57 protein-coding genes and 5 tRNA genes (2 of these 62 running past the window's edge) are annotated in these 56,259 nt (G+C 58.6%); 34 read left to right on the forward strand and 28 right to left on the reverse strand.

The window, feature by feature from the left end; genetic code table 11:
* Window positions 1-400, forward strand: the final stretch of a protein-coding gene (locus tag GO007_RS08330) for a cyclic peptide export ABC transporter (RefSeq protein WP_095098290.1). Its footprint begins 1,193 nt before the window's first position; the window shows 400 of its 1,593 coding nt (coding positions 1,194-1,593); its start codon lies off the left edge, out of view; it ends in the stop codon at window positions 398-400.
* A 5-nt stretch (window positions 401-405) separates the two neighbouring features.
* Here GO007_RS08330 and GO007_RS08335 read toward each other — a convergent pair whose 3' ends face one another.
* The 3 genes from GO007_RS08335 to GO007_RS08345 form a co-directional block, all read right to left on the reverse strand.
* On the reverse strand, window positions 406-1,599 hold the full coding sequence (locus GO007_RS08335; RefSeq protein ID WP_095098293.1) for an MFS transporter: 1,194 nt from the start codon (window positions 1,597-1,599) through the stop codon (window positions 406-408).
* A gap of 93 nt (window positions 1,600-1,692) precedes the next feature.
* Window positions 1,693-2,454 carry a transporter substrate-binding domain-containing protein gene (locus tag GO007_RS08340; protein WP_095098296.1) on the reverse strand — a complete coding sequence of 254 codons (762 nt, stop codon included), beginning with the start codon at window positions 2,452-2,454 and terminating at the stop codon, window positions 1,693-1,695.
* Between the two features lie 25 nt (window positions 2,455-2,479).
* Window positions 2,480-2,635 carry a hypothetical protein gene (locus tag GO007_RS08345; RefSeq protein WP_157349161.1) on the reverse strand — a complete coding sequence of 52 codons (156 nt, stop codon included), beginning with the start codon at window positions 2,633-2,635 and terminating at the stop codon, window positions 2,480-2,482.
* Between the two features lie 135 nt (window positions 2,636-2,770).
* Here GO007_RS08345 and GO007_RS08350 point away from each other — a divergent pair, with 135 nt between their 5' ends.
* From GO007_RS08350 to GO007_RS08380, 7 genes are read left to right on the forward strand one after another with little or no spacing between them, the layout of a single operon-like run.
* The gene (locus GO007_RS08350) at window positions 2,771-3,643 is read left to right on the forward strand and encodes a MurR/RpiR family transcriptional regulator (RefSeq protein WP_095098299.1); all 873 of its coding nucleotides are present in this window, start codon (window positions 2,771-2,773) and stop codon (window positions 3,641-3,643) included.
* A gap of 37 nt (window positions 3,644-3,680) precedes the next feature.
* A complete protein-coding gene (ddpX, locus tag GO007_RS08355) occupies window positions 3,681-4,265 on the forward strand; it encodes a D-alanyl-D-alanine dipeptidase (RefSeq protein WP_095098302.1) in 585 nt (194 codons plus the stop codon).
* A 2-nt stretch (window positions 4,266-4,267) separates the two neighbouring features.
* Window positions 4,268-5,824 (forward strand): ABC transporter substrate-binding protein, encoded by a 1,557-nt coding sequence (locus tag GO007_RS08360; protein WP_095100060.1) that lies wholly within the window; start codon window positions 4,268-4,270, stop codon window positions 5,822-5,824.
* A 59-nt stretch (window positions 5,825-5,883) separates the two neighbouring features.
* Window positions 5,884-6,903 carry an ABC transporter permease gene (locus tag GO007_RS08365; protein WP_095100063.1) on the forward strand — a complete coding sequence of 340 codons (1,020 nt, stop codon included), beginning with the start codon at window positions 5,884-5,886 and terminating at the stop codon, window positions 6,901-6,903.
* A complete protein-coding gene (gene ddpC, locus GO007_RS08370) occupies window positions 6,904-7,797 on the forward strand; it encodes a D,D-dipeptide ABC transporter permease (protein WP_095098305.1) in 894 nt (297 codons plus the stop codon). It begins immediately after the preceding gene.
* Window positions 7,797-8,783, forward strand: a complete 987-nt coding sequence (locus GO007_RS08375) for an ABC transporter ATP-binding protein (RefSeq protein WP_095098307.1) — start codon at window positions 7,797-7,799, stop codon at window positions 8,781-8,783. The genes ddpC and GO007_RS08375 overlap by 1 nt, the downstream gene beginning before the upstream one ends.
* Window positions 8,776-9,738, forward strand: coding sequence for an oligopeptide/dipeptide ABC transporter ATP-binding protein (locus tag GO007_RS08380; RefSeq protein WP_095098310.1), 963 nt, complete (start codon window positions 8,776-8,778; stop codon window positions 9,736-9,738). Before GO007_RS08375 ends, GO007_RS08380 begins: the two co-directional genes overlap by 8 nt.
* 72 nt (window positions 9,739-9,810) lie before the next feature.
* Here GO007_RS08380 and exaC read toward each other — a convergent pair whose 3' ends face one another.
* On the reverse strand, window positions 9,811-11,331 hold the full coding sequence (gene exaC / locus GO007_RS08385; protein ID WP_095098313.1) for an acetaldehyde dehydrogenase ExaC: 1,521 nt from the start codon (window positions 11,329-11,331) through the stop codon (window positions 9,811-9,813).
* Between the two features lie 262 nt (window positions 11,332-11,593).
* Between exaC and GO007_RS08390 the strand changes: the two genes are divergently transcribed.
* From GO007_RS08390 to GO007_RS08405, 4 genes are all read left to right on the forward strand, one after another.
* Entirely contained in the window at window positions 11,594-13,375 is a 1,782-nt protein-coding gene (locus GO007_RS08390; RefSeq protein WP_095098316.1) for a sigma-54-dependent Fis family transcriptional regulator, read from the forward strand.
* 123 nt (window positions 13,376-13,498) lie between these two features.
* Window positions 13,499-13,798 (forward strand): ArsR/SmtB family transcription factor, encoded by a 300-nt coding sequence (locus tag GO007_RS08395; protein ID WP_095098319.1) that lies wholly within the window; start codon window positions 13,499-13,501, stop codon window positions 13,796-13,798.
* Between the two features lie 9 nt (window positions 13,799-13,807).
* Entirely contained in the window at window positions 13,808-14,329 is a 522-nt protein-coding gene (locus tag GO007_RS08400) for a rhodanese family protein (RefSeq protein ID WP_095098322.1), read from the forward strand.
* 129 nt (window positions 14,330-14,458) lie between these two features.
* On the forward strand, window positions 14,459-14,638 hold the full coding sequence (locus GO007_RS08405; RefSeq protein ID WP_095098325.1) for a hypothetical protein: 180 nt from the start codon (window positions 14,459-14,461) through the stop codon (window positions 14,636-14,638).
* A gap of 69 nt (window positions 14,639-14,707) precedes the next feature.
* On the opposite strand, the gene stpA is transcribed toward GO007_RS08405, so the two are convergent.
* The gene (gene stpA / locus GO007_RS08410) at window positions 14,708-15,106 is read right to left on the reverse strand and encodes a DNA-binding protein StpA (protein WP_095098327.1); all 399 of its coding nucleotides are present in this window, start codon (window positions 15,104-15,106) and stop codon (window positions 14,708-14,710) included.
* A 788-nt stretch (window positions 15,107-15,894) separates the two neighbouring features.
* Between stpA and alaE the strand changes: the two genes are divergently transcribed.
* Entirely contained in the window at window positions 15,895-16,344 is a 450-nt protein-coding gene (alaE, locus tag GO007_RS08415) for an L-alanine exporter AlaE (RefSeq protein ID WP_095098329.1), read from the forward strand.
* Window positions 16,345-16,453: 109 nt separating this feature from the next.
* Here alaE and GO007_RS08420 read toward each other — a convergent pair whose 3' ends face one another.
* Window positions 16,454-16,816 (reverse strand): DUF2002 family protein, encoded by a 363-nt coding sequence (locus tag GO007_RS08420; protein ID WP_095098332.1) that lies wholly within the window; start codon window positions 16,814-16,816, stop codon window positions 16,454-16,456.
* A gap of 216 nt (window positions 16,817-17,032) precedes the next feature.
* Here GO007_RS08420 and GO007_RS08425 point away from each other — a divergent pair, with 216 nt between their 5' ends.
* Entirely contained in the window at window positions 17,033-17,359 is a 327-nt protein-coding gene (locus tag GO007_RS08425) for a DUF883 family protein (RefSeq protein WP_095098335.1), read from the forward strand.
* 67 nt (window positions 17,360-17,426) lie between these two features.
* Here the strand turns inward: GO007_RS08425 and pdxR are convergent, their stop codons facing one another.
* A complete protein-coding gene (pdxR, locus tag GO007_RS08430) occupies window positions 17,427-18,782 on the reverse strand; it encodes a MocR-like pyridoxine biosynthesis transcription factor PdxR (RefSeq protein ID WP_095098338.1) in 1,356 nt (451 codons plus the stop codon).
* Window positions 18,783-18,950: 168 nt separating this feature from the next.
* On the opposite strand from pdxR, the gene GO007_RS08435 reads away from it, so the two are divergent.
* From GO007_RS08435 to leuA, 12 genes are all read left to right on the forward strand, one after another.
* Window positions 18,951-19,382 carry a carboxymuconolactone decarboxylase family protein gene (locus GO007_RS08435; RefSeq protein WP_095098340.1) on the forward strand — a complete coding sequence of 144 codons (432 nt, stop codon included), beginning with the start codon at window positions 18,951-18,953 and terminating at the stop codon, window positions 19,380-19,382.
* Window positions 19,383-19,566: 184 nt separating this feature from the next.
* Complete coding sequence (gene nrdH / locus GO007_RS08440) at window positions 19,567-19,809, forward strand: glutaredoxin-like protein NrdH (protein ID WP_095098344.1); 243 nt, start codon at window positions 19,567-19,569, stop codon at window positions 19,807-19,809.
* Window positions 19,806-20,216 carry a class Ib ribonucleoside-diphosphate reductase assembly flavoprotein NrdI gene (gene nrdI, locus GO007_RS08445; RefSeq protein WP_095098347.1) on the forward strand — a complete coding sequence of 137 codons (411 nt, stop codon included), beginning with the start codon at window positions 19,806-19,808 and terminating at the stop codon, window positions 20,214-20,216. The genes nrdH and nrdI overlap by 4 nt, the downstream gene beginning before the upstream one ends.
* Window positions 20,189-22,333 carry a class 1b ribonucleoside-diphosphate reductase subunit alpha gene (gene nrdE / locus GO007_RS08450; protein WP_095098350.1) on the forward strand — a complete coding sequence of 715 codons (2,145 nt, stop codon included), beginning with the start codon at window positions 20,189-20,191 and terminating at the stop codon, window positions 22,331-22,333. Before nrdI ends, nrdE begins: the two co-directional genes overlap by 28 nt.
* A 10-nt stretch (window positions 22,334-22,343) precedes the next feature.
* A complete protein-coding gene (gene nrdF / locus GO007_RS08455; protein WP_095098353.1) occupies window positions 22,344-23,306 on the forward strand; it encodes a class 1b ribonucleoside-diphosphate reductase subunit beta in 963 nt (320 codons plus the stop codon).
* A gap of 356 nt (window positions 23,307-23,662) precedes the next feature.
* Window positions 23,663-24,865: a glycine betaine/L-proline ABC transporter ATP-binding protein ProV gene (gene proV / locus GO007_RS08460; RefSeq protein ID WP_095098356.1), complete on the forward strand. Its 1,203-nt coding sequence runs from the start codon at window positions 23,663-23,665 to the stop codon at window positions 24,863-24,865.
* A complete protein-coding gene (gene proW, locus GO007_RS08465; RefSeq protein ID WP_095098358.1) occupies window positions 24,858-25,922 on the forward strand; it encodes a glycine betaine/L-proline ABC transporter permease ProW in 1,065 nt (354 codons plus the stop codon). The genes proV and proW overlap by 8 nt, the downstream gene beginning before the upstream one ends.
* Before the next feature lie 71 nt (window positions 25,923-25,993).
* The gene (gene proX / locus GO007_RS08470; protein ID WP_095098360.1) at window positions 25,994-26,989 is read left to right on the forward strand and encodes a glycine betaine/L-proline ABC transporter substrate-binding protein ProX; all 996 of its coding nucleotides are present in this window, start codon (window positions 25,994-25,996) and stop codon (window positions 26,987-26,989) included.
* A gap of 293 nt (window positions 26,990-27,282) precedes the next feature.
* Window positions 27,283-27,813: a transcriptional repressor MprA gene (mprA, locus tag GO007_RS08475; protein WP_041146855.1), complete on the forward strand. Its 531-nt coding sequence runs from the start codon at window positions 27,283-27,285 to the stop codon at window positions 27,811-27,813.
* Between the two features lie 129 nt (window positions 27,814-27,942).
* Window positions 27,943-29,115 carry a multidrug efflux MFS transporter periplasmic adaptor subunit EmrA gene (gene emrA / locus GO007_RS08480; RefSeq protein WP_095098362.1) on the forward strand — a complete coding sequence of 391 codons (1,173 nt, stop codon included), beginning with the start codon at window positions 27,943-27,945 and terminating at the stop codon, window positions 29,113-29,115.
* A 15-nt stretch (window positions 29,116-29,130) separates the two neighbouring features.
* Window positions 29,131-30,669 (forward strand): multidrug efflux MFS transporter permease subunit EmrB, encoded by a 1,539-nt coding sequence (gene emrB / locus GO007_RS08485; RefSeq protein ID WP_095098364.1) that lies wholly within the window; start codon window positions 29,131-29,133, stop codon window positions 30,667-30,669.
* 147 nt (window positions 30,670-30,816) lie between these two features.
* Window positions 30,817-32,496, forward strand: a complete 1,680-nt coding sequence (leuA, locus tag GO007_RS08490; RefSeq protein WP_095098367.1) for a 2-isopropylmalate synthase — start codon at window positions 30,817-30,819, stop codon at window positions 32,494-32,496.
* Here the strand turns inward: leuA and GO007_RS08495 are convergent.
* From GO007_RS08495 to mltB, 20 genes are all read right to left on the reverse strand, one after another.
* Window positions 32,472-33,242, reverse strand: a complete 771-nt coding sequence (locus GO007_RS08495; RefSeq protein ID WP_095098369.1) for an AraC family transcriptional regulator — start codon at window positions 33,240-33,242, stop codon at window positions 32,472-32,474. The genes leuA and GO007_RS08495 overlap by 25 nt on opposite strands.
* 51 nt (window positions 33,243-33,293) lie before the next feature.
* Window positions 33,294-33,809: an S-ribosylhomocysteine lyase gene (luxS, locus tag GO007_RS08500; RefSeq protein ID WP_072051859.1), complete on the reverse strand. Its 516-nt coding sequence runs from the start codon at window positions 33,807-33,809 to the stop codon at window positions 33,294-33,296.
* A gap of 163 nt (window positions 33,810-33,972) precedes the next feature.
* Window positions 33,973-35,529 carry a glutamate--cysteine ligase gene (gene gshA / locus GO007_RS08505; protein WP_095098370.1) on the reverse strand — a complete coding sequence of 519 codons (1,557 nt, stop codon included), beginning with the start codon at window positions 35,527-35,529 and terminating at the stop codon, window positions 33,973-33,975.
* A 115-nt stretch (window positions 35,530-35,644) separates the two neighbouring features.
* Window positions 35,645-36,073, reverse strand: coding sequence for a YqaA family protein (locus GO007_RS08510; protein WP_095098373.1), 429 nt, complete (start codon window positions 36,071-36,073; stop codon window positions 35,645-35,647).
* Window positions 36,070-36,636 carry a fructose-1-phosphate/6-phosphogluconate phosphatase gene (gene yqaB / locus GO007_RS08515; RefSeq protein ID WP_095098378.1) on the reverse strand — a complete coding sequence of 189 codons (567 nt, stop codon included), beginning with the start codon at window positions 36,634-36,636 and terminating at the stop codon, window positions 36,070-36,072. The genes GO007_RS08510 and yqaB overlap by 4 nt, the downstream gene beginning before the upstream one ends.
* Window positions 36,637-36,756: 120 nt before the next feature.
* Entirely contained in the window at window positions 36,757-37,071 is a 315-nt protein-coding gene (locus GO007_RS08520) for a BON domain-containing protein (RefSeq protein WP_095098381.1), read from the reverse strand.
* A gap of 480 nt (window positions 37,072-37,551) precedes the next feature.
* Window positions 37,552-37,628: transfer RNA gene (locus GO007_RS08525), tRNA-Arg, on the reverse strand.
* A 225-nt stretch (window positions 37,629-37,853) separates the two neighbouring features.
* A tRNA-Arg gene (locus GO007_RS08530) sits at window positions 37,854-37,930 on the reverse strand.
* Between the two features lie 95 nt (window positions 37,931-38,025).
* Window positions 38,026-38,102 (reverse strand) — tRNA-Arg (locus tag GO007_RS08535).
* Between the two features lie 194 nt (window positions 38,103-38,296).
* A tRNA-Arg gene (locus GO007_RS08540) sits at window positions 38,297-38,373 on the reverse strand.
* A 4-nt stretch (window positions 38,374-38,377) separates the two neighbouring features.
* Window positions 38,378-38,470 (reverse strand) — tRNA-Ser (locus GO007_RS08545).
* A 324-nt stretch (window positions 38,471-38,794) separates the two neighbouring features.
* Entirely contained in the window at window positions 38,795-38,980 is a 186-nt protein-coding gene (csrA, locus tag GO007_RS08550) for a carbon storage regulator CsrA (RefSeq protein ID WP_000906486.1), read from the reverse strand.
* A 239-nt stretch (window positions 38,981-39,219) separates the two neighbouring features.
* Window positions 39,220-41,847: an alanine--tRNA ligase gene (alaS, locus tag GO007_RS08555; RefSeq protein WP_095098384.1), complete on the reverse strand. Its 2,628-nt coding sequence runs from the start codon at window positions 41,845-41,847 to the stop codon at window positions 39,220-39,222.
* Window positions 41,848-42,101: 254 nt separating this feature from the next.
* The gene (gene recX, locus GO007_RS08560) at window positions 42,102-42,602 is read right to left on the reverse strand and encodes a recombination regulator RecX (protein WP_095100066.1); all 501 of its coding nucleotides are present in this window, start codon (window positions 42,600-42,602) and stop codon (window positions 42,102-42,104) included.
* 135 nt (window positions 42,603-42,737) lie between these two features.
* A complete protein-coding gene (gene recA, locus GO007_RS08565) occupies window positions 42,738-43,796 on the reverse strand; it encodes a recombinase RecA (protein WP_095098387.1) in 1,059 nt (352 codons plus the stop codon).
* 80 nt (window positions 43,797-43,876) lie between these two features.
* Complete coding sequence (gene pncC / locus GO007_RS08570) at window positions 43,877-44,374, reverse strand: nicotinamide-nucleotide amidase (RefSeq protein ID WP_095098390.1); 498 nt, start codon at window positions 44,372-44,374, stop codon at window positions 43,877-43,879.
* A gap of 136 nt (window positions 44,375-44,510) precedes the next feature.
* Complete coding sequence (locus tag GO007_RS08575; protein WP_095098393.1) at window positions 44,511-45,389, reverse strand: metal ABC transporter substrate-binding protein; 879 nt, start codon at window positions 45,387-45,389, stop codon at window positions 44,511-44,513.
* Window positions 45,390-45,399: 10 nt separating this feature from the next.
* Window positions 45,400-46,263: a metal ABC transporter permease gene (locus GO007_RS08580; protein WP_095098396.1), complete on the reverse strand. Its 864-nt coding sequence runs from the start codon at window positions 46,261-46,263 to the stop codon at window positions 45,400-45,402.
* Entirely contained in the window at window positions 46,260-46,958 is a 699-nt protein-coding gene (locus GO007_RS08585) for a metal ABC transporter ATP-binding protein (RefSeq protein WP_370525550.1), read from the reverse strand. The genes GO007_RS08580 and GO007_RS08585 overlap by 4 nt, the downstream gene beginning before the upstream one ends.
* Before the next feature lie 215 nt (window positions 46,959-47,173).
* Window positions 47,174-48,250, reverse strand: a complete 1,077-nt coding sequence (gene mltB / locus GO007_RS08590; RefSeq protein WP_041146871.1) for a lytic murein transglycosylase B — start codon at window positions 48,248-48,250, stop codon at window positions 47,174-47,176.
* A 296-nt stretch (window positions 48,251-48,546) separates the two neighbouring features.
* Between mltB and srlA the strand changes: the two genes are divergently transcribed.
* From srlA to gutQ, 7 genes are all read left to right on the forward strand, one after another.
* On the forward strand, window positions 48,547-49,110 hold the full coding sequence (gene srlA / locus GO007_RS08595; protein ID WP_076946057.1) for a PTS glucitol/sorbitol transporter subunit IIC: 564 nt from the start codon (window positions 48,547-48,549) through the stop codon (window positions 49,108-49,110).
* On the forward strand, window positions 49,107-50,078 hold the full coding sequence (gene srlE, locus GO007_RS08600; RefSeq protein ID WP_095098402.1) for a PTS glucitol/sorbitol transporter subunit IIB: 972 nt from the start codon (window positions 49,107-49,109) through the stop codon (window positions 50,076-50,078). The genes srlA and srlE overlap by 4 nt, the downstream gene beginning before the upstream one ends.
* 13 nt (window positions 50,079-50,091) lie before the next feature.
* The gene (srlB, locus tag GO007_RS08605) at window positions 50,092-50,454 is read left to right on the forward strand and encodes a PTS glucitol/sorbitol transporter subunit IIA (RefSeq protein WP_095098406.1); all 363 of its coding nucleotides are present in this window, start codon (window positions 50,092-50,094) and stop codon (window positions 50,452-50,454) included.
* A 17-nt stretch (window positions 50,455-50,471) separates the two neighbouring features.
* A complete protein-coding gene (gene srlD, locus GO007_RS08610) occupies window positions 50,472-51,251 on the forward strand; it encodes a sorbitol-6-phosphate dehydrogenase (protein ID WP_095098409.1) in 780 nt (259 codons plus the stop codon).
* A gap of 64 nt (window positions 51,252-51,315) precedes the next feature.
* Complete coding sequence (gene gutM / locus GO007_RS08615; RefSeq protein WP_095098411.1) at window positions 51,316-51,675, forward strand: transcriptional regulator GutM; 360 nt, start codon at window positions 51,316-51,318, stop codon at window positions 51,673-51,675.
* A gap of 68 nt (window positions 51,676-51,743) precedes the next feature.
* Window positions 51,744-52,517 (forward strand): glucitol operon DNA-binding transcriptional repressor SrlR, encoded by a 774-nt coding sequence (gene srlR, locus GO007_RS08620; protein WP_095098414.1) that lies wholly within the window; start codon window positions 51,744-51,746, stop codon window positions 52,515-52,517.
* The gene (gutQ, locus tag GO007_RS08625; protein WP_095098417.1) at window positions 52,510-53,475 is read left to right on the forward strand and encodes an arabinose-5-phosphate isomerase GutQ; all 966 of its coding nucleotides are present in this window, start codon (window positions 52,510-52,512) and stop codon (window positions 53,473-53,475) included. Before srlR ends, gutQ begins: the two co-directional genes overlap by 8 nt.
* Here the strand turns inward: gutQ and norR are convergent.
* Complete coding sequence (norR, locus tag GO007_RS08630; RefSeq protein ID WP_095098420.1) at window positions 53,438-54,982, reverse strand: nitric oxide reductase transcriptional regulator NorR; 1,545 nt, start codon at window positions 54,980-54,982, stop codon at window positions 53,438-53,440. The two genes, gutQ and norR, sit on opposite strands and share 38 nt — an antisense overlap.
* Before the next feature lie 187 nt (window positions 54,983-55,169).
* Here norR and norV point away from each other — a divergent pair, with 187 nt between their 5' ends.
* Window positions 55,170-56,259, forward strand: the 5' portion of a protein-coding gene (gene norV / locus GO007_RS08635) for an anaerobic nitric oxide reductase flavorubredoxin (RefSeq protein ID WP_095098423.1). Its footprint extends 356 nt past the window's final position; 1,090 of the gene's 1,446 nt are visible here — the first part of the coding sequence; the start codon lies at window positions 55,170-55,172; the stop codon falls past the right edge of the window.

A 56,259-nucleotide genomic window follows, 5' to 3' on the forward strand; every position in this document is an offset into this window, starting at 1 on the left:
CTATCGCCAGCTATTCTCGGCGGTATTTAACGACTTTTTCCTTTTCGACGACGTGGCGTTTGTCCACGAGCGCACGGCGGAGCAGGTTAACCATCTGCTGCAGTTCCTGAAGCTGCAGCACAAGGTCCGTTTTACCGAGGGACGGTTCTCAACCACCGCCCTGTCGCAGGGACAGCGCAAGCGGCTGGCGCTGCTGCAGGCGTGGCTTGAGGAGCGCCCGCTGTACCTGTTCGACGAGTGGGCGGCCGATCAGGACCCGGAGTTTAAGGCGGTGTTTTATCTTGAGCTCCTGCCGATGCTGAAGGCCGAGGGCAAAACCATCGTCGCCATCACCCACGACGATCGCTACTTCCACCTCGCGGACCGCATTATCAAGCTGGAGTCGGGGCGGATCGTATAGGTGCCTCAGGGTTGGCGCTTAGCACGCGCGCCGATAAGCAGCGCCGCCAGCGCCGCCATCACCGGAACCAGCGAGCCCCAAAGTACGGCGTTCCAGCCGAAGAGATTCATCAGCGCGCCGGAGGCGAAGGCCCCCACCATCATCACGCCGAAGACGATAAAGTCGTTCAGCGACTGCACCTGGGTTTTCTCTTCCGGACGATGGAAATCCATAATCTGCGTCGAGGCGCCGGTGAAACCGAAGTTCCAGCCGATGCCCAGCAGAATGAGCGATATCCAGTAGTGCATCACCTCGGTCCCGGCCAGCCCAACCAGTACCGACAGCGCGAGAAGAGCCAGCCCCGCCTCATTAATTCGCCCGGCGCCAAAGCGGGCGATCAGCCTGCCGGTAAAAAAGCCGGGGCCGTACATCGCCACCACGTGCCACTGAATGCCGAGGTTCGACGCCTGCTGTGAAATCCCGTGCAGGTGCATGGAGAGCGGCGCGGCGGTCATCAGGAAGTTCATCACCATGTAGGCCACCGCCCCGCTGAATACCGTGCGGGCGAAACCCGGCTGGCGCACGATCTCCCCGAGCGGGCGGCCGCCGCTCCGCGCCTGGGCCACCGGCTCTGCGGACTTGACCCCCAGCAGCACCAGCGCTGAAACCGCCGCCACCGCGCCCTGGGCAATAAAGGTCATGGCGAAGGTATGCGCCGGCCACAGGTCCATCGTGCCGGTCACCAGCATCGGGCCGATCACCCCGGCGGCCACGCCGCCGCCCATTACCAGCGACAGCGCCCGGGCGCGGCGCTCAACGCCGACGCCGTCCGTGGCGGCAAAACGAAACGAGACCGCCACCGCCGCGTAGGCTCCGCCCAAAAATGCCGCCACGCAGAAGAGCCAGAATGCGCCGAGCACCACCGCCAGAGCGGCCAGCAGGCCGGTCAGGACCCCGGCGCCGGTTCCCAGCATAAAGACCGCCTGGCGCCCGCGCTTTCTGGCAAGAAAGCCAAAGGGTAAAATGCAGGCCGCCATCCCGAGGACAAAAATGGCGATCGGCAGCGTGGCAAGGGTGCTATCGGGGGCAATGGCGTTGCCGACAATCGCCCCGGTGGCGTAAAAGACCACCGAGTTGGCCCCCGCCAGCGCCTGAGCCGTAGCCAGACGGATAATATTGTTGTTTTGCTGCCTGACGGGCAGGGTTATCTCAGCGTTCATAAATTTTCGTTATCCGGTTTCGATGCGGCCGCAGCACGCCTGCGCGGCGGGTAAAACAGTCACTTTACCCGGCAACGAGACAATCGCCAGCGCCTATTCGTGAATTTTCCACTTCTGCTTGAGCACATTTTTATCCTGGCTATCCAGCCAGCGGTTGACCTTCTCCAGCAGCGGCTGATTATCCTTTTTCATCATGTACACCTTAAAACTGGCGGTTCCCGGGAAGGGCCGTTCGTTGGCGACGCAAAAGACGCCGGGCTCTTTATTCTGGTAATAGATGCCCTCAATCAGGTCGGTCACCATCATATCGGCGGTTTTCTGCCGCAGCGCTTCCAGGTTATCAACGTTGTTTTTCACCCGGATAATCTGCGCATGTTTAATATGCGCATCAACATAGCTTTGATTGGTACCGCCGGGGTTCACAATCACCTTCACGTTCGGCCGATCGATTTTTTCGAGGCTCCCCAGCGCCGGCGCGGCCATGCAGCTGGCGAGGGCAATTTTGCCGTTGGCGACCACCGGATGGCTGAGGGCGAAATCTTTGGCCCGCTCCGGCGTTTCGGTGACGCCACCCATGGCGATATCAAACTTATCGGCCTGCAGATCGCCCGACAGAGTCGGCCAGCTGGTCTGCACGAACGTCACCTTAAGGCCCAGCTTCTCGCCAAGATCTTTTGCCATATCAACGTCATAACCGAGCAGCTCGCCGACGCCATTATGAAACGCCAGCGGGGCGTAATCTCCCGGCACGCCGACCTTCAGCTCGCCGCTTTGCTGAATTGTTTGCATATCACGTGCCAGGCTGCTGCAGGCAATGCTCGCCAGCGCCAGGGCAATACAAACCTTAATCTTCATACAATCATCCTTATTAATTAGTCAGTTATGTTAATTCTTCACGCCTGATGTCCGCCGGTTTTCTTTTTTCGTTAACGGGCATTAATGATAATTTTGTTAACCATATGTTTTCTTTTTGTGATGCACAACCAGGAAATGTTGCACCTTCTTTGTGCATATTTTGGCGAAAATCTACGCTCATAGTTCGCCTGCCTCCACTCTTTTCCCCGTAATACCGCAAACGACGGTGTTCCGTAATAGATGGCATGCATCGTGCTTTGTTAGCTGAGTAACAGCGGAATGGTTTATGAGAGCCAAATATCACCGGGGGGTAAGGATGAACGATAATAGCGATGGGCTGTTTCGCACCATTGAGGCGACCTTTAGCCAGCTGACGCCTAGCGAAAAGCGCATCGGCAGCTGGCTGCTGAGCCATCGCCAGCATATCCCCTTTGAGACCGCTGACAGCATTGCCCAGGCGACCGGTACCAGCGGGATCACCGTCGGACGCTATCTGCGCAAGCTGGGCTACCGCAACCTCGACGACGTCAAAAACAGCCTGAAGGATCGCGCGCCGGTGCCCTATAAGCACTGGGGCGTCATCGATCGCCTCGACTCCTGGGAGCAGCAGCAGGCGCAGCCCGACCGCGCCAGCCTGTCGCTGCAGATGGAGCTTGACGCTATCCGCTACGTCTACCAACTGGCGCAGGAAGAGACCTTTGCCCGCATCAGCGAACGGATTGCGCAGGCCGACACGGTGATTGTGATCGGCATTCAGTCAACGCGCGGTCTTGCCAACACCTTTTTTAGCCATCTTGAATACCTGCGCCCGCGGGTGACCTACGCCGACGGCAGCTCCGGCAGCTGGCTGGAGGCGCTGAACTCCGAATATGAGCATCCTTATGTGGTGATCACCGATACCCGCGCCTACTCCAGCACCGCCCGCCAGTTTTGCCGGGTGGCCGCCGACCGGCGCATTGCCACCGCGCTGGTGACCGACATCTGGTGCCCGTGGGCCCGCGACTATCCGCTCGATCTGCTGCAGGTCAAAACCGATACCGGCCACTTTTGGGATTCGCCCGCGCCAATCAGCTGTCTTTTCAACCTGCTGCTCTCGGCGGTGGTCGAACGGCTCGGCCCGTCGCTGTCGCAGCGCCTGGCTGAGAACCGCGCGCTGCAGCAGGAATTTGGTCAATTTGAACGTGAATAAGCGCCTGCTCGCCAGGCTCCAGGACAGGAAATAACAGATGAATCAGCAAGTCTCTCTGGTCGATATCCGCGCGCGGTTTCCGGCGCTCCCCGTCGACCTCAAGTACGCCAGCGCCGATAACATTACCGGCCAGCCCATTTATGCCGAAGCCCGCTGCCTGCTGCACCCGGATGCGGCGGCGGCGCTGGAGAAGTCTCTGCGCATCGCCCGGCTGGCCGGCCTGACGCTGCTGGTTCTCGATGCCTATCGTCCGCAGCAGGCTCAGCAGCTGCTGTGGAACGCCTGTCCGAATCAGGACTACGTGGTGCCGATTGCGCTGGGTTCGAACCACAGCCGCGGTACCGCCATCGATGTGACGTTACTCGACGAAAACGGCCAGCCGCTGGATATGGGCACCGCCTTCGATGAGATGGATGACCTGTCCCACCCTTACCACCCGGCGCTTCCCGAGGCCGCTCAGCGTAACCGCCTGCTGCTGAACGCCATTATGTTTGGCGGCGGCTTTAAGGGTATTTCCACGGAATGGTGGCACTTCGAACTACCGGACGCGGCCGGTTATCCGCTCCTTGATGATGTTTTTGCCTGCCTGGCCCCGGCCAGGACTGACGGAGTTACGCCATGAAAATGATTCGCACCCCCTTAACCGCTTTTCGCCCACTGCTGCTGGCCGTCGCGCTGGCCGCCGCCGTCGCGCCGGCCTATGCCGCGGTCCCCAAAGATATGCTGGTCATCGGCAAAGCCGCCGATCCGCAGACCCTCGATCCGGCCGTGACCATCGATAACAACGACTGGACGGTCACCTACCCGGCCTACCAGCGGCTGGTAAAATATAAAACCGAGGACGGGAAAGGTTCGACGGACGTCGAGGGCGAGCTGGCGGAAAGCTGGCTGGTCTCTGATGACGGCAAAACCTGGACCTTTACGCTGCACAAAAGCATGCAGTTTGCCGACGGCTCGCCGGTGACGGCCGAGGCGGTCAAGCTCTCGTTCGAGCGCCTGATGCGCATTAAGCAGGGTCCTTCGGAAGCCTTCCCGAGCGGGCTGAAAATTGATGCCGTCGATCCCACCACGGTCCGCTTCACTCTGCCGGAGCCTTTCGCTCCGTTCCTGCATACCCTCGCCAACGACGGCGCGTCGATCGTTAACCCGGCGGTGCTGAAGGCCAACGCCGCCGACGACGCCCGCGGCTGGCTGGCGGAGCACACCGCCGGCTCCGGCGCCTACATGCTGCAGCGCTGGCAGAAAGGCCAGCAGCTGGTGCTGGTGCCCAATCCGCACTACAGCGGCATTAAACCCGTCTTTAAGCGGGTAACGGTGAAGATTATCGGCGAAAGCTCCGCCCGTCGCCTGCAGCTGACCAAGGGCGATCTGGATATTGCCGATGCCCTGCCGGTAGACCAGTTCGCGGCGCTGAAAAAAGAGGATAGCGTCGCGGTATATGACTATCCGGCGCTGCGCGTCACCTACCTGTACCTTAACAACGGCAAGGCGCCGATGAATCAGGTCGATTTACGCCGCGCCGTCTCCTGGGCCACCGACTATAAAGGGATGGTCAGCGGCATCCTCGGCGGCAACGGCAAGCAGATGCGCGGCCCGATCCCGGACGGCATGTGGGGCTTTGACGCCAGCGCCATGCAGTACTCCCTCGATATGGACAAAGCCAAAGCCGCGCTGGAGAAAGTGGCGGATAAGCCCAAAACCCTGTCGTTCCTCTACTCCGATAATGACCCTAACTGGGAGCCTATCGCCCTCTCCACCCAGGCGAATCTGCAGGCGCTGGGTATCCAGGTGAAGCTCGAAAAGCTGGCTAACGCCACCATGCGCGAGCGGATTGGCAAAGGGGATTACGACATCGCCATCGGCAACTGGAGCCCGGATTTCGCCGACCCCTATATGTTCATGAACTACTGGTTTGAGTCGGATAAAAAAGGGCTGCCGGGCAACCGTTCATTCTATGAAAATCCTCAGGTTGACGCCCTGCTCAAGAAGGCGGTCTCCACCGCCGATCAGGCGCAGAGAACCGCGGATTATCAGGCGGCGCAGAAAACGGTTATCGATGAGGCCGCCTACGTCTATCTGTTCCAGAAAAACTATCAGGTGGCGATGAACAAAGAGGTCAAAGGCTTCGTCTTTAACCCGATGCTCGAACAGATCTTCAATATTGCCGAGATGCACAAATAGCGGGCCGCACCTTAACCTTGTGATGCCGGGCAGCCATCGGCCCGGCAGAGGACGTCATGATGAGTTTCTGGGGTTTACTACGACAACGCAGCTGGGGACTGATCCTCGTCGTCGCCGGCGTATGCGCAATCACGTTTATTATTTCGCACCTTATTCCCGGCGACCCCGCGCGGCTGCTGGCGGGCGATCGCGCGAGCGATGAGATCGTGCGCCATATTCGCCAGCAGCTGGGGCTGGATTTACCGCTCTGGCAGCAGTTTTTGCACTACGTCAACGCGCTGCTGCACGGCGACCTCGGCACCTCTATCCGTACCGGTCGCCCGGTGCTGGAGGATCTGAAAACCTTTTTCCCCGCGACGCTGGAGCTGGCGATATGCGCGCTGTTTATCGCCCTGGTGGTCGGCATTCCGCTCGGCGTGCTCTCGGCGGTGTACCGCAACCGCTGGACCGATCATCTGGTGCGCCTGATGGCGCTGACCGGGATTTCCACCCCGGCGTTCTGGCTGGGGCTGGGGGTGATTGTCCTGTTTTACGGCAAGCTGAACTGGCTGCCGGGCAGCGGACGCCTTGACGACTGGTTTGACCCGCCGACCCACGTGACCGGTTTCTATCTGATCGACTCGCTGCTGGAAGGCAACCTGGAGGTATTCTTTAACGCGCTTCAGCACCTGGTTCTGCCGGCCACCACCCTGGCCTTCGTCCATCTGGGAATTGTTGCCCGCCAGATTCGCTCGGCGATGCTGGAGCAGCTCAGCGAAGATTATATCCGCACCGCGCTGGCCAGCGGCCTGCCGAAGTGGACCATCGTGATGCGCTACGCGCTGCCCAATGCGCTGATCCCCTCGGTCACCGTGCTCGGGCTGGCGCTGGGCGACCTGCTGTACGGCGCGGTGCTAACCGAAACCGTCTTCGCCTGGCCCGGGATGGGCGCCTACGTGGTCTCCTCGATTCAGGCGCTCGATTTCCCGGCGGTGATGGGGTTCGCCGTGGTGGTGTCATTTGCCTACGTGCTGGTCAACCTGCTCGTTGACCTGCTCTATTTATGGATAGACCCGCGTATGGGTCGGGGAGAAAGCTAAGTGATGATGACCCAGGAACGTCCCGGCGTCGGCGTGAAAATCAGCCGCAGCCACGCGTGGAAACGCCGCCTGTGGCTGATACGTAAAAGCCCGCTGACGCTGATCGGCGGCGGCATTATGCTGATCATGCTGTTCCTGATGATCTTCTCCCCTTGGCTGGTGCCGCACGATCCCAACGCCATCGATCTGACCGCCCGACTGCAGGCGCCGTCGCTGAGCCACTGGTTTGGCACCGACGAAGTGGGCCGGGATCTGTTTAGCCGGGTGCTGATCGGCAGCCAGCAATCGATCGCCGCCGGGCTGGCGGTGGTGCTGATCGCCGGGATCGGCGGCTCGCTGCTGGGCTGCCTCTCCGGGGTCCTCGGCGGGCGCAGCGATGCGCTGATCATGCGGCTGATGGATATCATGCTGTCGATCCCCTCGCTGGTGCTGACGATGGCGCTGGCCGCGGCGCTGGGCCCGAGTTTGTTCAACGCCATGCTGGCGATCGCTATCGTGCGGATCCCCTTTTACGTCCGCCTGGCGCGCGGGCAGACGCTGGTGGTGCGCCAGCACAGCTTCGTTGAGGCCTCCGTGACCTTCGGCGCCTCCCGCTGGCATCTGATCAGCTGGCATATCCTGCGCAATGCGCTGCCGCCGCTGGTGGTGCAGGCTTCGCTGGATATCGGCAGCGCCATTTTGATGGCGGCGACGTTAGGCTTTATCGGCCTCGGCGCCCAGCAGCCGACCGCCGAATGGGGGGCGATGGTGGCCAACGGCCGCAACTATGTTCTCGATCAGTGGTGGTACTGCGCCTTCCCCGGCGCCGCCATCCTGATTACCGCCGTCGGTTTTAATCTGTTTGGTGATGGGATTCAGGATTTACTGGATCCGAAGTCCGGAGGACGCAGCTAATGAATAACCGGGTTCTGACTATCGATAACGTCCGTTTAAGCTTCCCTGTCTACCAGGGCGCGGTGCATGTCCTGAACGCCGTCTCCCTGCATATCGACCGCGGTGAAATTGTTGGCGTGGTGGGCGAGTCGGGTTCGGGGAAATCCGTTACCGCGATGCTGGCGATGCGTCTGCTGCCGCCGGGCAGCTACCGGATTCACAGCGGCCAGGTAACCCTGATGGGCGACGATATCCTCGGCGCAACTGAAAAAGAGATGCGCGCTATTCGCGGCCGCAGGGTGGCGATGATTTTCCAGGAGCCGATGACCGCCCTGAACCCGACGCGGCGGATTGGCAAACAGATGGTGGACGTTATCCGCCAGCACCGTCCGCTCTCCGCCCGCGAGGCGCGCGCCAGGGCGGCCGCGCTGCTGGCGGATATGCAGATCGCCGACCCGCAGCGGGTGATGGAGCGCTACCCCTTCGAACTCTCCGGCGGGATGCGCCAGCGGGTGATGATCGCCATCGCCTTCTCCTGCGAGCCGGACCTGCTGATTGCCGACGAACCCACCACCGCGCTGGACGTCACCGTCCAGCGCCAGGTCCTGCGTCTGTTAAAACAGAAAGCGCAGGCCACGGGAACGGCGGTACTGTTTATCAGCCACGACATGGCGGTGGTTTCCCAGGTCTGCGATCGGCTGTACGTTATGTACGCCGGGGCGGTTATCGAAAGCGGTTCGACCCCGCAGGTGCTGCACCATCCGCTGCATCCCTACTCCGTCGGCCTGCTGAACAGCGCTCCGGATAACGGCGAACCGCGATCGCTGCTGCAATCGATTCCCGGCACGGTGCCAAATCTCGCGCGCCTGCCGGGCGGCTGCGCCTTCCGCGAACGCTGCTTCGCCGCCGGCGAGGGCTGCGGGATCGCCCCGATGCTGCGGCTAATCGAACCCACCGAACAGCAGGCGGCCTGCTGGTATCCGCAACGGGAGAACGCCCATGTCTGACCGGCTATTAATGCTGAACGATGTTCATCTTAACTTCCCGGCGCGCAAGAACTGGCGCGGTAAGGTCGTCGAGCGCGTCTATGCGCTAAACGGCCTGGATATGACGGCATATCGCGGCGAAACCCTGGGCATCGTCGGCGAATCGGGCTGCGGGAAAAGCACCCTCGCCAGGCTGCTGATGGGCATGCTCAAACCCTCTTCCGGCCAGTTCGAACGCGGCGGAGACTCCGCTGCCGGGCGCTCCGCCGGCAGCATGCAGATGGTCTTTCAGGACCCGCTCTCCTCTCTGGATCCGCGCCTGCCCGTCTGGCGGACCATTACCGAGCCGGTGTGGATCCAGTCCCGGCCCAGCGAGAAGGCGCGGCGCGAGCTCGCCGAACGGCTGGCTCTACAGGTTGGGCTGCGCCCGGAGTACCTCGACCGCCTGCCGCACGCCTTTTCCGGCGGCCAGCGGCAGCGCATTGCGATCGCCCGCGCGCTGTCGGCGAAGCCGGATATTATCGTGCTGGATGAGCCCACCTCGGCGCTGGATATTTCGGTGCAGGCGCAGATCCTCAATCTGCTGGTTGAGCTGCAAAAACAGCAGAACCTGACCTTCGTGCTGATCTCGCACAACGTCTCGGTGGTGCGCCATATGAGCGACCGCGTGGCGGTGATGTATCTCGGGCAAATCGTGGAAATGGGTGAGGCGCGTCAGGTCCTCGACGCCCCGGCTCATCCCTATACCCGGCTGCTGATGGATTCGGTGCCGCGCATTGGCATGCCGCTGGGCGACGCGCCGCGCAACACCGAGCTGCCCGGCAACCGGCATCTGCCGGAGGGCTGCTATTTTCGCGATCGTTGCCCCTTCGCCGGCGCAGGCTGTGAAAAGCCGCAGCCGCTGCGCCCGCTGGCTAACGGCACCTCGGCCCGCTGCTGGCAGGCGGAGGCCCTTGCCCGCGGCGGCGTAAACTAAAAAAACCCGCCACCTGAGCATAAGGTGGCGGGTTTTATCTACCGGTCACGGAGTGACGCGGCGGAGTTTCAATCAAAACAGACCGAGCGGCGCGGTGCCGTAGCTCACCAGCAGGTTTTTCGTCTGCTGGTAGGCGTTCAGCGCCATTTTGTGGGTTTCGCGCCCGACGCCGGACTGCTTATAGCCGCCAAACGCCGCGTGGGCCGGATAGACGTGGTAGCAGTTTGTCCACACGCGGCCCGCTTTAATCCCGCGCCCCATGCGATAGGCCAGGTTCGTGTCGCGCGTCCAGACGCCGGCCCCGAGGCCAAACTGGGTCTCATTGGCGATCGCCAGCGCTTCCGCTTCATCCTTAAAGGTGGTCACGCCGATTACCGGGCCAAAAATCTCCTCCTGAAAGCTGCGCATATCGTTGCGCCCCTTGATCAGGGTCGGCTGAATATAGTAACCGTTATCCAGCTCCGCGGTGATGCTGGCGCGCTCGCCGCCGGTGAGGATCTGACCGCCTTCTTCGCGAGCAATTTTAATGTACGACAGGATCTTATCGAACTGCTGACGCGAGGCCTGGGCGCCGATCATCGTATCGGTATCAAACGGGTCGCCGCGGCGAATTTGCGCGACTTTCGCCATCACCCGCTCCATAAACGGCTCGTAGATGGATTCATGGATCAGCGCCCGCGACGGGCAGGTGCAAACCTCGCCCTGGTTGAAGAAGCCGAGCACCAGCCCTTCCACCGCCTTCTCAATGAACTCGTCTTCACCCTCCATCACGTCGGCAAAATAGATGTTTGGCGACTTGCCGCCGAGCTCAACGGTACAGGGAATAATATTCTCTGCGGCGCAGGCCATAATATGCCGGCCGACCGGCGTGGAGCCGGTAAAGGCGATTTTCGCGATCCGTTTGCTGGTCGCCAGCGCTTCCCCGGCCTCCTTACCGAATCCCTGCACGACGTTCAGCACGCCCGGCGGGAAGATATCGCCGATAATTTCCAGCAGCAGCGTAATGCTGAGCGGCGTCTGCTCTGCCGGCTTGAGCACCACGCAGTTGCCCGCCGCCAGCGCCGGCGCCAGCTTCCACGCCGCCATCAGCAGCGGGAAGTTCCACGGGATGATCTGCCCCACCACGCCCAGCGGCTCGTGGAAGTGATAGGCCACGGTGGTTTCGTCGATCTCGGCGGTGCTTCCCTCCTGCGCGCGCAGGCAGCCGGCAAAATAGCGGAAGTGATCGACCGCCAGCGGCAGATCGGCGTTCAGCGTTTCGCGAATCGGCTTCCCGTTATCCCAGCTTTCCGCCACCGCCAGGTACTCGAGGTTTTTCTGGATGCGATCGGCAACTTCCAGCAGCAGATTGGAGCGCTGCTGGACCGACGTTTTCCCCCATGCGTCCGCGGCGCGGTGCGCGGCATCAAGGGCAAAATCAATATCTTTGGCATCGGAGCGAGGAAATTGCGCAATGTCGCTACCGTCCACGGGGGAGGTATTCATAAAGAATTCGCCGCCGAGCGGCTCGACAAACTTACCGTCAATATAGTTGCCGTAGGCGGATTTGAGTGAAACTAACGCGCCCGGGGTGCCAGGATGAGCATAACGCATTGCAATCTCCTTCTTGTAGGGTTGAGGCGCAGCGGCGTATTGGTTTTTTGCTCTTGCCTGCTGCATCAACGCTATTGCAGGGGTTGTGCCAGTTTTACCCTCCTTTAAAATAATAAATAAAATCAGATAATTAATAGCGAATTCTCGTCTGCATGGCGCCTGCTGCCGCATTGATTTCTGCTTCTGTGTCGCAAATCGCAACACATAAGAAACCGTAAAGCTACAATGTTGCAACATAACTCAGCCGACCATGAGGTGCTCCGTGCAAGGAAACCCGTTTACCCTCGCCCCGGAGGTAACAGCTAATCCGTTGCTCAGCGATTCGTGGTTTCGCAGCCAGCTGTATGGCCTGCAGCCCACGACGGATGACTTCCCGCGCCTGCGATCCGGCGAGCTGGCGGATCTGCTGGCCAGCCATAGCGGGCTGCAGCAGCTCGCGCAGCCGGTGATTAGCGCCCTGTCGCGTAAAGTCGCCGACCTGCAGTCGGTGGTGATCCTCTCCGATGCCAGCGGCCTGGTGCTGCAAACCTTCGGCAACATGCACGCCATGCGCAAGGCGCAGAGCTTTGCTCTCGCGCCGGGAAATTTATGGAGCGAGAGCGGCCGCGGGACCAACGCTATCGGTACCGCGCTGGCGATTGATGACAGCTGTGAAATTGACGGCCGCCAGCATTTTCTCACCAGTAACCAGGATCTCTACTGCGCGGCCATCCCCATTCAGAGTCCTGACGGGCAAATTGCCGGCGTGCTGGATATTTCCGGGCCGGCTCATTTCCCCCATCCGCATACCCTGGGATGGGTGAAAGAGGCGGCCAAACAGATAGAGTATCTGTGGGTAAAACAGAGTTTGCACCCGCAGCAGTGGCTGATGAGCCTGCACTCTCAACCGCAAAAGCTCGACAGCGTCGAAGAGCTCCTGCTGGTCTTTTCCGATAACGTGCTCACCGCCGGCAACCGGCTGGCGATGCGCGAGCTGGGGCTCGGCAGCGAGCAGCTGGGCCACATCACCTTCCAGCAGCTCTTTCCGCTGCTGACGCAAACCGCGGTCAGCGTTCCGCTGCCGCTCACCGTCCGGCGACAAAGCTACTATTACCGGTTACGCGCTCCCACCCGCAGCGCGGTGGCGGTAGCGGCCCCTCCCGGCGTCGACCTCCCCTTCGCCGGCCCGCGCGAGGGGGAAAAAATGCTGCGCCTGCTCAATGCCGGTATCGCGCTGTGCATTGAAGGAGAAACGGGATGCGGAAAAGAGTATGTCAGCCGTACGCTGCATCAGCATAGCCGCTGGCGCAGCGGTAAGTTTATCGCCATCAACTGCGCCGCTATTCCCGAATCGCTGATTGAGTCAGAGCTTTTTGGCTATCAGCCGGGCGCCTTCACCGGCGCCAGCAAAAACGGTTATATCGGTAAAATTCGCGAGGCCGATGGCGGCGTGCTGTTCCTGGATGAGATTGGCGATATGCCAATGCTGCTGCAGACGCGGCTGCTGCGGGTGCTGCAGGAAAAAGAGGTCACTCCGCTCGGCGCCAGCCAAAGCTCCCCGGTCAACTTCGCGGTGATCTGTGCGACCCACCGTAACCTGGCGCAGCGCGTCGCCGACGGCGAGTTTCGCGAGGATCTGTTCTATCGCCTGCGGGAATTTGCCTTAACCATTCCGCCGCTGCGCGACTGGCCGGCGCTCCCGGCATTTATCCAGCGGCTATGGCAGGCGCTTGGAGCGGGCCAGCGCCGGGTGCTGCTGTCGCCGGGCCTGCTGGAGAATCTCTCCCGTCAGCCCTGGCCGGGCAACGTGCGGCAGCTGCAAAGCCTGATGAAAGTTCTGCTGGCGCTGGCCGACGACGGCGCCCGCCTCGAGGTCGACGATTTACCCGCAGAGTACCGGGCGGCTCCGGTATCCGCCGCGCCGCGCGGGCTGCAGCAGCATGATAGCCAGCTGATTGCCGATACGCTGACCACCTACAACGGTAATATCAGTAAAGCGGCGCAGGCGCTGGGCGTGGCGCGCAGCACGCTCTATCGCCGGGCCGCGCGATCGGGACGCAATTAGCCCTCTGCGGGGCATCGCGCCCCGCGATCGCAGCGACGACGTCAACACGCCGCCCTTCGCGCTGGCGTAATCCGCCGCTTTATTTTAGAATAATCTAAATTTAGACAATGCTAAAATAAAGAGATGAATACACCACAGCAGCTGCAGGTCAGCGCCGGGGAAGCCGCGGCCCTGTTAAAAGCAATGAGTAACCCAAACAGGCTGATGATTCTGTGCATGCTTTGCGACGCGCCGCACGCCAGCGCCGGCGAGCTGGCGCAGATTACCGGCCTGAGCCCTTCCGCAACCTCACAGCATCTGGCGCGTATGCGCGACGAAGGCCTCATCGACAGCAGGCGCGAGGCGCAGCGCATCCATTACTTCATCACCGATCCTGCCGTCCAGCAGATTATCGCCACGCTGAAGGCCATCTATTGCCCTTAAGGAGCCGCCATGACTATCGCCACCCTTTCTCCTGAAGAAGCCCGGACGCAAATCGCCCGGGGCGCCAGATTAATTGATATCCGCGACGCCGATGAGTATGCCCGCGAGCACATTCCCGACGCCGAGCTGGTCCCGCTCAGCGCTCTGAACGGCGGAGCCACGCTGCAAGCCACCGCCGATCAGACGATTATTTTCCACTGCCAGGCGGGATCGCGGACGCAAAATAACGCCATTCGCCTGCTGGCCGCCGCCGCTCCGGCGCAGGTCAGGCTGCTGGCCGGCGGTATTCAGGCCTGGAAAGCGGCGGGCCTGCCGGTCAAAGAGGATAAATCCCAGCCGCTACCGCTGATGCGTCAGGTACAGATCGCCGCCGGCGGGCTGATACTCCTCGGCGTGGTGCTGGGATACGGCTTCGGCAGCGGCTTTTTCCTGCTGAGCGCCTTCGTCGGCGTCGGGCTGACCTTCGCCGGTATCACCGGCTTTTGCGGCATGGCGCGGCTGCTGGCCGTGATGCCGTGGAACCGACGCTGAGACCTACTCCTTCAGGTCAGTTGTCTCCTGCCGTTTGGCTGAGCTATGGTTAATATCCGCAATCGCGACGCAGGGTCACGGCAGGTAGCAGGATGAAGCGTCGGATTATTCATGCAGAGGAGAGAGATAATGTATTCACCGGGCGATCTGGTACAGCCGCGAACGGGCGGTCCAAAGCTTAAAGTGGTGGCCGTCGAGGGCGATCAAATTATCGCCGTGCAGGCCAGCAATGAGCAGGGCGAGAAATTTACCTTCAAATCGGCCGACGTTACGCCCTATACCGAAGACGGCGATTTCGGCGTTTGCTGATATTCACGGTGGGTAGCCCCACCGTGATTAATCTCTCCCGCAGCAAGGCTGCAGCTGCGGGGAGAAATATTAAATCAGGAAACTCTCCAGCGTTTTACCTGCGGAGATCGCGCGGGCAATTGGCTTCGGCATACGGCCCTGGCCCGTCCAGGTTTTTTCCAGGCCGTTAAAATCGATAAAACGATATTTTGCCGGGCGCGGCCGGCGCGCTTTCTTCGTTCCCGGCGACGTCTGCTGGCCGAGCAGCTCATCCGGCGTAATGCCATCGGCCATCATCAGCTCCAGCCAGGCACTCATTTTTTCCTGATATTCAGCTTTCTGCTCGCGAGCAGCCTGCTGCCGGGCGCGCTTTTCTTCAGTGACGGTCCTGAGCTTTTCCAGCATATCGTCAAGAACGTCAATGGAGAATTCACGCGTCATGACACGCAGCGAGCGGATATTATTCAGTTTGCGTAATATTAAAGACATAAATTTCCAAAAGACTCCAGCTAAAAAACGAAACAAAATTACGCCGCCATTTTAATGGCCGAGGTTATTTATTACCACCCTTAACATTCCCGCATAAATATATAAAGATAATTCCAGTGTGAATTATTTTATACACAAGCTGGACGGCAGGCCTGCGCGGATAGGGTCTGTTATAGCGCCGGGCGTTGCGAATTATTCAGATTAGCGCAACGGCAATCTGCTCGCTGAAATTACCCTGAGGGCCGCGTCGCGAAATGGAAAATAACCAGAAGGAGCGCGCGTGCTCCGTCATGCGGATATGGCGAGGATGCGGGGAGCCTTTGCATAATATCGCCAATGGCGAAGCGCGCCGCGCCCGCCAGCTTCTGCATAAACATTCATTAAAATCGAATGGCAAAAAGGAGTCCGTAACAGCATATTATGCTGGATTAATCGGCATAATATGCATAATAAATCTAAAAGTGATAAATATCACACCACTGCCAGAAAATTGCGCTGGATAAGGACTTACCCATCGGGGTTATCTTTTACGCAACATACTTATAACAACAATAACTTACTGATAATTAATGATAAAAATAAAAATCAGCATAAAACTAGCGAAACGCTCAGCGAACACTCTTCCGCAGAGTATTTTATAGACAAAAAGCCATTAAATAAAAATTTACAGCTAGTTGCCACCTACAAGCCAGAGATATAACCTACTCACATCAAAACACACAGCCCAAAAACGCTATAACAGCGCGCATTTTTTGGCGTAACAGACTTTATTTTCGAGGAGCATACCGATGTTCTCTGCGCAGTCCCGCTTGCGTCATGCGGTAGCAGACACCTTTGCGATGGTCGTGTACTGCACCGTCGTGAACATGATGATCGAGATTTTCCTCTCCGGAATGACTTTTGAGCAGTCGTTATCTTCACGTCTGGTCGCTATTCCGGTAAACATTATTATTGCCGTACCCTACGGTTTTTATCGCGACCGCGCGATGCGCCTGGCGCGCCATATCAGCCCGACAGGCTGGATGAAGAACATTGCCGACGTCGTCGCCTATGTAACCTTCCAGTCGCCGGTGTACGTCGCGATTCTGTTTGTGGTGGGTGCCGACTGGCATCAGATTGCCGCCGCGGTGAGTTCGAATATCGTCATTTCGATGATGATGGGCGCGGCGTATGGCTACTTTCTTGATTACTGCCGCCGCCTGTTCCGCGTCAGCGCCTACCGCCAGGCGAAAGCCTGAGCCCATAGCCAACCAGCGACTGGCAAGCGCCAGTCGCTTTCTGCATTCACATCCTTGTTATCATCCCTCAGCTGCGATCGGTTCGCACATCGATGCGGAAATCCGCTAGTTAATTATGGGACATCGTCGACTGCGCTTCGCCGAATAAGCCACTCAGAAAGCGCTCAAGCGCAATACGTGAACTGAATCCGTGTGGAATACCATAATGCTGCTGCGCATCACCGGCTAAATAGAGCGGGAACTGCTCGTAATGATCGCAGGTCTTGATATCCGAAGCGGGGTCCGCCAGCGTATTGCTGCGCTCTTTGAGCGCCGGATGAATAATTAAAGCGGTACGCCCCATGCGCGCTTCGCGGTTCACATAAACATAATTATCGCCACGGCGATAGCCGTACGCTTTTTGCGTCACAACATCCATGGTGAAGCCGGCTTTTTCAAGAACACGCGCCACCTCATCGGGTCTTAAATACATACTCATTCCTCGTTATCTTTTACCGCACATTTACCTTACCTTATTCATGATTGGCAGGGCTTTCGGAAAATTCCAGAAACCACGGTTTAAAAGCATAATTCAAAATCTTGTCCTACACTTAATCGCTCTACCCTAAATAATGCAGATTGCAAAGCGACAGCAACGTGAGTGCAACCTGAAGTATGGCGGGTATCGATGAAATTAAGGGAGAAATCAATGGCCAACCGTGTGAATCGCAACAATGTAGATGAAAGCGCTGAGGATATTCATAACGATGTCAGCCAATTAGCGGATACGCTGGAAGAAGTGCTGAAATCGTGGGGCAGCGATGCAAAAGACGAAGCGGAGGCTGCGCGGAAAAAGGCGCAGGCATTGCTGAAAGAAACCCGCGCGCGCATCAACGGCAACAACCGCGTGCAGCAGGCCGCGCGTGATGCCGTCGGCTGTGCCGACACCTACGTGCGCGACAAACCCTGGCAAAGCGTCGGCGCCGCCGCCGCAGTTGGGCTATTTATTGGCGTATTGCTGAATTTACGCCGATAATATAAACGTAAGACGAAGATAACAAATACGCGTCAACCCCTGTATGCCGTCGGTATGCGGGGGTTTTTTATTTCTCGCCGATAGCCAGCCTGAGCTGACCCACGAGGTCAGCAGCCATCTCTGGTGACGTCAGGTTGGTAAAACTGACCAGCAGCCCTCCCTCCCCGCGGCTTTGCATCCGCCAGTCGCTCAGCGCCTGAACGTCCAGCCCGGCCTCCCTTGCCCGCCGCGCCAGCAGCCGATCGTCGCCGCGCGTCGCAATAACCAGCTGAATGCCGCCCAGCTGCGGAACCACCGCAAAACCGGCGGCCGAAAGCGCCGACTCCAGCCACTGACGGCGCAGGGCGTAGCTGGCGCGCATTTTTTTCAGATGGCGCCAGAAATGGCCTTCCTGAATAAAATCAGCCAGCGTCTGCTGCCACAGCGTCGGAACGCTGCAGCTCATCAGCTCCGCCTGGCGCCGGAATGCGGGCACCTGCGGCGGCGGAACCACCAGCCACGCTGTGCGCAGCGCGGGGAATAGTGATTTGCTGAACGTCCCGCAGTAGATCACGCGCTGCGGAGCATCGAGGCTTTTCAACGGCGGCAGCGGCTTGCCCCGATAGCGAAACTCGCTATCGTAATCATCTTCGATAATCCAGCCGTCATTTTGCGCCGCCCATGCCAGCAGCTGCCTGCGTCTTGCAAGCGAGAGCGCAACGCCGGTCGGGCTTTGGTGAGCGGGGGTCAGCAGCGCGAAGTGCGCGTCCGGAAAGTGACGCAGAGCGTGCTCCACATCCATTCCTTCATCATCCACGGGGACCGGATTAATGATGATATTTTGCCCCGCGATCGTCGGGCGGATAAGCGGAAAACCGGGGTCTTCCATCCACATTGCCTGTCCGGGCCGCGCCAGGGTACGCAGGATCAGCGTCATTGATGCGGCATAGCTGCCGGTTACCAGCACCTGCTCCGGCTGGCACTCAATGCTGCGCGAAAGGCGTAGATAATCGACAATCGCCCGACGAAGGATCGGTTCGCCGCAGGGCTCACCCGGCGCCAGATCGAAGCGGGTTTGCCTGCGCAGGCGGCGGCCCATCACCCGCGCCCACAGGCCGCGTGGAAAAAGATCCAGCGCCGGAAGGCCCATTTTAAACGGCAGCGGCGCGGCCGGCTCGCTGCCCGTCGCCAAACGCGTCGGCGCCTCCTGCTGCGGGCTGAGACGCTCGCTGACGAAGGTTCCCGCCTGGCCGCGCCGTTCGAGCCATCCCTGGGCCACCAGCTCACCCCAGGCATTTTCCACCGTCGCCCGGGATACGCCAAGCTCCTGAGCATATACCCGGCTGGCGGGCAGGCGGCTGCCCGGCGGCAGCTCGCCGCGCTCAATGGCGGATTTGAGCTGGCGGGCGATACGCTGGTAGTGCGGCGCTTTTTTGGCTTCCATTATGGTCTGCTTTTTTCATCAAAATATGGCTATCTTTTGCAGTCCATTATAGTGCTATTTTGGCTGCCGTCTTAGAGACTATCTCATCCGACATCACCGTTGATGTCCGTTTGGGGCCCGCAGCAGGGCCCTGTAGCCAAAGGGATAGCTCTTAATGTGGAGAGAAAAATGAACACACTGCGTCAGCCCTACAATGAACTGAGTCCGGAAGTCTATAACGCGCTGGTACAGGCGAAAGTTGCGCTGGAAAAAAGCGCGCTCGACGGCACGCTGCTGGAACTGGTCTACCTGCGCGTGTCGCAGATTAACGGTTGCGCCTTTTGCCTGGAGATGCACAGTAAAGCGCTGCGCAAATCCGGCGTCGCCCAGGGCCGTCTGGACGCGCTGGCCGGCTGGCGGGTAAGCGCCCACTTTGACGCCGCGGAGCGGGCGGCGCTGGCGTGGACGGAGTCGGTGACCCACATCGCCAGCAGCCATGCGGAAGATGAGGTTTATCTGCCGTTACTGGAACATTTTAGCCCCCGTCAGATCAGCGATTTAACCTTCGCCATCAGCCTGATGAACGCCTTTAACCGTCTTGCCGTCAGCATGCGTCTGTAGTTTTACGCCCGACCGCCCCCGCCCTCACAGGATCGCTCCTTGGGGGTTTTTCTTATTTTAAAACGCTATATATTGCGTGGTTGAACTTTTCTACAACTACATCTAGTATTTCCTGAACAGTTAATCGATACCAACCGCTGCGCCTTTTTGCGCCGTCCTGTTATCTTAAATGGAAATACGAATCATGCGCATTACTATTTACACTAAAAATGACTGCGTTCAGTGCCATGCTACTAAGCGCGCTATGGAGAGCCGCGGCTTTGCCTTCGAGATGGTCAACGTCGAGCATCATCCCGATGCCGCAGAGATGCTGCGCGAGCAGGGCTTTCGCCAGCTGCCGGTGGTGATTGCCGGCGAGACCCGCTGGTCCGGCTTCCGTCCGGATATGATTAATCGCCTGCATCCCGTCACGGCGGCCAGCGCATGAGCCTCATCGTCTACTTCTCCAGCAGCTCCGAAAATACGCATCGGTTCGTCCTGCGTCTGGGGCTGCCCGCGGTGCGCATTCCGCTTAACGAGCGGGAGCGTATCCAGGTAGACGAACCCTATATTCTCATCGTCCCCAGCTACGGCGGCGGCGGTACCGCGGGCGCGGTGCCGCGCCAGGCGATCCGCTTTTTAAACGATCCCCACAATCGTCAGTTAATTCGTGGCGTCATCGCCGCAGGCAACCGCAACTTTGGCGACGCCTACGGCCGGGCCGGCGACGTTATCGCGCAGAAATGCAGCGTGCCGTACCTCTATCGCTTTGAGCTGATGGGTACCCCACAAGATGTCGCTAACGTACGCAAAGGAGTAAGCGAATTTTGGCAACAACAACCGCAGAACGTCTAACCGCAGAGGCGCCGGATTTCCACGCCCTGAACGCCATGCTGAATTTGTACGACAGCAACGGCCGCATTCCGTTTGAAAAGGACCGCCAGGCGGTGGACGCCTTTATGGCGACGCATGTCGACGCCAACACCGTCCCCTTCGCCAGCCAGAACGATAAGCTGGAGTGGCTGATGGCCGAAGGTTACTACGACGCCGGCGTGCTGGCCCGCTACGACCGCCGTTTCGTCCTCGCGCTGTTTGAGCAGGCCCACGGCTACCGTTTCCGCTTCCAGACCTTTCTCGGCGCCTGGAAGTTCTACACCAGCTATACGCTGAAAACCTTCGACGGCAAACGCTACCTTGAACATTTCGCCGATCGCACCTGCATGGTGGCGCTGAGCCTGGCGCAGGGCGACGAAACCCTGGCCCGCCAGCTGACCGATGAGATCCTGAGCGGGCGCTTCCAGCCGGCGACCCCCACCTTCCTTAACGCCGGCAAGCAGCAGCGCGGGGAGCTGGTTTCCTGCTTCCTGCTGCGCATCGAAGACAATATGGAGTCGATTGGCCGGGCGGTGAACTCGGCGCTGCAGCTCTCAAAACGCGGCGGCGGCGTGGCGTTTTTGCTGTCGAACCTGCGCGAGTCCGGGGCGCCGATTAAGCGTATCGAAAACCAGTCGTCGGGGGTGGTGCCGGTGATGAAAATGCTGGAAGACGCCTTCTCCTACGCCAACCAGCTCGGCGCCCGCCAGGGGGCCGGAGCGGTCTACCTGCATGCCCATCATCCGGATATCCTGCGCTTCCTCGACACCAAGCGCGAAAACGCCGATGAGAAAATCCGCATCAAAACCCTGTCGCTCGGCGTCGTTATCCCGGACGTGACCTTCCAGCTGGCGAAAGACGACGCGCAGATGGCGCTGTTCTCGCCCTATGACGTCGAGCGGCTGTACGGTAAACCGTTCGGCGATATCGCCGTCAGCGAGATGTACCCGCAGCTGGTCGCCGACGAGCGGGTCAGCAAGCGCTGGATCCGCGCCCGCGATCTGTTCCAGCGGCTGGCGGAGATTCAGTTTGAGTCCGGCTATCCGTACATCATGTTTGAAGATACCGTGAACCGCGCCAACCCGATTGCCGGACGGGTCAACATGAGCAACCTGTGCTCAGAAATTTTGCAGGTCAACACCCCATCGACCTTTGACGAAAACCTCGATTACGCCAGCGTCGGCGAGGATATCTCCTGCAATCTCGGCTCGTTGAATATCGCCCATACTATGGATTCGCCCGACTTTGCCCGCACGGTTGAAGTCGCCATTCGCGGCCTGACGGCGGTATCCGATATGAGCGATATTCGCTCGGTGCCTTCGGTGGCGGCGGGTAACGCGGCCTCTCACGCCATCGGGCTGGGGCAGATGAACCTGCACGGCTATCTGGCGCGGGAAGGTATCGCCTACGGCAGCCCGGAGGGGCTGGATTTCACCAACCTCTATTTTTACACCGTGACCTGGCATGCGCTGCATACCTCAATGCTGATGGCGCGCGAGCGCGACCAGCGCTTCGCCGGTTTCGCCCGTTCGCGCTACGCCAGCGGCGAGTATTTCCAGCAGTATCTGCAGGGCGACTGGCAGCCGAAAACGGCGAAGGTGCGCGAGCTGTTCGCCCGCGCCGGTATTGCCCTGCCCGACCGTCAAATGTGGCAGCAGCTGCGCGATGACGTGATGCGTTACGGTATCTATAACCGCAACCTGCAGGCGGTGCCGCCCACCGGTTCTATCTCCTATATCAACCATGCGACGTCGAGCATCCATCCGATCGTCTCGAAGATCGAGATCCGCAAAGAGGGCAAAACCGGTCGGGTTTACTATCCGGCTCCGTTTATGACCAATGACAACCTGGAACTGTACCAGGACGCGTATGAAATCGGCCCGCAAAAAATTATCGACACCTACGCCGAGGCCACGCGGCATGTCGATCAGGGGCTCTCTTTAACGCTGTTTTTCCCCGATACCGCCACCACCCGCGATATCAACAGGGCGCAAATTTACGCGTGGAAAAAAGGCATTAAGACGCTGTACTACATCCGCCTGCGCCAGCTGGCGCTGGAAGGTACTGAAATTGAGGGCTGCGTGTCCTGCGCGCTGTAAGGAGAACCCGATGACCCATCTATCGCGCATTAGCGCCATTAACTGGAACAAGATTCAGGACGACAAGGATCTGGAGGTGTGGAACCGCCTGACCAGCAACTTCTGGCTACCGGAGAAGGTGCCGCTGTCCAACGATATCCCCGCGTGGCAGACCCTCAGCCCGACGGAGCAGCAGCTGACCATCCGCGTTTTCACCGGCCTGACGCTGCTCGATACCATTCAGAACACCGCCGGCGCGCCGGCGCTGATGAACGACGCCCTCACCCCGCATGAGGAGGCGGTGATGTCGAATATCAGCTTTATGGAGGCGGTGCACGCCCGCTCCTACAGCTCGATTTTCTCCACCCTGTGCCAGACCAAAGACGTCGACGCCGCCTACGCCTGGAGTGAAGAGAACGCCCCGCTCCAGCGCAAAGCCGAGCTGATGCTGGAGTATTATCACGCGGATGAGCCGCTGAAGAAGAAAATCGCCAGCGTATTCCTCGAATCCTTCCTCTTCTATTCCGGATTCTGGCTGCCGATGTACTTCTCCAGCCGCGGTAAGCTGACCAATACCGCCGACCTGATTCGCCTGATCATCCGCGACGAGGCGGTGCACGGATATTACATCGGCTACAAATATCAAAAAGGGCTGGAAAAAGTCAGCGCCGAAAAGCGGGAGGAGTTGAAGAATTTCGCCCTCGATCTGCTGATGGATCTCTACGATAACGAACTGGCCTATACCCATGAACTGTACGCCGACAGCGGCTGGGCTGAGGAGGTCACCGCCTTCCTGTGCTACAACGCCAACAAGGCGCTGATGAACCTGGGCTATGAGGCGCTATTCCCGGCGGAAATGGCCGCGGTCAATCCGGCGATCCTCGCCGCGCTCTCGCCAAACGCCGATGAAAACCACGACTTTTTCTCTGGCTCAGGATCGTCCTACGTGATGGGTAAAACGGAAGAAACCGCCGACGCCGATTGGGACTTTTAACCTTACTTTCACCAGGAATATATTCACTTGATTCCTGGTGATCTATTTCACATTATTTCCATTCATCACACCATTATCTGTTCTGACATTTTCAGGAAATCCTCTCGTAATATTTAGTAGAAATCCCGTGATTTTGACAATAATTCTCCGGTAAGCATTAAAAAATATCACTACGGCGTAATCAACGCTCAGCCCTTATATCACGGGGAATGCGCGGCATTGCTGCCGCGCCATATCCTCCCGCCGCGGACATTGAGGGTTGTCACAGAATCTGAGTATGTTAGGGTGTAAACAGGTAAATATCTCCACCAGGTACTATATCGACATAATACAAATAACGGGAAACTCTCTATTGCATGGCAATTAAATTAGAAATAAAGAATCTCTATAAGATATTTGGCGAGCATCCGCAGCGAGCGTTCAAATATATTGAAAAAGGATTTACTAAAGAACAACTGCTGGAAAAAACGGGGCTTTCACTTGGCGTAAAAGACGCCAGTCTGACCATTGAAGAAGGCGAGATATTCGTCATCATGGGGCTTTCCGGATCGGGAAAATCCACCATGGTTCGCCTTCTCAATCGCCTGATTGAACCCACCCGCGGGCAGGTGCTGATTGATGGCGTCGATATCGCCAAAATTTCAGAATCCGAGCTGCGCGAGGTGCGCAGAAAAAAGATCGCAATGGTTTTTCAATCATTTGCGCTGATGCCGCATATGACCGTGCTGGACAATGCCGCCTTTGGCATGGAGCTGGCGGGCCTCTCCACCCAGCAACGCCAGGAGAAAGCGCTGGAGGCGCTGCGCCAGGTCGGTCTGGAAAACTACGCTCATGCCTGGCCGGATGAACTCTCCGGCGGGATGCGCCAACGCGTCGGGCTCGCCCGCGCGCTGGCGATTAACCCCGATATCTTATTAATGGATGAAGCCTTCTCGGCCCTCGATCCCTTAATTCGTACCGAAATGCAGGATGAGCTGACAAAATTACAGGCCAAACACCAGCGCACCGTGGTCTTTATTTCCCACGATCTTGATGAAGCCATGCGCATCGGTGACCGGATTGCCATCATGCAAAATGGCGAAGTTATTCAGGTCGGTACTCCGGATGAAATCCTGAATAATCCGGCCAATGATTACGTGAAAACCTTCTTCCGCGGCGTCGATATTAGCCAGGTATTCAGCGCCAAGGATATTGCCCGCCGTAGCCCGGTAGGCTTAATTCGTAAAACGCCGGGATTTGGCCCCCGTTCGGCGCTGAAATTGTTGCAGGATGAAGACCGCGAATATGGTTATGTGATTGAACGCGGTAATAAGTTTGTCGGCATTGTCTCCATTGATTCACTGAAATCCGCGCTGAGCGAAGGTCAAGGAATTGATGCGGCGTTACTCGACTCCCCGCAGGCGGTGGATGCGCAAACGTCGCTTAGCGACCTGCTCTCCCACGTAGGCCAGGCACCGTGCGCGGTGCCGGTTGTGGATGAAGGGCATCAGTATATCGGCATCATTTCTAAACGAATGTTGCTGCAGGCTTTAGATCGCGAGGGGACAAACAATGGCTGATCAATCTAACCCGTGGGATACCGCACCGGCGGCGGATAGCGCCGCCCAATCTGCCGATGCCTGGGGCACTCCGGCCGCCGCGCCGGCCGACGGCGGCGGTGCCGACTGGCTGACCAGCGCGCCGCAGGCGCAGCCGGAACATTTCAACATCATGGACCCGTTCCATAAGACGCTGATCCCGCTGGATAGCTGGGTGACGCACGGTATCGACTGGATAGTGATCCACTTCCGCCCGCTGTTCCAGGGGATCCGCGTGCCGGTGGACTACATACTCAGCGCCTTCCAGCAGCTGCTGTTAGGGATGCCCGCTCCGGTGGCGATTGTGATATTCGCCCTGATCGCCTGGCAGATCTCCAGCGTCGGAATGGGTGTCGCCACGCTGATCTCGCTGGTGGCTATCGGCGCTATCGGCGCCTGGTCGCAGGCGATGGTCACCCTGGCGCTGGTTCTGACCGCCCTGCTGTTCTGTATGCTGATCGGCCTGCCGCTGGGGATCTGGCTGGCGCGGAGCCCGCGCGCGGCAAAAATTATCCGTCCGCTGCTCGATGCCATGCAGACCACGCCGGCGTTCGTCTACCTGGTGCCCATCGTTATGCTGTTCGGGATTGGTAACGTTCCAGGCGTGGTGGTGACCATTATCTTTGCCCTGCCGCCCATCGTGCGTCTGACCATTCTGGGGATTAACCAGGTGCCGGCGGATCTGATTGAAGCCTCGCGCTCCTTCGGCGCCAGCCCGCGCCAGCTGCTGTTTAAAGTTCAGCTGCCGCTGGCGATGCCGACCATTATGGCCGGGGTCAACCAGACGCTGATGCTGGCGCTGTCGATGGTGGTTATCGCCTCGATGATCGCCGTCGGCGGCCTCGGCCAGATGGTGCTGCGCGGGATCGGCCGCCTGGATATGGGCCTGGCAAGCGTCGGCGGCGTCGGGATTGTTATCCTCGCCATCATTCTTGACCGCCTGACTCAGGCCGTTGGGCGCGATTCGCGCAGCCGCGGCAGCCGCCGCTGGTACACCACCGGCCCGCTGGGGCTAATCACCCGTCCCTTCAGTAAATAATCATCTCATCGCCCGGCGGCATTGCGCCTGCCGGGCCAGCAGTCATCCTTTCTTATTTATGAGGAACAACGATGCGACATACAGCGATTCTTGCCACAGCGTTCACCGCACTCATTGCCACCGGCGCCTTTGCCGCCGATCTGCCGGGTAAAGGCATCACCGTAAAACCGATTCAGAGCACCATCACCGAAGAGACCTTCCAGACCCTGCTGGTCAGCCGCGCGCTGGAGAAGCTGGGCTACACCGTCGATAAGCCGAGTGAAGTTGACTATAACGTCGGCTACACCTCGCTCGCCTCCGGCGACGCCACCTTTACCGCCGTTAACTGGCAGCCGCTGCATGACGACATGTACGCCGCCGCCGGCGGGGACAAGAGCTTCTACCGCGAAGGCGTTTTTGTTAACGGCGCCGCGCAGGGCTATCTGATTGATAAGAAAACCGCCGAGCAGTATCACATTAAATCTATCGATCAGCTGAAAGACCCGAAAATCGCCAAACTGTTTGATACTAACGGCGATGGTAAGGCCGATCTCACCGGCTGTACGCCGGGCTGGGGCTGTGAAGCGGTGATTAACCACCAGATTGATGCCTATGGCCTGAGCAACACCGTGGTGCACAACCAGGGCAACTATGCCGCGATGATGGCCGATACCATCGCTCGCTATAAAGAAGGCAAGCCGGTGATTTACTACACCTGGACGCCGTACTGGGTCAGCGACGTGCTGAAACCGGGTAAAGATGTGGTCTGGCTGCAGGTGCCGTTCTCCTCCCTGCCAGGCGTACAGAAGAACATCGACACCAAACTGGCTAACGGCGCGAACTACGGCTTCCCGGTCAGCACCATGCATATTGTGGCCAACAAAGCCTGGGCCGAGAAAAACCCGGCGGCGGCGAAGCTGTTCAGTATCATGAAGCTGCCGATTGCCGACATTAACGCCGAAAACGCCATGATGCATGCAGGCCACGCTTCGGAAACGGATATCCAGGGCCACGTTGACGGCTGGATCAAAGCCCACCAGCAGCAGTTTGACGGCTGGCTGAAAGAGGCGCTGGCGGCGCAGAAATAATCCGCCCTCGTCAGAATGCCATGTCGCTCCGGCGTGCGTTATGCCGCCGGAGGTTCCCGGGTATCGTCTTCTGCGCCCTGCCCGGGCACCGCTTCTCTTTCGCTATTCCACAAAACCACCTCCGCTCCTTCCGCTTCAGTATCTCCCATCGCTAATGTGCGCTAACCTACGAACCGGCAAAGAGATTTTATTCCTGGCTATAGGTTTAACGTATCAATTGTAGTCAATAATTCATTTGATTTATTTGTCACAATAGTTATTATATCGGCTGTAATTAATGAGGTCATACCCAAATGGATAGTTCGTTTACTCCCATTGAGCAAATGCTCAAATTCCGCGCCAGCCGTCACGAAGATTTCCCTTTCCAGGAGATTCTGTTAACTCGCCTCTGCATGCACATGCAAGGTAAGCTGCTGGAAAATCGCAATAAAATGCTGAAAGCGCAGGGAATTAACGAGACATTATTTATGGCGCTGATCACCCTGGAATCTCAGGAAAACCATAGCATTCAGCCCTCCGAGCTGAGCTGCGCCCTGGGGTCGTCACGCACCAACGCCACGCGCATTGCCGACGAGCTGGAAAAACGCGGCTGGATTGAACGCCGTGAAAGCGATAACGATCGCCGCTGTCTGCATCTGCAGCTTACCGACAAAGGTCATCAGTTTTTGCGTGAGGTTCTGCCTCCGCAGCACAACTGCCTGCATCAGCTCTGGTCTTCTTTAAGCACCAGCGAAAAAGATCAGCTCGAGCACATCACCCGTAAACTGCTTGGTCGTCTTGACCAGATGGAAGAGGACGGTGTGCTTGCGGAGTCTCTGCGCTAAGCACGGAACCGCTAGAAATCTTTCTGAATTGACAAGGAAAAACAGACCAGGCCAGCAGATCTTCTGCTGGCCTTTCTGATAAACAGGTCGGCCCAGCCGATGTGAAATAATAAGATCGTGGAGAATAACATGAGCGCAAATGCGGAGAGCCAAACCCCGCAGCAACCGGGCAGCAAGAAAGGGAAGCGCAAAGGTGCCCTTCTGTTGCTGACATTGCTCTTTATTATTGTTGCCGTGGCATATGGGATTTATTGGTTTTTGGTACTGCGTCATTATGAAGAGACCGATGACGCATATGTGGCAGGGAATCAGGTACAGATTATGGCGCAGGTGTCCGGCAGCGTGACGAAAGTCTGGGCCGACAACACCGATTTTGTGCAGAAAGGCGATCCTTTGGTCACCCTCGACCAGACCGATGCCCAGCAGGCGTTTGAGAAAGCGCAAACCCAGCTGGCCGCCAGCGTGCGTCAAACCCGTCAGTCGATGATCAACAGCAAGCAGCTGCAGGCCAATATCGACGTCAAAAAAACCGCGCTCTCGCAGGCGCAAACCGACCTCAACCGCCGTATCCCCCTGGGAGCCGCTAACCTGATCGGCCGCGAGGAGCTGCAGCACGCTCGCGATACCGTCGCCAGCGCCCAGGCCGAGCTCGACGTGGCGGTGCAGCAGTTTAACGCCAACCAGGCCATCGTTCTGGGGACCCGCCTTGAGCAGCAGCCTGCCGTTCTGCAGGCGGCCACCGACGTCCGTAACGCCTGGCTGGCCCTGCAGCGTACGCAGATCGTCAGCCCGATTAGCGGCTACGTTTCCCGTCGTTCGGTACAGCCCGGCGCGCAGATAAGCCCGACCACCCCGCTAATGGCGGTCGTTCCGGCGACGAATCTGTGGGTCGACGCCAACTTTAAAGAGACCCAGCTGGCGCATATGCGCATCGGCCAACCGGCCACCGTAATCAGCGATATCTACGGCGACGATGTGAAATACACCGGTAAGGTCGTAGGGCTGGATATGGGGACCGGTAGCGCCTTCTCCCTGCTGCCGGCGCAGAACGCCACCGGGAACTGGATTAAAGTCGTCCAGCGTCTGCCGGTGCGTATTGAGCTCGATGAGAAGCAGCTGGCGGCGCACCCGCTACGTATTGGCCTCTCTACGCTGGTTGAAGTGGATACCTCCAACCGCGACGGCGAGATACTGGCGAACGAGACGCGTAAGTCTCCGGCGTATGAAAGTAATGCCCGTGAAATCGCTCTCGACCCGGTAGACAAACTGATCGACGGCATCATCCAGGCTAACGCCGGATAATTCGGGGTGAGCGTAATGCAACAGCAAAAACCGCTGGAGGGCGCGCAGCTGGTCATCATGACCATTGCGCTGTCGCTTGCGACCTTCATGCAGGTGCTGGACTCCACTATCGCCAACGTGGCTATCCCAACCATCGCCGGTAACCTTGGCTCGTCCCTGAGCCAGGGTACCTGGGTGATTACCTCGTTTGGGGTGGCAAACGCCATCTCCATTCCGATAACCGGTTGGCTGGCAAAACGCGTGGGGGAAGTGAAGCTGTTCCTGTGGTCAACGGTGGCGTTTGCCATCGCCTCCTGGGCCTGCGGCATGTCCAACAGCCTGACGATGCTGATTTTCTTCCGCGTGATTCAGGGGATCGTCGCCGGTCCGCTGATCCCGCTATCGCAGAGCCTGCTGCTCAACAACTACCCGCCGGCAAAACGCTCCATCGCCCTGGCGCTGTGGTCGATGACGGTTATCGTGGCGCCAATCTGCGGGCCGATCCTCGGCGGCTATATCAGCGACAACTACCACTGGGGCTGGATATTCTTTATCAACGTCCCGATCGGCGTTGCGGTGGTGATAATGACGCTGCAAACCCTGCGCAGCCGGGAAACCCGTACCGAGCAGCGGCGCATCGACGGCGTCGGGCTGGCGCTGCTGGTGGTTGGCATCGGCAGCCTGCAGGTGATGCTCGATCGCGGTAAGGAGCTGGACTGGTTCGCCTCCACGGAGATTATCGTCCTGACGGTGGTGGCCGTGGTGGCCATCAGCTTCCTTATCGTCTGGGAGCTTACCGACGACAACCCGATAGTCGACCTTTCGCTATTTAAGTCGCGAAACTTCACCATCGGCTGCCTGTGCATCAGCCTCGCCTATATGCTCTACTTCGGCGCTATCGTTCTGCTGCCGCAGCTGCTGCAGGAGGTCTATGGCTACACCGCGACCTGGGCGGGTCTGGCGTCGGCGCCGGTGGGGGTGATCCCGGTCATTCTCTCGCCGATCATCGGCCGCTTTGCCCATAAGCTCGATATGCGTCGGCTGGTGACCTTCAGCTTTATCATGTATGCGGTGTGCTTCTACTGGCGCGCATGGACCTTCGAACCGGGGATGGACTTCGGCGCATCGGCCTGGCCGCAGTTTATCCAGGGCTTCGCGGTGGCCTGCTTCTTTATGCCGCTGACCACCATCACCCTGTCCGGCCTGCCGGCGGAGCGGCTGGCGGCGGCCTCAAGCCTGTCGAACTTCACCCGTACGCTGGCGGGCTCTATCGGGACCTCGATAACCACCACCATGTGGACCAACCGCGAGGCGCTGCACCATGCGCAGCTCACCGAGTCGGTCACGCCGTATAACCCTAACGCCCAGCAAATATACGACCAGCTGGAGGGACTGGGGATGACCCAGCAGCAGGCATCCGGCTGGATAGCCCAGCAGATAACCAACCAGGGGCTGATTATTTCCGCTAACGAAATATTCTGGGTCTCGGCGGGGATCTTTATCCTGCTGTTAGGCCTGGTGTGGTTTGCCCGGCCGCCGTTCAGCGCGGGCGGCGGCGGAGGCGGAGCTCACTAGCGTTAACACCAAGGGATCTGCGGATCCCTTTTTTATTGGCGGATAAAAACGCCCGCCTGTCCAGTTCGCGCTAGCTTCTGTCCACTTCGCTAAAGCGCCCCGTTCTTCTTATCGTGCAGGATAAAGATCCGACATAAGGAGATAATCATGCTGAAAAATCCTCACGAAAAATATCGCCCCTCGCCGATCGTATCCCTGCCCGACCGCCGCTGGCCGGACCGGCAGATCGCCCACGCGCCGCGCTGGCTCTCTACCGACCTGCGCGACGGCAACCAGGCGCTGGCGGAACCGATGGACGGCGCGCGCAAGCTGCAGTTCTGGAACCTGCTGCTGGAGTGTGGATTCAAAGAGATTGAAGTCGCTTTCCCGTCCGCATCGCAGACTGATTTCAACTTCGTTCGCCAGCTGATTGAGGAGCAGCGTATCCCCCAGGACGTCACCATTCAGGTGCTGACCCAGGCGCGGGAAGATTTAATCCTGCGCACCTTCGAATCGCTGCGCGACGCCCACAGCGCCACCGTGCATCTGTATAACGCCACCGCGCCTCTGTTTCGCCGGCTGGTCTTCGGTATGGAAAAAGCGCAGGTGGTTGAGCTGGCGACCCGCGCCACCCGACTGATCCGCCAGCAGTGCGAACAGCAGCCGCAAACGCGCTGGCAGTATGAGTATTCGCCGGAAACCTTCTGCTTTACCGAACCTGAGTTTGCGCTGGAGATCTGCGAAGCGGTGGCGGACATCTGGCAGCCCTGCGCCGAACGCCCGATGATCATCAACCTGCCCGCCACCGTGGAGGTCAACACCCCCAACGTCTATGCCGATCAAATCGAGTATTTTTGCCGTCATTTCTCGCGCCGCGCCGACGTCTGCATCAGCGTCCACCCGCATAACGACCGCGGAACCGGCGTTGCCAGCGCCGAGCTGGCGGTGATGGCCGGCGCCGATCGCGTTGAAGGCTGCCTGTTTGGTAACGGCGAACGCACCGGCAACGTCTGTCTGGTCACCCTCGCCATGAATCTCTACAGCCAGGGCGTCGACCCTCAGCTCACCTTCCCGGAGATGAAGCGGGTCGTGGAGATCGTCGAGAGCTGTAACCAGCTGCCGGTTCACCCGCGCCATCCGTGGGCGGGAAGCCTCGCCTATACCGCATTTTCCGGCTCGCATCAGGATGCGATTAAGAAAGGTTTCGACGCCCGTCGGCCCGGCGAAATTTGGCAAATGCCCTACCTGCCCGTCGACCCGCAGGACATCGGCTGCAGCTATGAGGCGGTTATCCGCGTCAACAGCCAGTCGGGTAAGAGCGGCAGCGCATGGCTGATTGAGCAGAATCACGGCTTAAAGCTGCCCCGCATGCTGCAGCAGGATTTCAGCCTGCACGTGCAGCGCGCAACCGATAGCCACGGCAAGGAGATGACGCAAAACGCCCTGTGGCAGCTGTTCCGCGAGCGCTACGGCCTGGTGGCTGCACCGCCGCTGGCGCTGCTGGATTACCAAAGCGACGGCCAGCAGGACGGCCAGCTCTCGCTGCAGGCGACGCTCAGGGTCTACGGCGAGACCCGCAGGCTGCAGGGGAACGGCAACGGGCTGCTTTCCGCCGCGGCGAGCGGGCTTAGCGCGCTGCTTAAGCAACAGTTTGTGATTAAGGATTATCACGAGCATACCCTCGGCGAGCGCAGCGACAGCCGTTCGGTGGCCTATATCCGCTGCGTCTTGCCGAATGGCGACAGCCGCTGGGGGGTCGGGATCGATAACGATGTCGCCCGCGCCTCGCTCCAGGCGCTATGCAATGCGCTCAGCGGCGGCGATCACTCCTCCGGCGAGCGGAAGTAATCGCTGGGAGCCATCCCCATCACCCGGCGGAACATGGCGCTGAAGGCGCTGTGGCTGCCGTAGCCAAGGTCCAGCGCCACCCGCAGGACCGACTGCCCCTGCGCCAGGCGCACCAGCGCTTCCATTAGTTTCGCCCGGCGCACCCATTCGCTCCAGGTCAGCGTTGTCTGCTGCTGGAAGTGGCGGTTGAGCGTCCGCTCGCTCATATTGCTCTCTTTTGCCGCCTGGACGCAGCTCCAGGCGTCGCCCGGCGTTTCGCGGACCTTTTGACATAGCCGGCGCAGCGCCTCGCTTTGCGGTTCGATCAGGCCAAAGGGCAGCACGGTCATGCCGCGGATCTCATCAAGAATTAATTCATAGACTCGCTCGTCGCGGCTGCCGGGATCGTAGCGTTCGGCCAGCGTCAGCGAGGTGACGATCAGCTCGCGCAGCAGCGGCGAGATCTGCACGATCTGGCACGATGACGGCAGATCGGCGCGGGCAAGGGGATCGATAAACAGCGTGCGCGCCGCGACTGCGCCGGTGATCCGCAGCGCGTGGGGCGTACCCGCCGGCAGCCAAACGCCGCGCCCCGGCGGGACAACCCAGTAGCCAGCCGGCGTCTCAACCCGCACCACGCCGCTCAGGATATGCAGCAGCTGGACGCAGTCATGCTGATGCCACGGCTCGCTATCGCCATGGGCGTAATCATGGGCAAAGGGCACCAGGGAGCGATGCTGAAAGGAGAAGCGGGAAGTCGTCGACATCGCGGCGTGAGGATATCGGCCCGACGCTATCGCCGGGCCGTGGCAGAAGAACTAGATATGCAGTTCTTGCAGCGTTTCTTTCGGCAGCGCCAGCTCGTCATTGCTGTTGATGCGTACGTCGCGCTCAAGAATATGACGCGCGATGTCCTGAGCTTCTTCCAGCGAGTGCATGGTGTAGGTACCGCACTGGTAAACGTTGAGCTCAGGGATCTGGCTCTGCTCTTTTACCTTCAGCACGTCGGCCATCGCCGCTTTCCAGGCATCCGCTACGCGCTGCTCGTCCGGCGTACCGATCAGGCTCATATAGAAGCCCGTGCGGCAACCCATCGGAGAGATATCGATAATTTCCACACCCTTACCGTTGAGATGGTCGCGCATAAAGCCCGCGAACAGGTGCTCAAGCGTGTGAATGCCTCTTTCCGGCATCACTTCCTGATTCGGTATGCAAAAACGCAGATCGAAAACGGTAATTTCATCGCCGTGCGGCGTGTTCATTTTCTTCGCGACGCGCACCGCAGGGGCTTCCATTCGGGTATGGTCGACTGTGAAACTATCTAACAACGGCATTCTTCACCTCCGATAGTGATTTTTTTTAAAATAAAATGAACTCTTTTTACACCCGCTAGTCTGAGTATGTGAAAGACGCGCATTTATTATCATCATCATCCCTGAATCAGAGATGAAAGTTTGGCCACATTGATGTGGCCTTTTTCTTTTGTACCGCTTTTTGCTACGCGTGTCTCGCTAACAGAGCGCTAAACGGTTCGCTATCTTCCGCTTCTACCTTCTGCTGACGCACGGCTGACGCTTCACGCTCGGTAATGAAATCCTCTTCGCGTAAAATCTCCAGCGGCTCTTCCCGCAGCATCGTACGATACCGATCGGCCAGCTCCTTACCGGTGCCGCCAATCCCTTCTTCAAGCATAGAACGCAGAATGCGCGCCGAGAAAGTTAATTCCGGATCGTCGAAGCTGGCAACCAGCTCATCGCACACCTGCTGATAGGCGTCGCCGCCATGAATACCGTCCAGAATCTGCGCAACGCGGCGCAAATCGCGGAACAGATCTTTACCTACCTCAGCCAGCGGGAACTGCGCGCTTTCGCAGCCGATCCCCAACGTCAGGCCAGGCTTACGCCCTTCAAGAATCACCCGATTCCAGTTAGTGCGCGTACACAGCAGCTCGTCGCTGCTCATTTCCGGCGCATCGGCCAGCACGCACCAGACCATAAACAGATCGAGGAAGCGCACCTGCTGCTCGTCAACGCCAATCGGCGAGAACGGGTTGATATCCAGTGAACGAACTTCGATATATTCGATTCCGCCGCGCAGCAGCGCGTCAGACGGCGTCTCACCGCTGCGGGTCACGCGTTTCGGGCGGATTGGCGCATAGAGTTCGTTTTCAATCTGCAGAATATTACTGTTAATTTGCAGGTACTTGCCGTCTTTCTCGAGGCCAATTTCCGCATATTCCTGCGACGGGGTTTTAATCGCCCGCTTCAATCCTGCCACATACTCCTGCAGATCGTTAAACGTAATTCCGAGATTGCTTTGCGACTTATTGGTATAGCCGAGGTCGCTCAGGCGCAGGGAGGTCGCGTACGGCAGGTAATACATGCCGTTTTCCGCTTTCTCAAACGGCAGCGTGGTCGGTTTCCCCTGCAGGAAAGAGGAGCAAATCGCCGGGGAAGCGCCGAACAGATACGGGATCACCCAGCCAAAGCGGTAGTAGTTGCGGATTGAGCGGAAATAGCCCGCCGAAATGGCCTCTTTCCCGCTTTCCTCGTCCTCAACGCCGCACTTCGCCTGCCAGAACGCCATCGGCAGAGAGAAGTTATAGTGCACGCCGGAGATGGTTTGCATCAGCGCGCCGTAACGGTTTTTCAGCCCTTCACGATACAGCGTTTTCAGACGGCCGATATTCGATGTGCCGTACTGCGCCAGCTCGATGTCCTGGCCCGGAGCAATATAGCAGGGCATGCTCAGCGGCCACATCCGCTCATCGCCGATATGGCGGGCGGTATAGCGATGAACATCGCGCATAAAAGTCAGCATGTGCTGAATATCGCCATCAACCGGCGTAATAAACTCCAGCAAAGCTTCAGCGAAATCGGTGGTAATCCATTTATGGGTCAGCGCCGAACCCAATGCCTGAGGATGGCCGGTAGTGGCCAGCGAGCCATCGGCGTTAACGCGCAGCGTTTCGCGCTCAAGGCCGCGATGAATGCCCTTTAGCGCCTGCGGATTTTTTTCCAGCCAGGCCAGCGCCTGTGATACGTCCGGGATCAATTTGACCTCCCGCCTGTCGAAATCATTTGAATAAGCATAATTGTAATGGTGACCATACAGGTTATTCCAGCAGACGTTATTGTTACAGCCTGTCCGGAGAGCCTCAGTTCCACAATTAGTGCCACCACATCATGCCCTGAAGCGTAACCAGCGCAATGACGATATAGCGCAGCGCTTTACCAAGGCATAAAAAAAAGAGCACTGGTCCCCAGGAAATGCGCATCCATCCCGCCAGTAAACACAGCAAATCGCCTATCACCGGCGTCCAGCTTAATAATAATGTGACCGCACCGTAGCGCTTTAACCAGCCGGAAGCCTTCTCCTGCCAGCGCGACGTTTTGCGCAGCGGAAACAGGCGCCCCAGAATAACGTTAGTTACCCCTCCAAGGCTATTGCCGATTGTTGCTATTAATACCAGCATCCACGGTTGGCTCGCTCCCGTAAGCAGCATAGCAACCAGCACAACTTCCGAGTTACCGGGAAGCAGCGTGGCGCTGAGAAAGCTACTGGCAAACAGCGATATCAGCGATAGCGCGTCGCTCACAGCAGCCGAACGTCGACAGCATCCATCCCCGCGCGCTGTGCGGCCTGCAGACCAAAGTCAGCGTCTTCAAACACCACGCATTTTTCCGGCGCAACGCCCATGCGCTCGGCGCACAGCAGGAAGGTATCAGGAGCAGGCTTGTGGTTTGTTACGTGATCGGCGGCAATGACCGCGGAGAAATAGTGACGCAGGCCGAGATGGGCCAGCAGAGCTTCCGCAACGGCGCTTTCGCTGCCGGTGCCAACCGACATCGGGCGACGGCCGTGCCACTCTTTTACCACCTCAATCAGCGGTAAGGGGCGCACGCTATCCAGCAGCATCGCCTTGACGGCGTTGGTTTTCTCCAAAGCCAGGCGATGGGGGTCTAAATCCGCCTGGTTCATTTCGATAATCACCTGGGCAATACGCCAGGTCGGAGAACCGTTGAGCGCGACCATCGCCTGTTCGTCGAAACGCATTCCGTAACGGCCCAGAACCTCGCGCCAGGCCTTACGATGCGTCGGCTCGGTATCAAGAATAGTGCCATCCATATCAAAGATAAGTCCTGCGTAACGTTCGTACATCGTGTTCTCACAAACCGGATAAGGAAAGGTTACTTTATCGCAAAAGGCGCATATTGTCGCGGGTGGAGGCAGAAGCAGCAAAGGCGCCACAGGGCGCCTTTATTATATCGATGCATCGGCTTATTTGATTTTCAAATCATTCTCAACCAAACGAACGCCCTGCACTCTGCGGGTCACCTCTACGGCGCGATTAGCATCCTTCTGCGACGAAACAAAACCGCTCAGCTGAACGCGGCCTTTGAAGGTCTGCACGCTAATTTCAGTGGATTTAATCTCTTTTTCGTTAAACAGCGCGGTTTTGACTTTGGTGGTCACGACGGTGTCGTCGATATAGCCGCCGGTACTTTCCTTCGTGGCCGATCCGGCACAGCCAGCCAGAGATACGGCAACCAGAAGCGTCGCGCAAAAGGCAGGTATTGCTTTGAACCATTTCATGGATTTCTCTCCTTGCACTCATCTCACCCGAATCAGGTCGATATACAGGGGTAAATTATAGTGGAAAGAGCAACTTGCCAATATTAAAAAGTGCGCAAGAGCGTGCAGAAACGGCTAAGCGACGGCGGCTGACGGGGTGGTTGGGCGATAAGGTTTTCGAACGCGGGACTATTTCGCAGACCGTGGAACAATTGTGTCAGGGTTATTTCAGGAGAAGATGGTGCATCCGGGAGGATGACTCACTGGGTTCGCCCTGCGGGCCGTCGCTTATGCGACGTTATCCTCCCTGGTGCTGGCGACTATCTCGCAGACCATGAGGCAATAATGTTGGGGTTATTTCAGGAGAAGATGGTGCATCCGGGAGGATGACTCACTGGGTTCGCCCTACGGGCCGTCGCTTATGCGACGTTATCCTCCCTGGTGCTGGCGGTTTTTTCGCAGACCATGAAGCAATAATGTTGGGGTTAGTTCAGGAGAAGATGGTGCATCCGGGAGGATTCGAACCTCCGACCGCTCGGTTCGTAGCCGAGTACTCTATCCAGCTGAGCTACGGATGCATCAGGGGGAACTTCTTTACTACGCTATCTTCCCTGGTGCTGGCGATTATCTCACAGACCATGAAACAACAGTATTGCTGTTATCTCGAAGAAGATGGTGCATCCGGGAGGATGACTCACTGGGTTCGCCCTACGGGCCGTCGCTTATGCGACGTTATCCTCCCTGGTACTGGCGATTATCTCGCAGACCTTGAAACAACAGAATAGCTGTTATCTCGAAGAAGATGGTGCATCCGGGAGGATTCGAACCTCCGACCGCTCGGTTCGTAGCCGAGTACTCTATCCAGCTGAGCTACGGATGCATCAGGGAGAACTTCTTTACTACGTTAACTTCCCTGGCGCTGGCGATTATCTCGCAGACCATGAAACAACAAAAGTGCTGTTATCTCGAAGAAGATGGTGCATCCGGGAGGATTCGAACCTCCGACCGCTCGGTTCGTAGCCGAGTACTCTATCCAGCTGAGCTACGGATGCATCAGGGAGAACTTCTTTACTACCAGCAAGCGCCGCAAATTAACCATTGCCACGCTTCACAAGATGGTGCATCCGGGAGGATGACTCACTGTGTTCGCCCTACGGGCCGTCGCTTATGCGACGTTATCCTCCCTGGTACTGGCGATTATCTCGCAGACCATGAAACAACAGAATGGCTGTTATCTCAGAGAAGATGGTGCATCCGGGAGGATTCGAACCTCCGACCGCTCGGTTCGTAGCCGAGTACTCTATCCAGCTGAGCTACGGATGCAAAATGGCGGTGAGGCGGGGATTCGAACCCCGGATGCAGCTTTTGACCGCATACTCCCTTAGCAGGGGAGCGCCTTCAGCCTCTCGGCCACCTCACCACACGCCTCTTTCGAGTGCTTCGAAGAACTTGTTTCTGCTCTTCGTCGCTGCGATGGCGCACATATTACTTTCTGGTACTTATAAGTCAAACAATTTTTCGAGACCTTTTTTCCGTTTGCACACTTACCGCGCAATCAGCCTGCAAAAACGGCAAAAAGAGCGTTTAATCAACAGAAATTCAGGGTTTACGGCCTGCTACGGGCAAAAAATAAAGATAGCCGACGATGGGCAAGTAACGGAAAAGAGAGGCGTCTGAAGTAGAAAATAGAGAGAAATCGACTGGCTGTGGGATGCGCCTCACGAAATCGCGAGGCGCGAAAGCCTTAGTAACTGGACTGCTGGGATTTTTCAGCCTGGATACGCTGGTAGATCTCTTCACGATGCACGGAGACTTCTTTAGGGGCATTAACGCCAATACGTACCTGGTTACCCTTAACCCCTAAAACTGTCACAGTGACCTCATCTCCAATCATGAGGGTCTCACCAACTCGACGAGTCAGAATCAGCATTCTTTGCTCCTTGAAAGATTAAAAGAGTCGGGTCTCTCGTATCCCGGCATTATCCATCATATAACGCCAAAAAGTAAGCGATGACAAACGCCTCACGGCGTAACGCAGTCATGGCATCACATTCTGTTAAACCTAAGTTTAGCCGATATACACAACTTCAACCCGACTTTATCGTTATCAGTGCTTCTCTTGCAAGATACCGTAATCCGAAGATCACGGCACCTATGCGTTTATAGTTATTACAGTTTTGCGCTTACCCAGCCTTTCACACTGGCTAACGCAGCAGGGAGAGCAGACGCATCGGTACCACCGGCCTGAGCCATATCCGGACGACCGCCCCCTTTGCCGCCCACCTGCTGAGCGACCATACCAACCAGCTCCCCTGCCTTCACGCGATCTGTCACATCCTTAGACACACCGGCAATCAGAGAAACCTTACCATCCGCAACCGTGGCTAACACTACAACCGTTGAACCCAGCTGGTTCTTCAGATCGTCAACCATAGTACGCAGCATTTTTGGCTCAACGCCGACCAGCTCGCTGACCAGCAGCTTAACGCCGTTAATCTCTTCCGCTTTACTGGAGAGGTTTGCGCTCTCCTGCGCTGCCGCCTGCTCTTTCAGCTGCTGCAGCTCTTTTTCCAGCTGGCGGGTACGTTCCAGCGCGGAGCGTATCTTGTCACCGAGGTTATGGCTATCGCCCTTCAGCAGCTGTGCGATATCGCCCAGCAGATCGCTTTGGGAATGCAGACTCGCAATCGCGCCCTCACCGGTCACCGCCTCAATACGGCGCACGCCCGCGGCGGTCCCGGATTCGGAGGTGATGCGGAACAGGCCGATATCGCCGGTACGTGAAGCGTGAGTACCGCCGCACAGCTCGGTGGAGAAATCACCCATTTTCAGGACGCGAACGCGGTCATCATACTTCTCGCCGAACAGCGCCATGGCGCCAGATTCGCGAGCCGCATCGATATCCATAATGTTGGTTTCGATAGCCAGATTGCGGCGAATTTGCGCATTGACTAAATCTTCAACCGCGCGGATCTCTTCCGGCTTCATCGCTTCAAAATGCGAGAAGTCAAAGCGCAGCGCTTTGTCATTTACCAGAGAGCCCTTCTGAGCCACGTGCGTACCGAGAACCTGGCGCAGCGCGGCATGCATCAGGTGGGTCGCGGAGTGGTTCAGACGGATACGCTGGCGGCGAGCGCGATCGACATCGGCCTGCACCGCGTCGCCCACTTTCAGGGTACCGCCAGCCACTTTGCCGATATGACCAATAGCCTGGCCGTACTTCTGCGCATCGCTGACGATGAACGAGAAGCCCGCGCCTTTCAGCTCGCCCTTATCGCCGACCTGGCCGCCGGACTCGGCATAGAACGGCGTCTGATCCAGAATAACAACCGCTTCCTGACCGGCGCTGACGGTATCAACCGCTTTGCCGTCGATGAACAGCGCGGTGACCTTGCCGTTCAGCTCCAGGCTATCGTAGCCTTTAAACTCAGAAGCGCCCTCAACGCGAATCATCGCGTTGTAGTCGGCGCCGAAACCGCTGGACTCACGCGCGCGACGGCGCTGCTCTTCCATTGCCGCTTCGAAGCCTGCTTCGTCAACTTTGATATTGCGCTCGCGGCACACGTCCGCGGTCAGGTCAACCGGGAAGCCGTAGGTATCGTACAGGCGGAAGGCCGTTTCGCCGTCCAGGGTGTCGCCTTTCAGCTTAGCCAGCTCTTCGTCCAGCAGCGCCAGGCCGCGTTCCAGAGTGCGGGCAAACTGCTCTTCTTCCGTTTTCAGAACATGCTCAACCTGAGCCTGCTGCTGCTTCAGCTCTTCGCCAGCGGAGCCCATGACCTCAATCAGCGGCGCAACCAGCTTCCAGAAGAAGGTATCCTTCGCACCGACCATATTGCCGTGGCGGACGGCACGACGAATGATACGACGCAGCACGTAGCCGCGGTTCTCATTCGACGGGATCACGCCATCAGCGATCAGGAACGCACAGGAGCGAATATGATCGGCAATCACGCGCAGCGACTTGTTGGTCAGATCGGTGGCGCCGGTCACTTTTGCCACGCTCTCGATCAGTTGACGGAACAGGTCGATATCATAGTTGGAGTTCACGTGCTGCAGAACGGCGGCGATACGCTCAAGGCCCATACCGGTATCAACGGACGGCTTCGGCAGCGGCTCCATGGTACCGTCGGCCTGGCGGTTAAACTGCATGAAGACGATGTTCCAGATCTCAATGTAGCGATCGCCGTCCTCTTCCGCGCTTCCCGGAGGGCCGCCCCAGATGTGGTCGCCGTGGTCAAAGAAGATTTCGGTGCACGGGCCGCAAGGACCGGTATCGCCCATTTGCCAGAAGTTATCGGAGGCAAACGCGCCGCCTTTATTGTCGCCAATGCGAATAATGCGCTCACGCGGAACGCCAACCTCGTTGGCCCAGATGTCGAAAGCTTCGTCATCGGTTTCGTAAACGGTTACCCACAGCTTTTCTTTCGGCAGAGCGAACCAGCTTTCGCCGGTTAACAGCTCCCATGCGTACTTGATGGCATCCTGCTTGAAGTAGTCGCCGAAGCTGAAGTTGCCCAGCATTTCAAAGAAGGTGTGGTGGCGCGCGGTATAGCCGACGTTTTCCAGATCGTTGTGTTTGCCACCCGCACGAACGCAGCGCTGCGAGGTGGTCGCACGGGAATAATTACGCTTGTCGAGGCCAAGGAACACATCCTTGAACTGGTTCATCCCGGCGTTGGTAAACAGCAGGGTCGGGTCGTTGTGCGGCACCAGGGAGCTGCTAGCAACTACCTGATGTCCCTTACTATGGAAAAAATCGAGAAACGCCTGACGGATCTCAGCAGTGCTCTTGCTCATAATTATCCTGAAATCAAGCTATACACTTCATCCTTCACGCCGCCTCGACGCTGGCTGCGCGCGTTCACCTCCGTCACGTACCTGCGTACGCCCCAGGGACTCACTCCGTTGCTGCCTTGATGCAGCGTGAATGATTTTGTGTATAAGGAATAATCGTCCTGGGCGCTGATTGCCTTTTAAACAGCCAGCGGCCGGACGGAATAAAGTGGGAATAAGATAAGTTTTCTTTACGGGGAAGTAAAATCCCCGATGGGTCAATCTGCAAAATTTCGCCAGATTTTCTGGATATCTTCCATTAAGTAACCGCGGTACAGCAAAAAGCGCTGTATTTTAACTTTTTCTGCAAATACGGTGGGGAGCGGATCGCCATACTTTCTCTGCGCCTGCTCCTTCGCCAGCAGCGCCCAGTCGATTTCGCACTCGCGCATTGCGCGCTCGCTCTCTTCGCGGGCGATACCTTTCTGGTTCAGCTCCTGGCGGATGCGCGCCGGACCGTAGCCTTTGCGGCTCCGGCTGGCAATAAACTGGCGGACAAAGCGCTGGTCATCGAGGTAGCGGTTTTCGATGCACCAGCCCACAACGCGATCGACCTCTTCCGGCGTAACGTCCAGCGCCTCGGGGCCATTTTTCCCCATGACCGGCGCGGCCATCTTGCGCCGCAGCTCCTGTTCGCTATGGTCGCGCATTGCCAGAATACGAATCGCGCGATCCAGCAGGCGGGCGTAGCCGGAACGGCGGGATGAAGATTCAGTCACGAGCACCTCGATAATCAAAAAGCAAAAGGGCCGCATAAGCAGCCCCTTGTTTTCCCGTCTTATTTCAAATCGCATGCACGCTGGCCCTGCCAGCCCTGCAACCTGAACTATTCAGGAGACCATTACCTGAAGATATCAGAAATCCTGTTCGCTTGCTTCTTCGCTTTTACCGTCAACCGCGAAGTCCGGCGTGGAGTCCTGGTTGTTCAGCAGCAGCTCACGAACTTTCTTCTCGATCTCTTTCGCCGCAGCCGGGTTCTCTTTCAGCCAGGAGATAGCGTTCGCTTTACCCTGACCAATTTTGTCGCCGTTATAGCTGTACCAGGCACCCGCTTTTTCAATCAGCTTCTCTTTCACGCCCAGATCGACCAGCTCGCCGAAGAAGTTGATGCCCTCGCCGTAAAGGATCTGGAATTCCGCCTGCTTGAACGGCGCGGCGATTTTGTTCTTGACCACCTTCACGCGGGTTTCGCTGCCAATGACGTTATCGCCATCTTTTACCGCACCGATACGGCGGATATCCAGACGCACGGAGGCGTAGAATTTCAGCGCGTTACCGCCGGTAGTGGTTTCCGGGTTACCGAACATCACGCCGATTTTCATACGGATCTGGTTGATGAAGATCAGCAGCGTGTTGGACTGCTTCAGGTTACCGGCCAGCTTACGCATTGCCTGGCTCATCATACGCGCCGCGAGGCCCATGTGAGAGTCGCCGATCTCGCCTTCGATTTCCGCTTTCGGCGTCAGCGCCGCAACGGAGTCGACCACCAGCACGTCTACCGCGCCAGAGCGCGCCAGCGCGTCACAGATCTCAAGCGCCTGTTCGCCGGTATCCGGCTGAGAACACAGCAGGTTGTCGATATCTACGCCCAGCTTGCGGGCATACACCGGATCCAGCGCGTGCTCTGCATCGATAAAGGCACAGGTTTTACCTTCACGCTGCGCGGCGGCGATAACCTGCAGAGTCAGCGTCGTTTTACCGGAAGATTCTGGCCCGTAGATCTCGACGATACGGCCCATTGGCAGACCGCCGGCGCCGAGGGCGATATCCAGTGAAAGCGAGCCGGTGGAGATAGTTTCCACGTCCATGGAACGGTCTTCACCCAGGCGCATGATGGAGCCTTTACCGAACTGTTTTTCGATCTGGCCCAGTGCTGCCGCCAACGCTTTCTGTTTGTTTTCGTCGATAGCCATTATTACTCCTGTCATGCCGGGTGGAACCGGGTAGTGAATTCTGTTCTGTTGAGGCAATTATACTGTATGCTCATACAGTATCAAGTGTTTTGTAGAAATTGTTGCCAGAGGAGCTGCAGGGCGTAGGCCGTGGCCTGACGGCGCACCGACTCACGGTCTCCGGCGAAACATTCGCGCTGCGTGATCCCCTGCCCGTTGGCGCAGGCGACGCCAAACCACACCGTTCCGACGGGCTTTTCTGCGCTGCCGCCATCCGGCCCGGCAACGCCGCTCACCGAGATCGCGTAGGTGGCGCGCGCGGCGCGCAGTGCACCAACAGCCATCTCCACCACCACCGGTTCGCTCACCGCGCCGTGCTCAGCTAACGTCGCTTCGCTGACGCCAATCATCTGGGATTTAGCTTCATTGCTGTAGGTGACAAAACCGCGCTCAAACCACGCCGAGCTGCCGGCGATATCGGTAAGCACTTTAGCAATCCAGCCGCCGGTACAGGATTCAGCCGTGCTCACCGTCGCGCCCTGCGCCTTCAGCGCCTGCCCAACCCGCTCACTCAGCTGCATTAATTCCGAATCTGTCATCGTCGCCCCGTTTAAGCCAGATAAAGAGGCCATCAAAGATAGCACTTTCAGCACAGATGTGGGGATCGGGAGATGAATTTACGAGGGGGCTTCCGAAAAAGGACGGTCCCGAGGGCCGGGACCGTAAAATAGTGCTTTACTTCATGCTGCCGGAAATCAGTTCGACGTTATGACGCATCATTTTCACGTAGCTGTCCGCCACGCCGCCCGGTTTTGACAACGCCTCCGGATAGAGCTCGCCGCCCGGCTGCGCGCCCGTCGCGTTGGCAATCTGCTTCACCAGCCGCGGGTCGAGCTGGTTTTCCATAAACCAGGTGTGCACGTTATCGGCTTTAATCTGTTTAATCAGCGCCGCAACCTGCGCGGCGCTGGCTTCGCTTTCCGATGACAGCCCCTGCGGCGCAAGGAAGGTCACGCCGTAAGCGCGGCCAAAGTAGCCGAACGCGTCATGGCTGGTCAGAACCTTACGTTTCGCCTGCGGAATGGCGCTGAACTGGTTCTCCGCCCAGCCGTGAATCTCGTTGAGCTGGCCGATATAGCGCTTGCCGGAGACCTCAAGCGCCGCTTTATCCTCAGGGTCGGCTTTGACCAGCCCGCTGAGGATATTTTGCGCGTAAAGCGCGCCGTTGGCGGCGCTGTTCCAGGCGTGCGGGTCGGTCACCGTTTTCCCGTCCTCATCGAGGGTATGCGTTTTTACGCCCGTCGATGCCACCACCAGCTCGCCTTTGAATCCCGATGCTTTAATCAGCCGATCGACCCACCCCTCCAGCCCGAGGCCATTAACCACCACCACGTCGGCCTTGCTGAGTAAAGCGCTGTCCTGCGGCGATGGCTCAAAGGTGTGCGGGTCGCCGTCGGGGCCCACCAGCGTATCGACATGAACATGCTCGCCGCCAACCTGCTGAACGATATCGCCCAGCACCGAAAAGCTGCTGACCACGTTGAGCGTTTTCGCCATCGCCCCCTGCGCCGCCAGGCCCAGCGCCAGCACTAAAACTACCCCGGTACGTTTCATCATATTTTCCTTACCCCATTAATTTGCGCCAGCCGACCACCAGCCGGCTGCGCGTGCCAAAAAACACCGAAATAAAAAAGATCCCGCTGGCGGTCAGCACGATGGCGGGGCCGGCGGGCAAATTCGCCGCCCACGACAGGCTGAGCCCCATCCAGGCGCAGGCGCTGCCGATCAGCGCCGCCAGCAGCAGGATGGCGGGCAGCGTTCGCGCCCAGCAGCAGGCGGCCACCGCCGGGAGCATCATCACCCCCACCGCCATCAGGGTGCCCAGCACCTGAAAACCCGCCACCAGGTTCAGCACCAGCAGCGCCAGAAACAGGCCGTGCAGTAGCGCGGGCAGCCGGCGGTTATTCACCTGCAGCCACGCGCTGTCAAAGGCCTCGCTCACCAGCCCGCGATAGAGCAGCGCGATGCAAATAAGCGTCAGGCTGGCAACCCCGGCGACGAACAGCGCCGCGTCGTTATCCACCGCCAGAATCGAACCAAACAGCAAATGCAGCAGATCGACGCTGGAGCCACGCAGCGAAACCAGCGTCACCCCCAGCGCCAGCGAGCCCAGATAAAACCCGGCGAAGCTGGCGTCTTCTTTAAGCGGCGTGCGGCGGCTGACCCACCCCGCCACCAGCGCTACCGCAATGCCGGCGATAAAACCGCCCACCGACATCGCCAGCAGCGACATGCCGTTAAGCAGATAGCCCACCGCGACGCCGGGCAAAATCGCATGCGACAGGGCATCGCCCATCAGGCTCATGCGTCGCAGCAGCAGGAAAACCCCGAGCATGGTGGTGCTCAGCGAGAGCGCGAGGCACACCACCAGCGCGCGGCGCATAAAGCCGAATTCGATAAAAGGTTGAAAGAAGGTGTGCCAGATCATGCCAGCCTCGCGGAATCGAAGGCGGGAAGCACGTCGCCGGTCTCGCCCCAGCGGGCATTCCTCGGCTCCAGCAGCAGGGTTTCCGGGAAATATTCGGCGACGCGCTGATTATCGTGCAGCACCGCCAGCACGGTCTGTCCCTGCCGGTGCATCTCAAGGATCAGCGTCATCAGCTCGCGGCTGGTCGACTCATCAATCCCGGTAAAGGGTTCATCGAGCATCACCAGCGGAGCCTGCTGGACCATCACCCTGGCAAACAGCATGCGTTGAAACTGCCCGCCGGAAAGCGCTTCAATCGGCGTTTTCGCCATTGACGCCAGGCCGACGCGATCCAGCGCCGCGTCAATGCGCCGGCGAAGCTCACCGCGCAGTCCGCTCAGAAGCGAGACCTGCGGCCAGGCGCCCTGGCTCACCACGTCCCGAACCACGAGGGGAAACTGTGATTCCAGCGAATGCCGCTGCGCCAGCCAGCCGATAACCGGGCGCGACGCGCGCCAGTGCAGGCGGCCGCTCACCGGGGGAATAAACCCGGCCAGCGTTTTTAATAAAGTCGATTTACCGCAGCCGTTCAGACCGACAATAGCCATCAGGCTGCCCGCGGCGATAACGCCGCTCAGCGCCGGGGTAATCGCCAGCTCGTCATACCCGGCAACCAGGTTTTCCAGTTCAATCATGGCAAGGTTACCGCCCACCATGTCGCCAGCCACAGCAGCGCCAGTAGGACGCAGGCGAAGCCTACGCGCAGCGCGGCGGAGCTTGAAAAAAGAGAAGTGAACATCTTTGCCTCATTCAATACGTTATAACATAACACTATTGGATCGGCGGAATAATGTAAATCAGCGTCAACGAAGGGAAATGCTGCAAAATGTAACAGACTCCCCTCCAGGCAGAGGGAAGTCTCGGGGCAGGCTTACTGTCCGCGGGCCTGAGAAACGGCCAGGCCGAGCTGCCAGACGGCCATCGCGTAGTGGGTGCTGTGGTTATAGCGGGTGATGGTGTAGAAGTTCGGCAGCCCGTACCAGTACTGGTAGCCGGTACCAATATCGAGGCGCAGCAGGCTCGCCTGCTGATGGTTACCCAGCGGCTGCGTTGGCGTCAGGCCGGCCGCCGTCAGCTGCGATACGCTGTAATTGGTCTTAAAGCCGTTCTCCAGACCCGGGGCCTGACCCATTGCCGGTACCGCGACCAGATCGCCGCTCACCCAGCCGTGCTGCTTGAAGTAGTTGGCAACGCTGCCGATCGCATCCACCGGGTCCCACAGGTTGATATGCCCGTCGCCGTTGAAATCCACCGCGTACTGGCGATACGAGGAGGGCATAAACTGACCGTAGCCCATTGCGCCGGCGAAGGAGCCTTTAAGGTTCAGCGGATCGTCGCTTTCGCTACGCGCCATCAGCAGGAAGGTTTCCAGCTCGCCGGAGAAGTACTCGGCGCGTCGCGGATAGCTGAAGGAGAGCGTCGCCAGGGCGTCAAGAATGCGGGTTTTCCCCATCACGCGCCCCCAGCGGGTTTCCACGCCAATAATACCGACAATGATTTCCGGCGGTACGCCGTAGACCTGCCAGGCGCGGTTCAGCGCATCCTGATACTGATTCCAGAACGCCACGCCGTTTTGCACATTATCCGGGGTGATGAACTGTTTTTTGTAGCGCAGCCACGCGCCGTTCGGCCCGGACGGCGGCAGTCCGCTCGGCGCCTGGCGGTCCATCAGGCGCAGGACGTAATCCAGACGCTTAGCCTGGGAGAGAATTTCGTGCAGCTGCTGCCGGTCAAATCCGTGCTTGCTCACCATTTTGTCGATGAACTGCTCCGCAGCAGGATTGTTGGCGAAATCTCCCCCCATATTCATAACGTTATGCTGCGGCTCCAGCAGGAAGCCACCGGATCCTCCCGTGGTCTCCGTTACTGCGGTGGCTTTAGGTTTGCTGCTACAGGCAGCGAGGAGTACGCACAGCGGGAGTAGTGCCAGATAGCGACGCTTCAACATGGGACTTCCATTTAACAAATTCGGCAAGGGGTAATTATGGTAAAGCATGCGGCCGTCAACAAGGAAGCGGCAATGTATTCGCGGACAAAATAGTCCTGCCCGCCCCCTCTCTCCCCGCCCGAAGATCCTCTTCCCGGCCAATTTGCAGGGTGAAATTTTCATCCCATCGGCAATAAACTTTCAAATTAAAATATTTATCTTTCATTTTGCGATCAATTTAACACTTTTAAACCTTTCAAAGTGATTAAAATCAGCTGCCAGTTAGCAAGAAAAATAACGCTACAAAGGAGAGAATGATGATTGAAGTTATTACCCACGGCGCCGAATGGTTTATCGGCCTGTTTCAGAAGGGGGGCGAGGTCTTTACCGGTATGGTTACCGGGATCCTCCCTCTGCTGATCAGTCTACTGGTTATCATGAACGCGCTGATCAACTTTATCGGCCAGCAGCGGATCGAAAAGCTGGCGCAGCGCTGCGCCGGGAATCCCGTCTCCCGCTACCTGCTGCTGCCCTGTATCGGAACGTTCGTTTTCTGTAACCCGATGACCCTGAGCCTGGGGCGCTTTATGCCCGAGAAGTACAAGCCCAGCTACTACGCGGCGGCCTCCTACAGCTGCCACTCCATGAACGGCCTGTTTCCCCATATCAACCCCGGCGAGCTGTTTGTCTATCTCGGGATCGCCAACGGCTTAACCACCCTCGGCCTGCCGCTGGGGCCGCTGGCGGTGAGCTATCTGCTGGTTGGCCTGGTGACCAACTTCTTCCGCGGCTGGGTGACCGATCTGACAACCTCCATTTTTGAGAAAAAAATGGCCATCCAGCTTGCACAAAAAGTGCATCTGTCCGGAGCTGCATCATGACGCGTATTCGTATTGAAAAAGGGGCCAGCGGCTGGGGCGGCCCGCTTGAGCTGGACGCCGTCGAAGGCAAAAAAATAGTCTATATCACCGCCGGAACCCGCCCGGCCATCGTCGACAAGATCGCCCGGCTCACCGGCTGGCAGGCCGTGGACGGCTTTAAAGAGGGGGAACCGCCGGAAGCTGAGATCGGCGTGGCGATTATTGACTGCGGCGGCACCCTGCGCTGCGGCATCTACCCGAAGCGGCGTATTCCGACCATCAATATCCACGCCACCGGCAAGTCCGGGCCGCTGGCGCAATATATCCTTGAGGACATCTACGTCTCAGGCGTTAAGGAAGAGAATATCCACTCCGTCGCTGATGCCGGCGCCGACGAACCGGCCCCGCATCAGCCTGCGGGTCGCGATTACGATGCCAGTAAAAAAATCACCGAGCAGAGCGACGGCCTGCTGGCCAGGGTCGGTATGGGAATGGGCTCCGTGGTGGCGGTGCTGTTCCAGGCCGGGCGCGACACCATCGACACGGTGCTGAAAACGATCCTGCCGTTTATGGCCTTCGTCTCGGCGCTGATCGGCATCATCATGGCCTCGGGCATTGGCGACTGGATTGCCCACGGCCTGGCGCCGCTCGCCAGCCATCCGCTGGGGCTGGTGACGCTGGCGCTGATCTGCTCCTTCCCGCTGCTGTCGCCGTTCCTCGGCCCTGGCGCGGTTATCGCCCAGGTTATCGGCGTGCTGATCGGCGTGCAGATTGGCCTCGGTAATATTCCGCCGCATCTCGCCCTCCCCGCCCTGTTTGCGATTAACGCCCAGGCGGCCTGCGACTTTATCCCGGTCGGCCTGTCGCTCGCCGAAGCCCGTCAGGAGACGGTGCGCGTCGGGGTGCCTTCGGTGCTGGTCAGCCGCTTCCTGACCGGCGCGCCAACGGTGCTGATCGCCTGGTTCGTTTCCGGATTTATTTACCAATAAGAGGTTCCTGAAGATGACCGTGATTTACCAGACCACCATTACGCATATCGGCGCCAGCGCGACGATGGCGCTTGAGGATCGGATGCTGATTACCTTCCGCGAGGGCGCGCCGGCGGATATCGAAGAGTACTGCTTTATTCACAACCACGGCGAGCTCGTCGGCTCGCTGGCGCCGGGGGCGGAGCTCCAGCTGGGCGATCGGCGCTACCCGGTCACCGCGGTGGGCGACGTGGCGGAACAGAATCTGCGCGAGCTGGGCCATATCACGCTGCGTTTCGACGGCCACCGCGTGGCGGAGTTTCCGGGGACGGTTCACGTGGCCGGCCCGGTACCGGAGGCAATCGCCCCCGGCTGTGTACTGAAATTTTTTGCTTAAGCTGTAAGGAGAGAACTATGAGTCAGGTTGCTGTTGTCATCGGCGGAGGACAAACCTTAGGTGAGTTTCTGTGTCGTGGCCTCGCCGCGCAAGGATATCGCGTGGCGGTGGTTGATATTCAAAGCGATAAGGCCACCCGCGTGGCGCAGGCGATTAACGCCGAGTATGGCGAAGGGACGGCGTACGGTTTTGGCGCCGATGCGACCAGCGAGGCCAGCGTCGTCGCGCTCGCCCGCGGCGTGGACGAGATATTCGCCCGCGTGGATCTGCTGGTTTACAGTGCCGGGATCGCCAAAGCGGCCTTTATCAGCGATTTTGCGCTGGGCGACTTCGACCGCTCGCTGCAGGTCAATCTGGTGGGCTACTTCCTCTGCGCCCGCGAGTTTTCACGGCTGATGATCCGCGACGGCATTCAGGGACGCATCATTCAGATCAACTCCAAATCCGGCAAAGTGGGCAGCAAGCATAATTCCGGCTACAGCGCGGCGAAGTTTGGCGGCGTGGGGCTGACCCAGTCGCTGGCGCTGGATCTGGCGGAGTACGGTATTACCGTGCACGCGCTGATGCTCGGCAACCTGCTGAAGTCGCCGATGTTCCAGTCTCTGCTGCCGCAGTATGCCCACAAGCTGGGTATTGCCGAAGATCAGGTCGAGCAGTACTACGTCGACAAGGTTCCGCTGAAGCGCGGCTGCGATTATCAGGACGTGCTCAACGTACTGATGTTTTACGCCAGCCCACAGGCCTCTTACTGCACCGGGCAGTCCATCAACGTCACCGGCGGGCAGGTGATGTTTTAACCGCCGGTTCCCGGGTCGCGCCGCGATCCGGGTTCTTCCCGACGCCACGCCTTAAGGAGATTTTATGGTTAGCGCATTAATCACCGTCGCCGCCATCGCCTGGATCGCCCAGCTCGCCTTCGGCGGCTGGCAGATCCGCCGCTTTAACCGCGAGTTCGATAAACTCTGTCAGCAGGGCCGCGTCGGCGTCGGACGCTCAGCGGGCCGCTTCAAGCCGCGGGCCATCGTCGCCATTGCGGTTGATGAACACGACCGCATCAGCGGCACGCTGCTGATGAAGGGCCTGACCGTCTTCGCGCGTCCGCAAACAATCCCGGCGCTTGACGGCAAACTTTTGCAGGAATTGCAGCCGGATATGATCTTTCCCCATGATCCGCTCTGTCGGAATGCACTATCATTAGCGCTTAAACCGAAACATGTATAATTTCGTTGTAAAAGTAAATATCTTGCGAAATTATCATATCGAAACTTTAAACGCAGGATGTAACCGCTATGAAACCACGTCAGCGACAGGCCGCTATTCTTGAGCATCTGCAGTCGCAGGGTAAATGCTCGGTCGAAGAGCTGGCGCAACACTTCGATACCACCGGTACGACAATCCGCAAGGATCTGGTGACCCTCGAACATGCCGGAACCGTCATTCGCACCTACGGCGGAGTGGTGTTGAATAAAGACGAAAGCGACCCGCCTATCGATCATAAGACGCTGATCAATACCGCGAAGAAAGCGCGCATCGCCGAAGCCGCCGTGCGCTTTATTCACGATGGCGACTCGATCATCCTCGATGCCGGCAGTACGGTACTACAGATGGTGCCCCTGCTCAGCCGCTTCAATAACATCACGGTAATGACCAACAGCCTGCATATCGTTAACGCCCTCTCTGAGCTCGACAATGAACAAACGATTCTGATGCCCGGCGGCACCTTTCGCAAAAAATCAGCTTCCTTTCACGGGCAGCTGGCGGAGAATGCCTTCGAGCAGTTCAGCTTCGATAAGCTGTTTATGGGTACCGACGGCATCGATCTGAACGCCGGCGTTACCACCTTCAACGAGGTTTATACCGTCAGCAAAGCGATGTGCAATGCCGCCAGGGAAGTGATCCTGATGGCCGACTCATCGAAGTTTGGCCGTAAGAGCCCAAACATCGTCTGCGGCCTTGAAAGCGTGGATATGCTGATTACCGATGCCGGTATCGACCCGACGTTCCAGCGGGCGCTGGAAGAGCAAGGCATCAAAGTGATTATTACTGGAGAAGATCATGAGTAACTTTCTGTTAGAAGCCGGACGCCAGACCCTGCTGCTGGAGCTCCAGGAGGCGAGCCGCCTGCCTGAACGCCTGGGCGACGACTTCATCCGCGCGGCGGAAACCATCATCCACTGCGAGGGTAAACTGATTGTTTCCGGCATCGGTAAATCAGGCCATATCGGCAAAAAGCTGGCCGCCACCTTTGCCAGCACCGGCACGCCGGCGTTTTTTGTCCACCCGGCGGAGGCGCTGCACGGCGATCTGGGGATGCTCGACGGCCGCGACGTGATGCTCTTTATCTCTTATTCCGGCGGGGCGAAGGAGCTCGACCTGATCGTGCCGCGGCTGGAAGAAAAATCGATTCCTCTGCTGGCGATGACCGGCAAATCGAAATCCCCGCTGGCGCTGGCGTCCAGGGCGGTGCTGGATATTGCCGTAGAGCGCGAAGCCTGTCCGATGCACCTCGCACCGACCTCCAGCACCGTTAACACGCTGATGCTCGGCGACGCGCTGGCGATGGCGGTGATGCAGGCCCGCGGCTTCAATGAAGAAGATTTTGCCCGCTCGCATCCGGCCGGCGCGCTCGGCGCGCGGCTGCTGAATAAAGTCCACCATCTGATGCGTCGCGACGAGGAGGTGCCGCGCGTTGACGTCACCGCCAGCGTGATGGCCGCCATGCTTGAACTCAGCCGCACCGGGCTGGGGCTGGTAGCGGTATGCGATGCGCAAAACCGCGTCGAGGGCGTATTCACCGACGGCGACCTGCGCCGCTGGCTGGTGGGCGGCGGCACCCTTGAGGATACCGTCAGCCGGGCGATGACCCGCAGCGGCGTGACGCTGCAGGCCGAGAGCCGCGCGGTTGAAGCCAAAGAGCGCCTGATGAAGCACAAAATCAGCGCCGCCCCGGTAGTGGATGAAAGTGGCCAGCTGGTCGGCGCGATTAACCTGCAGAACTTTTATCAGGCCGGGATTCTTTAAGCCCCAGACGCTTCGCCAGCCGATGCAGGTTGGCGACGTCCAGCGCCAGCGCCCGGGCCGCCGCCGCCCAGCTGCGGTTATTCTCCGCCAGCGCCCTGGCGATCGCCTCGCGCTGGAATGACTCCGTCGCCTCACGCAGGTTTAGCGCCTGCGTCGGCGCCGGCGGCGCGGCGCTCGGCAGGTTCGGCGCGTCGCCGGCAAACTGAAAGTGCTGCGGTTCCAGCACGATTTCATCCCCCGCCTGGGTCGCCCGCGCCAGCACCACCGCGCGATGAATCGCATGCTCCAGCTCGCGAACGTTGCCGGGCCACGACCAGGCGCCCAGCCTTGCCCGCGCGGCGCCGCTTAACACCACCTGCCCCAGCCCCATCCGCAGGCGGCACTGCTCGCAGAAATAGCCCGCCAGCAGCACCACGTCCTGATCCCGCTCGCGCAGCGCCGGCACTGACAGCGGAAAGACGCTCAGCCGGTGATAAAGGTCGGCGCGAAAGCGCCCTTCAACCACCTCCTGGCGCAGGTCGCGGTTGGTGGCCGCCAGCACCCGCACGTCCACCCGCAGGCTGCGATCGTCCCCGACGCGCTGAATGTCGCCATACTGCAGCACGCGCAGCAGCTTCGCCTGCAGCGCCAGCGACAGCTCGCCGATCTCATCGAGGAACAGCGTGCCGTTATCGGCCATTTCAAACTTGCCGCTGCGGTTGCTGATAGCCCCGGTAAACGCCCCCTTTACGTGACCAAAAAGCTCGCTCTCGGCCACGCTTTCCGGCAGCGCCGCGCAGTTAAGATAGACCAGCGGATTGGCGGCGCGCGGCGAGCCCTGATGCACCGCTTTCGCCACCAGCTCCTTGCCGGTGCCGGTTTCACCGTCAATCAGCACGTTGAGATCCGATGCCGCGACGATATCAATCTCCTTTTTCAGCTGCAGCATCGGCGCCGAAAGGCCAATAATCTCCTGGCGCTCGGCGGCCGGGTAGCTCACGCTCGGCTCCGGCAGCACGTTCTGGTTCTCCAGGCGGGCGATCAGCAGCGCGTTATTCAGCGCCCCCGCCACCAGCGCGGCAATCAGCCGCAGCTCCTCATCGCTGAAGCTGTCAAAGCGGTCGGCGTCCATGCCGTCGAGGGTCAGCGCGCCGATCAGCGTTTGCCCGGCAAACAGCGGCAGCCCAACGCAGGCGTGAACCTTGAGGCTTTCCTGGCCGGGGATCAGCCCGTCATACGGGTCCGGCAGGTCGCTATCCGCCGGGAAGCGCACCACGTCGCCGGCTCGGGCGATCGCCTCCAGGCGCGGATGCCCTTCGAGGGAAAAGCGCCGCCCCAGCACGTCCTGGGCGAGGCCGTCGATCGCCAGCGGCACAAACTGATGCGCCTCATAGCGCAGCAGCGCCGAGGCATCGCAGCCGAGGATCTGCCGCAGGGTGGCAATCAGCCGCGGGAAGCGGTCGGCATGGCCGATATCGCTTTGCAAATCAATGGCGATTTTCGCCAGCGCCTCTACGGAAAAGCTCATCGCTGCCTCACTGTCATTTTGACAATCACAATAGTCATAACGACTATTTTAACCATTGTCATTTTGACAGCAACGCTTTTAGCAAAAAATAATAAATCAAATAAAATCAATATATTAAAAAGTTGGCACGCAGCTTGATATAAGCAAAACATCTTATTTTGAAAACGCTGAATTAATTGAGGTTGCTATGTCTATTCTGGTTAAAAATAACATTCATTGGGTTGGCCAACGCGACTGGGAAGTGCGTGATTTCCACGGAACCGAATATAAAACGCTGCGCGGCAGCAGCTACAACAGCTATCTGATCCGGGAAGAAAAGAACGTCCTGATCGATACCGTGGATCATAAATTCAGCCGCGAGTTCGTACAGAACCTGCGCAGCGAAATCGACCTCGCCGATATCGACTACATCGTGATTAACCATGCGGAAGAGGACCACGCCGGCGCGCTGACCGAGCTGATGAACTCAATCCCGGACACCCCGATTTACTGCACCGCCAACGCCATCGACTCCATCACCGGCCACCACCATCACCCGGAGTGGAACTTCAACGTGGTGAAAACCGGCGACAGCCTCGATCTCGGCAACGGTAAGCAGCTGATCTTCGTGGAAACCCCGATGCTGCACTGGCCGGATAGCATGATGACCTATATGACCGGAGACGCGGTGCTGTTCAGCAACGACGCCTTCGGCCAGCACTACTGCGACGAACACCTGTTCAACGACGAAGTGGATCAGACCGAGCTGTTCGAACAGTGCCAGCGCTACTACGCCAATATCCTGACGCCGTTCAGCCGCCTGGTGACGCCGAAAATTACCGAGATCCTCGGATTCAACCTGCCGGTGGATATGATCGCCACCTCCCACGGCGTGGTGTGGCGCGACAACCCGACGCAAATCGTCGAGCTGTACCTGAAATGGGCGGCGGATTATCAGGAAGACCGCATCACCATTTTCTACGACACCATGTCCAACAACACCCGCATGATGGCCGACGCTATCGCCCAGGGCATCACCGACATCGACCCGCGCGTGGCGGTGAAAATCTTTAACGTCGCCCGCAGCGACAAAAACGAAATTCTCACCAACGTGTTCCGCTCAAAAGGCGTGCTGGTGGGGACCTCGACCATGAACAACGTCATGATGCCGAAAATCGCCGGCCTGGTGGAAGAGATGACCGGCCTGCGTTTTCGCAATAAACGCGCCAGCGCCTTTGGCTCCCACGGCTGGAGCGGCGGCGCGGTTGACCGCCTCTCTACCCGCCTGCAGGATGCCG

This window comes from Klebsiella sp. 10-1 (assembly GCF_009758445.1).
GTDB lineage: Bacteria > Pseudomonadota > Gammaproteobacteria > Enterobacterales > Enterobacteriaceae > Klebsiella > Klebsiella scottii.

Excerpts from the sequence above, each read along its gene's own strand:
- mltB (WP_041146871.1), bottom strand. The coding sequence starts at position 48,250 with ATGTTGAAGCGTCGCTATCTGGCACTACTCCCGCTGTGCGTACTCCTC.
- GO007_RS08350 (WP_095098299.1), top strand. The coding sequence starts at position 2,771 with ATGAACGATAATAGCGATGGGCTGTTTCGCACCATTGAGGCGACCTTT.
- csrA (WP_000906486.1), bottom strand. The coding sequence starts at position 38,980 with ATGCTGATTCTGACTCGTCGAGTTGGTGAGACCCTCATGATTGGAGAT.
- GO007_RS08435 (WP_095098340.1), top strand. The coding sequence starts at position 18,951 with ATGAACACACTGCGTCAGCCCTACAATGAACTGAGTCCGGAAGTCTAT.
- alaE (WP_095098329.1), top strand. The coding sequence starts at position 15,895 with ATGTTCTCTGCGCAGTCCCGCTTGCGTCATGCGGTAGCAGACACCTTT.
- GO007_RS08405 (WP_095098325.1), top strand. The coding sequence starts at position 14,459 with ATGTATTCACCGGGCGATCTGGTACAGCCGCGAACGGGCGGTCCAAAG.
- mprA (WP_041146855.1), top strand. The coding sequence starts at position 27,283 with ATGGATAGTTCGTTTACTCCCATTGAGCAAATGCTCAAATTCCGCGCC.
- alaS (WP_095098384.1), bottom strand. The coding sequence starts at position 41,847 with ATGAGCAAGAGCACTGCTGAGATCCGTCAGGCGTTTCTCGATTTTTTC.
- srlA (WP_076946057.1), top strand. The coding sequence starts at position 48,547 with ATGATTGAAGTTATTACCCACGGCGCCGAATGGTTTATCGGCCTGTTT.
- GO007_RS08380 (WP_095098310.1), top strand. The coding sequence starts at position 8,776 with ATGTCTGACCGGCTATTAATGCTGAACGATGTTCATCTTAACTTCCCG.
- GO007_RS08375 (WP_095098307.1), top strand. The coding sequence starts at position 7,797 with ATGAATAACCGGGTTCTGACTATCGATAACGTCCGTTTAAGCTTCCCT.
- recA (WP_095098387.1), bottom strand. The coding sequence starts at position 43,796 with ATGGCTATCGACGAAAACAAACAGAAAGCGTTGGCGGCAGCACTGGGC.
- GO007_RS08360 (WP_095100060.1), top strand. The coding sequence starts at position 4,268 with ATGATTCGCACCCCCTTAACCGCTTTTCGCCCACTGCTGCTGGCCGTC.
- emrA (WP_095098362.1), top strand. The coding sequence starts at position 27,943 with ATGAGCGCAAATGCGGAGAGCCAAACCCCGCAGCAACCGGGCAGCAAG.
- pdxR (WP_095098338.1), bottom strand. The coding sequence starts at position 18,782 with ATGGAAGCCAAAAAAGCGCCGCACTACCAGCGTATCGCCCGCCAGCTC.
- srlE (WP_095098402.1), top strand. The coding sequence starts at position 49,107 with ATGACGCGTATTCGTATTGAAAAAGGGGCCAGCGGCTGGGGCGGCCCG.
- GO007_RS08400 (WP_095098322.1), top strand. The coding sequence starts at position 13,808 with ATGACTATCGCCACCCTTTCTCCTGAAGAAGCCCGGACGCAAATCGCC.
- nrdH (WP_095098344.1), top strand. The coding sequence starts at position 19,567 with ATGCGCATTACTATTTACACTAAAAATGACTGCGTTCAGTGCCATGCT.
- proV (WP_095098356.1), top strand. The coding sequence starts at position 23,663 with ATGGCAATTAAATTAGAAATAAAGAATCTCTATAAGATATTTGGCGAG.
- GO007_RS08520 (WP_095098381.1), bottom strand. The coding sequence starts at position 37,071 with ATGAAATGGTTCAAAGCAATACCTGCCTTTTGCGCGACGCTTCTGGTT.
- GO007_RS08420 (WP_095098332.1), bottom strand. The coding sequence starts at position 16,816 with ATGTATTTAAGACCCGATGAGGTGGCGCGTGTTCTTGAAAAAGCCGGC.
- ddpX (WP_095098302.1), top strand. The coding sequence starts at position 3,681 with ATGAATCAGCAAGTCTCTCTGGTCGATATCCGCGCGCGGTTTCCGGCG.
- exaC (WP_095098313.1), bottom strand. The coding sequence starts at position 11,331 with ATGCGTTATGCTCATCCTGGCACCCCGGGCGCGTTAGTTTCACTCAAA.
- srlD (WP_095098409.1), top strand. The coding sequence starts at position 50,472 with ATGAGTCAGGTTGCTGTTGTCATCGGCGGAGGACAAACCTTAGGTGAG.
- GO007_RS08395 (WP_095098319.1), top strand. The coding sequence starts at position 13,499 with ATGAATACACCACAGCAGCTGCAGGTCAGCGCCGGGGAAGCCGCGGCC.
- gutQ (WP_095098417.1), top strand. The coding sequence starts at position 52,510 with ATGAGTAACTTTCTGTTAGAAGCCGGACGCCAGACCCTGCTGCTGGAG.
- srlR (WP_095098414.1), top strand. The coding sequence starts at position 51,744 with ATGAAACCACGTCAGCGACAGGCCGCTATTCTTGAGCATCTGCAGTCG.
- pncC (WP_095098390.1), bottom strand. The coding sequence starts at position 44,374 with ATGACAGATTCGGAATTAATGCAGCTGAGTGAGCGGGTTGGGCAGGCG.
- stpA (WP_095098327.1), bottom strand. The coding sequence starts at position 15,106 with ATGTCTTTAATATTACGCAAACTGAATAATATCCGCTCGCTGCGTGTC.
- GO007_RS08335 (WP_095098293.1), bottom strand. The coding sequence starts at position 1,599 with ATGAACGCTGAGATAACCCTGCCCGTCAGGCAGCAAAACAACAATATT.
- gutM (WP_095098411.1), top strand. The coding sequence starts at position 51,316 with ATGGTTAGCGCATTAATCACCGTCGCCGCCATCGCCTGGATCGCCCAG.
- GO007_RS08495 (WP_095098369.1), bottom strand. The coding sequence starts at position 33,242 with ATGTCGACGACTTCCCGCTTCTCCTTTCAGCATCGCTCCCTGGTGCCC.
- GO007_RS08340 (WP_095098296.1), bottom strand. The coding sequence starts at position 2,454 with ATGAAGATTAAGGTTTGTATTGCCCTGGCGCTGGCGAGCATTGCCTGC.
- GO007_RS08585 (WP_370525550.1), bottom strand. The coding sequence starts at position 46,958 with ATGGTGGGCGGTAACCTTGCCATGATTGAACTGGAAAACCTGGTTGCC.
- srlB (WP_095098406.1), top strand. The coding sequence starts at position 50,092 with ATGACCGTGATTTACCAGACCACCATTACGCATATCGGCGCCAGCGCG.
- luxS (WP_072051859.1), bottom strand. The coding sequence starts at position 33,809 with ATGCCGTTGTTAGATAGTTTCACAGTCGACCATACCCGAATGGAAGCC.
- GO007_RS08365 (WP_095100063.1), top strand. The coding sequence starts at position 5,884 with ATGAGTTTCTGGGGTTTACTACGACAACGCAGCTGGGGACTGATCCTC.
- GO007_RS08425 (WP_095098335.1), top strand. The coding sequence starts at position 17,033 with ATGGCCAACCGTGTGAATCGCAACAATGTAGATGAAAGCGCTGAGGAT.
- nrdI (WP_095098347.1), top strand. The coding sequence starts at position 19,806 with ATGAGCCTCATCGTCTACTTCTCCAGCAGCTCCGAAAATACGCATCGG.
- norR (WP_095098420.1), bottom strand. The coding sequence starts at position 54,982 with ATGAGCTTTTCCGTAGAGGCGCTGGCGAAAATCGCCATTGATTTGCAA.
- GO007_RS08575 (WP_095098393.1), bottom strand. The coding sequence starts at position 45,389 with ATGAAACGTACCGGGGTAGTTTTAGTGCTGGCGCTGGGCCTGGCGGCG.
- proW (WP_095098358.1), top strand. The coding sequence starts at position 24,858 with ATGGCTGATCAATCTAACCCGTGGGATACCGCACCGGCGGCGGATAGC.
- GO007_RS08345 (WP_157349161.1), bottom strand. The coding sequence starts at position 2,635 with ATGAGCGTAGATTTTCGCCAAAATATGCACAAAGAAGGTGCAACATTT.
- emrB (WP_095098364.1), top strand. The coding sequence starts at position 29,131 with ATGCAACAGCAAAAACCGCTGGAGGGCGCGCAGCTGGTCATCATGACC.
- proX (WP_095098360.1), top strand. The coding sequence starts at position 25,994 with ATGCGACATACAGCGATTCTTGCCACAGCGTTCACCGCACTCATTGCC.
- GO007_RS08580 (WP_095098396.1), bottom strand. The coding sequence starts at position 46,263 with ATGATCTGGCACACCTTCTTTCAACCTTTTATCGAATTCGGCTTTATG.
- leuA (WP_095098367.1), top strand. The coding sequence starts at position 30,817 with ATGCTGAAAAATCCTCACGAAAAATATCGCCCCTCGCCGATCGTATCC.
- nrdF (WP_095098353.1), top strand. The coding sequence starts at position 22,344 with ATGACCCATCTATCGCGCATTAGCGCCATTAACTGGAACAAGATTCAG.
- yqaB (WP_095098378.1), bottom strand. The coding sequence starts at position 36,636 with ATGTACGAACGTTACGCAGGACTTATCTTTGATATGGATGGCACTATT.